Genomic DNA, 55,823 nt, shown 5'->3' with positions numbered 1-55,823 from the left:
TGAGGCACTTTTCCTGCCCTGTGCCGGCAACAAAATGCACAAGTTTGCGTCGTGGCGCACCCGTTTAGGGCGCTGCGACGCCCGGAAACGCCCGCGATGAGCACGGCGGGCGGTGTTCACCCAGTTGGGTCAGAACCTCGTCTGGATCCCGACCCGCCCCACAAATTGATAGTTGCTGCTGGACGGGCCAAACGTGCCGTCGATGGCCGCGGTCGCCCCGGCGTTGGCGATCTGATACGACGTCTCGGCATAGACCGTCGTGCGCTTCGACAAACTGTACTGAGCCACGGCATTGATTTGATGCGCGTGATTGTTGTCGACGCCCGCGTTGCCCCACATGTACATATAGTTCGCCCCCAGCCCGAATGCCGGCGTCACGCGATACGTGCCGCCCGCCTCGATCATGTTGACGGCCGCACCATTTTGCGTGTTGCGCGTATTGGTATAGAGCAGTGTCAACAGCGTGGCGCCAATCGAGTAGCGCATGCCGGCCCCCCAATTACGGATACTCGCGCCTTCGAGCACCGCGTACTTGACATTCGTATAGGCGGCACCCACGGCGAACGGCCCCCTCGCATAGCTCACGCCGTAGCTCGATGCGCTGTTCTGACTGAAATTCCCGGCGGTCCCGCCGAACGCGTACATGCCGCCGAACTTGAGTCCGCTATAGTTCGCCGAAGCGTATTTCACCGAATTCGACAACGCTTCGGCGCCGTTCATATGGTCGAAGTTGTAGGCCTCGTTTGGCGGCGAATCCGGCAGGTTCAGGCCGGAGAACGGACCGTCGCGGAAGTTGTAGAGGCCACCCACGTAGAGCGCCGAATCCGCACCGACGTCCGCGAGCAAGGTATCGACCATGAAGTCCTGCTGCCGGCCCATCGTCAGGCTGCCGTAACGATCGCTCGCAAGACCCATCCATGCTTCGCGGGCAAAGAGGCCGCCACTCGTCATCGAACTGTTGCTGGGCGACGCTATGATCGAGCCGTTGCCGAGCGAGAACTGGTTGACGAGCCGAAACTTCGCCTTGAGGCCGCCGCCCAGGTCCTCCGCCCCCTCCATCCCAAAGAGGTTGGGCACCGCAATGCCGTCCGCCATCTGCCAGTTCGATTTGCCGCCCTGATTGCTGATGTACGACACGCCAGCGTCCAGCAAGCCGAAAATCGTGACGCTGCTTTGCGCGTGGGCAATCGGTGCTGCAAGGCCAATCATCGCGGCGAGCGCGCATTTCCCGCATTTTCTTCCCATCGATAATCTCCATTTTCCATCATTGATTCGTCATGCTTACCAATAAGCCTGCATCTTCGTGCAGCGGGTTCGAATGGATATGCCCCAATCTCCCCGGATGGGAAGAATCAGCCCGCTGCCACTAGCGGGCTGGCGAGGGCGATATATTGCCCCTGCCAGTAGACGAGCGGACGCGGCACGGACTCGTCGCGATTCACAGCGCGCACGCGGCCGATGATAAGCAGGTGCCCGTGGCGCACGATCAGCTCATCGACCTCGCAATCCATCGCGACCACGCTATCCGCGAGCAGCGGCGCGCCATCCGGCATCGCGCGCAGCCACTCGTCGTTGCCGTAACGCGCCTCGCCCTGTTCGCCGCAAAAGCCGGTGAATCGCTCGGCGATCGCGCGCTGCTCGGCGCGCAGCAGGTTCACGCCGAAGCGTCGCGTGCGTTCGAGCAACCCCGCCGAAGAGCTGGTCGCCTTCATCGAAACCACCACCATGGGCGGCTGTGCCGAAAACGACGACACGGAAGTGGCGGTGAAGCCGCTGCGCTCGTCGCCGTCCGCGACCGTCACCACGCATACCGCTCCCGCGAAGCCGCGCATCGCTTGCACGAAGTGGCTGCTCAGCGCACCGGCGGCATCCAGAGCATCAGGCTGCACGGCGGTTCTCGCGAGGGCTGCGCAGCCCGTGGGCCTCGAGGATCGGCAGCACCGTGTCGCGGAAGTACGGGAACTCCTTCACGTAGTCCACGAACGACAGCGTCGTGCCCTTGAAGCCGGTTTCGGCAAGCGACATCAGCCCCGCCGCCACCTGCTCGGGAGTACCGACGAGCGGGAAGCCGCCATGCCCCGCGGCCATCCGGTCGCGGATCATCGAGAGCAGGTCGTGGGGGAACGATTGTGCATTGGCAAACTGCAATGCAACCAGGTTGTCGACCGCTCCCCAGTCCGCGTTGTCCTGCGCAAAATAGTGCAGATACTGACGCGCTTCCTGCTCGGTCGAGCGGCAGACCACGTGCGAGAATGTCAGCACGTTGACGTCCTTGCCCGCAGCGACGGCTTTCTGCTTGAGCTCGGCGACTTCCGTGCGCGAGCGATCGAGATCGATCGCCGGCGTAAACAGGAAGTTCGCGTTGCCGATCGCGAAATCGCGTCCCTCGCCCGACCCCGCCGCGTTCAGGATCGGCGGACGCTCGCCATTCCACGGGCGCGGCAGTCCATAGATGTTCTTGAGGTGAAAATTCTCGCCGTCCCAATTGAAGGGACCATCGTGCGTCCAGATTTTCTGCACGACGTCGAACCACTCCTGGGCATACGCATAGCGCTTGTCGTGGCCGGTCGAGAGCGGCAGGCCGAGCGCTTCATACTCGGGGCGGTTCCAGCCCGCGACGATGTTCAGGCCAGCGCGTCCGCCGCCAATCTGGTCGAGCGTCGCAATCTGCTTGGCAACCACGACCGGATGGTTCGCCGCTGTGTGGATCGTCGCGAACACGGTAAGATGGCGAGTCTTCGCGAGCAGGCCCGCGGCCCAGGTCATGGTCTCGAGCACCGAGCCGTGGAAGTCCGTCTCGCCGCCGTAGCCAATCCAGCGCGCGATAGGCAGCATGAAGTCGATACCGGCTTCGTCCAGCATAAGCGCGAGCTTTTCGTTGTTCTCCCACGAGTTTTCCCAGCGCTCGCCGATCTTTGTCACCGACATCCCGCCCGAGCAGTTCGTCGCAAACGTTCCCAGAATGAAATCCTTCGTGTTCAGAATTCGTCTCATGTCAGTCCTGGCGCAGTAAAATTTGTTTCCATGACGGGCTGCCTCGCGGCGCCCTGCTCTCCCAACCCAGTCGACGGCATGGGCCGCAACCGCGCGATTCCGCAATGACCGAACCTTCACGCAGAACCACGAAAAAAGCTGCCGCTGCCGAACATCGCTGGCACCTGGCGATGGACGACTTCGGCGTCGAGATCACCGACCTCGAGTACGCCGTGATGCGCCTGAACCAGTCGTTCTCGCGCTGGCAGTCCGAGTGCATGGCCGCCGTTACCGGCACCGCGCTGAGCGGCCAGGAGAACGCGCTGGTGCACGTCATCCATATGCACGAACGGCCCAAGACCATTCGCGATCTGCTGCATATGACCAACCGGCAGGACATCGCTAATATGCAGTACGAACTACGCAAGCTGATCAAAGCCGGGCTCGTCGAAAAATCCGGAACGGCGCGCACCGGCGTGTACTACGTGACCACCGCGGAAGGCGCGCGCGTGTGCGAAGCGTACGCACGATTGCGCGAAACGGTGCTCCTCAAGATGGCCGAAGCGGCTGCGGGCATCCAGTCCGCTGCCGCGCAGGCGACTGCCTGCCTCGAACAGATGGAACGTGTCTACGAATCCGCCACGCGTGAAGTCGCTACTTTCCACCGGCGGCGCTGATGGCGCAGCGCCCTGGCCGAAAACATGAGGCGCGCCGGACCCTCAGGTGTCCAAGGCGCTTCGAATAGAATTTCACATCGAATTTCTATTTGATGAATCGTAGTGCAGCCATTTTTTGGCTGCAACCGATTTCACCTCAGGGAAAACACCGGCCCTCGATCGGCACTTTTATGCAACTGCTGAGCGCGCGAGGTAATGAGCAAAGGTCGAGCGGCGCTCGACAAGACGATACCGGACGTATTCCGGTCGGCTTTGCAAGCGGGTGTCGGCTAGCCTCGGAACCCATGTACGACATGGAGAAGACGGCAGGCATTCTGGATAGGCTGAAAATGATGGCCTGGAGGCCCTGCGGACACTCACTGCATTCAGGCGTCGCGACGGAATCCTGCCCGCCCCCGCAGCAAAACTGCTGGACGAATTGCGGCATCTTACGAGCGGCATACCCGATCGTGCATAGCGTCGCGGCGATTCCAGGATTCCGCCGCTCACCTTAAATGATGCTCAAACAGTCTCCGTCTTGCCGGTGACATTGCTCGCCTGTCCGTTACGCGTAAGCAGCAGCAGTGTCGCGACGCTCACGAGCGTGAGAATGGCAAGCGGCATCAATGCGAGCGCATAGCTGCCCGTCCCCTCCTTCACCCATCCGTAGACATTGACCATCAGGCCGCCGCCAAGCAGGTTCGCGATTGCATTCACCGTCGCGAGGCCCGCTGCCACAGTGCTGTTGGACAGCATGTCGGTGGCGAGGGCCCAGAACGGCCCCTTGAACGAATACGCGCCGACCAGCACCGCGCAGAGCATGCCGATCGTCGGCAGCAGCGACCCGCTCAGCGATGTCGCGAACAGGCCCAGGCCAATCAGCAGCATTGGCACCATGGTGTGCCAGCGGCGTTCGCCGGTGCGGTCCGAGCGCCGGCCCCAGTAGACCATCAGGACCGAGGCGACAGCGTATGGAACGGAGTTCAGCAGCCCCGTCTGCATGACGGTCAGGCCAAACGACTTGAGCAGTTGCGGCTGCCACACGGAAAGCGTGCTGCCCGCCGCGGATGCGCACGTATCGACGAGCGCGAGACACAGCACATAGCGATTGCGGAACAGTTGCGCGAGCGGCAGCGACGGCACCTTCTTCGGCGCCTTGTGCCCGGCGGCGAGCGCATTGACGAGCCACGTACGCTCTTCGTCGTCGAGCCACTTCGCGTTTTCAGGCTTGTTCGTCAGCATGAACAGGCACGCGACACCAAGCAGCACGGTCGGAACGCCTTCGAGGATGAACAGCCAGTGCCATCCGCGCAAACCCCAGACACCGTCCATCTGCAAGAGGAGTGCCGAGATTGGCGAGCCGATAAAACTCGCAGCCGGAATCGCCACCATGAATGTCGCGACGATGCGCGCGCGATACGACGCCGGAATCCAGTACGACAGATACAGCAGCACGCCCGGAAAGAAGCCGGCTTCGGCCGCACCGAGCAGGAAACGGAGCACGTAGAACATCGTGGCGTTGTGCACCAGCGCCGTCGCCGCCGACACAATGCCCCACGTGATCATGATCCGCGCAATCCAGATCCGCGCGCCGTACTTCTGGAGCGCGAGGTTGCTCGGCACTTCGCAGAAGAAGTAAGAGATGAAGAAAAGGCTGCTGCCGAAGCCGAAGGCCTTCGCCGACATGCCGAGGTCGTGATTCATCTGCAACGACGCCATCCCCACATTGCCCCGGTCGATGAAGGCAAGCAGGTAGCAGATCATCAGGAACGGAATGAGTCGCCAGACGACCTTTCGTAGGGTCCTGCTCTCGATCGCGGACTTTTCCATGATTCCAGTTTGCATTGTGTCTCCGTTTATTGTGCGCCTGAGCGCGAATTCGTGAATCGTTGCCATGCAATAACGGCGATGACACCGCTGGCGAGCACCACCGCCATTGCCGCGAAGGTGTGCCGCACGCCGAGCGCTTCCGATGCGCTTCCGACAAGCAGGTAGCCGAAAGGCATCGTGCCGTTGTAGGCCATGCCATACATGCCGACGAGTCCGCCGCGCACGTGTTCAGGGCACTGCCGCTGAATGGTCGCGTTCGTCGAGGTGGCCGCGAAAGTGAGGCTGAAGCCGAGCGCGAAGAACGCCGGGATCGACCCCGCCACATCCGTCGTTGCCGCCAGCACTGCGAGCGCGGCGACCGCCGTCCACGGGGCCCACGCGATGAACCGGCGCGACGCCCGCGGCCCGAACGCCGACGACAGCAACACCGCAGCACTCAGCGAGCCCGCGCCGGCGCACGCGAAGAACACGCCCGTAAAGCGCGCCGCGTCGTGAAAGCCCTTGTCCGCGAGTAGCGGCACGAGCGTCTGATAGCTGCCGGCGAACAAACCGATGCACGCGAGAATGGGCAGATAGCGCGCTGAGAAAGCGTCGGACATCACATAGCCGACCGCGTCCCGCAGGCCGCTCTCCGCGCGCGAAGGCCGCGCCGCCGACGCCGCTCTGATCGAGCGAACGCACATGGCCATGAAGCACAGCGCCAATGCGTAAATCACAAATGATGTCCGGGGTCCGAGCGTCGGATAGACGAAGCCCGCAATCGTCGGGCCGACCATGCGGCCGACGTTATAGACCATCGTGTTCATCGCGACGGCGTTGGACGTATGCGTCGCATCCCGCAGACTCGTGAGCAGCAGGACCTGGCGTGCGGGTGTTTCGACCGCGCTCGACACGCCAATGGCAAGCGCATGTGCGAGGATCAGTTTCACACCGAGCACGCCGAACAGCGATAACGTGAAGAGACTGCCCGTCAGCAGCAGCGACGTCATCAGCACACAGAGCGTCGCGCGTCTTGCGTTGGCCGCGCTGATCCGCGACCCGGCCAGGGGCGCGACGATCAACTGCGGCCCGTACAACAGGAAGTTCAGCAGCGCGAGAATCGCCGCCGATCCGGACAGGTGATAAACAAGCAGATTCAGCGTGACGTTCTGCGTCCAGCTCCCGAGCACGGACGCGACCTGCCCGCTCAGATAGCGCCGCAGCGACGCCTCCGAAAGCGCGGGAAACAGTCTGCTGACCAAACCCGGCTGTGCGGCCACTGTCATGATGAGATTCGCCCTTAGAACTTCTGGCGCATGCCGATGACCACGCCCGTCTGGTTATAGCCGGGCGCGACAGTGCCATAACCGTTCACGCCGAGCGCCGAGCCGTCCTTGTTGTGCGCGAAGCCCGCCGTCGCATACACGTCGGTGCGTTTCGACAGCAGATAGTCCGCGCAGAGCACCGCGAGCCACGGATCGGCGCCGGTCGAATGCACGTCCTGGTAATAGGCCGTTGCCGTGAGCACGAACGCCGGCGTGACCGAGTACTGCGCTCCCGCCCAGTACAAGTTGGCCGCGCTCGCATCGGACCCGTTTGCAACGCGGATCGGATTCGCTGGCAGGAATGCGTTCGACGCACGCAGGTAGCGATAACCCGCGAAGCCCTTCACGGGCCCGAACACATACGATGCGGCGGCCGTCGCGCGACGCTCGGTGCCGGTGTTTGTCGCAACCGTGTTGCTGTTGCGCTGCTCGTACGAGACGCTCGCCGCAAGCGGGCCTTGCGCGAAGGTCAACGCACCGCTAAAGAATCGCCCGGTGATTTGCGCGCCCGGCACTTCTGCGCCGTACCCCGTGTCGTAGCGCGTGCTGTACATCGCCTGTGCCGTCAACGGACCGAACACGCCCGTGTACTTCGCCGAGTTGTCGATGCGCGCGGCCATCGCGTAATCGAGCGACAGTACCGAATATCGCGAGGATGCCCCCATCGGATCAAAAGCGACGGCCTCTTCGTAGAGCAGCGAGTTCTGCCGGCCGAAGCTCAACTGCTGACCCTTGTACGAAAGACCGACCCACGCTTGCCGGCCGAACAGTCGTGAGGTCGTGGCCGCGTTGGCACCGAGACCTTTGGTCGACTGCGCGGTCGTGCCGTCATTGATGTTGAATCCGCTTTCCAACTGGAAAACGGCCTTCATTCCGCCGCCGAGGTCTTCGACGCCCTTCAGCCCCCAGCGCGAACCCGACAGGTTGCCCGACACTTCGCGCGTCTGTGCGCCGCCAGCACTCGTATTGTTGATGTGCTCGATACCTACGTCCGCAATGCCATACAGCGTCACGCTGCTTTGCGCATGCGCGCCGCCACAGGAGAGGCTCACGCCTGCGGCTGCGATTGCTCCAAGCATGAAGCGGTATTGCGGGTTGGCATTCTGGCTGGCTTTGTTAAACAACATGGAGTCTCCAAACAGTGTTTATGGATTGGTTCGAGGCAGGAGAGATCACGCCTTGTGGGCGGACGGCGCTTCACCCGCGTCGGCGCCCGGATCGCCGAGCCACGCGATGGTCAGCGCGCCGAGCAGCAGCACGCCCGACACGGCGAGCAGCGGCGCGGTGAAGCCGCCGGAGAATTGCTTGAGCGCGCCGATCATCGACGGACCGACGAAGCCGCCGAGGTTGCCCACCGAGACGATCAACGCGAGACCGCCAGCCGCCGCGCGACCGGTGAGGAATCCGGACGGTATGGCCCAGTAGGTGGCCTGGAAAGCGAGGATGCCGCTCACCGTGAAGCACAACGCGATCAGCTTGAGCACCGGCGTATCGACGAACGTGCTCGCGCACAGCGCCAGCGCCGCGACGACCAGCGCACCGGCGACATACGGAATGCGGTTCTGCGAGCGATTGGCGACGCGCGCCCACCAGAGCATCACCAGGGCGCCGATCGCGTAAGGAATGGCAGTCAGCCATCCGACCACTGAATGTCCGACGCCGAATTGCTTGATGATCTGCGGCATCCAGAGACCGACGCCGAGCGAGCCGACGATCCCGCAGAAGTTGATGAACGCCAGGACGAAGACACGCCAGTTGGTCATCGCATCGCGCAGCTTGCTGCCGTGCTTCGCGCCGATATCGCGCTGTTCGAGCGCGAGGCGCCGCGCGAGCGACGACTTTTCTTCTTCGCTGAGCCACTTCGCTTTCTCGGGTCGGTCGGCAAGCAGGAACAGACAAGCGATGCCGAGAATCACGGCCGGCACGCCTTCGATGAGCAGAAGCCACTGCCAGCTGCGCAGGCCATGCAGGCCGCCGAGTTCGAGCAAGGCACCCGAGATCGGCGATCCGACCATGTTCGCGACGGGAATGCCGACGAGGAACGCGGCCGTCACCTTCGCCCGCCACTTGCCGGGGAACCAGTGCGTGAAATACAGATAGATGCCGGGCGTGAAGCCCGCCTCGGCGAGTCCAAGAAGAAAGCGCGCAGCGGCAAAGCTCTTCGGGCCGACGACGAACGCCGTCGCCATCGAAAAAAGACCCCACGTGATCATGATTCGCGCGATCCACACGCGCGCGCCTACCTTCTGCATGATCAGGTTGCTTGGGATCTCGAAGAGAAAATACCCGACGAAGAACAAGCCCGCGCCAAAACCGAACTGCTCGGACGTCAGACCGAGGTCCTTGTTCATCGTCAGTGCGGCGAAGCCGACGTTGGTCCGGTCGAGATAACTGATGACGTAGCAGATGAAGATAAACGGCAGAATCCGCCGGAATGCCTTCGCAAGCGTGCGCTCGCTGGCTGCGTAGTCTTCGTTTGCGATGTCCTGAACGGGCTGCGCGTCGGCGTGCCGTGCGCCGCCCCCGGCGCTCAAGGTCTGCGAAATGGCCATGCTTGCCTCCTCCATCGCGCTTCTATCGGCGCGATGCATTGATGTATGGCGGGCGCTGTGCCCGCCGCGGCTCAGACGATCGGCTTCGCCCGGCTGGGAAGCGGCCCGGCAATCGTCATCGCGGCTTTCAGGACTGCTCCCGACACGGATTCGGTCATGAACAGCGTCTTCATGTCGGGGCCGCCGAAGCAGAGATTCGTGAGCGACGCGCCTTCGGGGCTCGTCAGAATTTCGACCGGCTCGGCGCGATGGTTCAGCACCCATGCGCGACCGAGCCCAGGGTTCGCGACGAAGAGGCGACCTTCGGAATCGATGGTCAGACCGTCCGGGCCGCTTGGGCCATAGGACGTGAAGAACTGCCCGACCTTGCTGACCGAGCCGTCCGCCTGCAGCGGCACGCGCCACACACAGTTGCCGCGCGTCATGCCGACGAACAGCACTTTCTCGTCGATCGACAGCACGAGGCCGTTAGGGCTCGGGCAATTGCCGAGCAGCATGTCGAGCTTGCCGTCGGGTGACAGGCGATACACGCGGCCCGTCGGATCATGCAGCCCCGACTGCCCCTGATCCGTGAAGTACAGGTTGCCGCGCGAATCGAACGTCAGGTCGTTCACGCCCCTGAAGCGCTCGCTGTTGCGGCGCTCGAGAAACGGGCGCACTTCGCCTCGCACGATGTCGAGCAGCATCAGGCCGTTGCGATAGTCGGTGATGAGCAGGTGCGTGTTGTCGAAACGCTTCATTCCGTTCGGCTCGCCGTTGTACTGCACGACGAGTTCCCACTCGCCCGCGGCCGATATCCGGAACACGCGGCCATGCGGGATGTCGGTGACGAACAGATAACCGTCGGGGTCCCAGACAGGACCCTCGAGGAACGAATCGGTAGCGAGGCCGCCGCGATTGGCGCGCGCCCAATCCGTCTGGACGTCTGGCTTGCGGAATTTTTCCGGCATGCGCGTGAAGACTTCGGCTGTGCGCACTTCGGGCGAGGTGAGATAGAACATGGGGGACCTTCTCTTGCGAATTTGTGAACGTCAGGCTGCGTTGCGCGCGTGTTCCTCGATAACCGCGAGAACATTGGCGGCAGCGCCCTTGCCCATGTTCACGTACGCGGCATCGCTCACACCGCCGATATGCGGCGACAGGATCGCGTCGGGGATCTGCTGGAACGGATGCGGCGTCGTCATCGGCTCGACGTCGAAGCTGTCGAGACCCGCCGAACGCAACTGGCCGCTTGCGAGCGCCTCGGCGAGCGCGGCTTCGTCGATCAAACCGCCGCGCGCCGTGTTGACGAGAATCGCGCCGCGCTTGAATTGCGCGAGCGTGTCGCGGTTCAGCATCTTGCGGTTCTCAGCCGTTAAAGGACAGTGCAACGACACGACGTCGGATGCGGCATACAGTTCGTCGAGCGACACCCGCTTCACGCCCGCAGGCACTTCTTTCGCATAGGGATCGAACGCGAGCACCTGCATGCCGAAGGCAGCACCGATTGCGGCAACGCGTCTGCCGATTGCGCCCAGTCCGACCAGACCGAGCGTGCGCCCGTCTAGCTCGACGGACTTGTGCGTGGATTTGTCCCAGTGACCGTCGCGCATGCGCATGTCGAGCTGAGGCACGGATTTGGCGCAAGCGAGAATCAGCGCCCATGCGTGCTCCGCTACGGCGGCGGCGTTAGCGCCAATCGCGGCGCGTACCGCGATGCCGCGCGCTGCGGCGGCTTCCTGATCAATCACGTCGATGCCGCTGCCGTGCTTCGAGATCACTTGCAGATTCGCAGCCGCATCCATGATGCGGGCGTTGACCTTGCCGTATCGAACGATGATGGCAACGGGGTTGTGGGCCGCGCATAGCGCGACGATGTCGTCTTCCGTGGGCTGCTTGCCGGCGAACACGACGTCGAACTGCGTCAGCATGTCGAGCGCTTGCGGCGCGAGGTCGGCGGCCGTCACAAGGACGACGGGTTTGTGAGTGGCGGACTGCATCACAGCGCCTCGCCTTCGGCCAGCATGCCTGCTGCTCGCAGTTCCTTCTCGATCCAACCCGGACGCACATCGCCCTTGTGAATCGCGGCGATACGCGCGGTTTCCATATCGAGCTTCTTTTGCGCAAGATCGATGATGCGAGCGACGTCCTTACGCGGAATGACCACGACGCCGTCCGCATCGCCCACCACGAGGTCGCCGGGATTGACTGCCGTCCCGCCAATCGAGATCGGCGCATTCACGAGTCCCGCCACGCTTTTCGTCGGACCGCACGGATTGAGGCCGGCCGAGAAGATCGGGTAGTCGCCGTGAGCGAGTTCGTGTGCGTCGCGCACCGCCCCATCGATGATGATGCCGGCGATGCCGCTCGCCTTGGCCTGCGTCGCCATGATTTCGCCGAGCAAGGCGCAGGAGATATCGCCCTTGCCGTCGACGACGATGACATCGCCCGGCTTCGCGATCGCGAGCGCTGCATGGATGGCGAGGTTGTCGCCCGGGCGCACTTCGACCGTCACGGCCGGACCGGCGACTTTCATCTTCGGCGACAGCGGCTGTACGCGGCCATGCACCGTGCCGCGTCGGCCCGCCACATCGGCAAGGATCGCCGCCTGATAACGGGCGGCCGCCTCGACCAGTTCCTGCGGCACACGTTCGATGTTGCGATTGATGGGGGAAGTCGCTGCGGATGTCGTGCTCATGAATTTCACCTCAAGCTTTGATCGTTGTACTCTGTACAACAATGGTGTACGTGGTGAAATCACTATAGCCAGGCGGGGGGCGCGACAACACTAGCGGTTACCCTTTTACGGTGTACACCATCGTTTTACTGTGTACAATCACCAGCAACGGATGACGGGAGACGATCAATGGGAAACGACGGTGTGGTCGCTGTCGAGAAAGCGCTTTCGCTGTTGGACTGCTTCAAGCCAGGCGCTGAATCGCAGTCGCTCGCAATGCTCGCGCAAGCATCGGGCATGCACAAGACGACGGTCTATCGCCTCATGAATTCACTTGAGCGGATGGGGTATGTCGTGCGCTCGCAGGGTGGCGCGTATTCACTCGGGCATCGCGTGCTGTACCTGGGCAAGCTGTATGAACAGTCATTCCATCTGTCGTCGGTGGTCGAGCCTGCACTGCACGCACTGGCTGCGCTGACGAAGGAAAGCGCATCGTACTACGTTCACGACAACGGTCAGCGGCTTTGCCTTTTCCGTGCCGAACCGTCGGAAGGTCTTCGGGAGACGCGGCTCGCCGGAACGGCGTTTGCGCTCGACGACACGGCCATTAGCCAGGTGATCCGTTTCTGGGGACTTGGTGAACCGATCTACGATAAGTCGCCCGCGCTGCCGATCTTCACCGCTGGTGCGCGCGATGTTCATACCGCAGCGTTCGCGATACCGATCTTTGGCGCCGGCGACAAGTTCATGGCGGCCCTCACGCTTTCGGGTCCTGCGTCGCGCCTCAGTCCCGCACACGCATCGGGTGAGCTCGACCGTGTGCAACTGGATGCCGCTGCAGATCTGTCTCGAAGGCTTGGTGCAAGTGCGGCGTTCTGCGAGAAATTGTACGGCGCGTGAGCGGCGCCTCTCGACCCGCAACCATACGGATATCCGGTCGCGGATCTTCAGAACCCTTGTGCGGTTCCCGTGGAGTGTGCAACCAGCAGTACGACGCCAAGTATGCAGGCGCCAATGAAAGCCGCCAGCCCAACCGCCACGAACGGCAGCCAACTAAAGTTCACATTGGCGAAGTCGGCTTCATGAGCTGCGCTCTTGCGCACGCCGAAGAAACTCCACAGAACAATGCGTACCATGCGGATGAGTTCCATCATTTTCTCCATTTCGATCGATCGCATGAACGCTATGTTCAAACTTATCGAAGAGCGAAAAAAGCAGCAGTTGCGGACGCTTTGAGCGATGCAGTCCGAGCGTGTTTACCGCAGCCACGAGAAAAGCCCCGGCGCTCGCGCCGGGGCAAAGGGCTTGCCGCGCTACAGGCAATAAGAGCCGCAAGCTCTGCGGGTTTAGGTGATGATCCAGGCACTCGCGCAGTAATCCCGGCGCATCCCGGGAGAACAGACCCGGAGTTCGATGCGCGCTGGCGACAATGATCCTTCCCTGCGAAGCCCCCGTACAGAAGCAGACGACGATGAAATCAGCGCAGCAGTTCGTTGTCGCGATTGTCGCGATTGTCGCGATTGGCGAGATCGCTCGACCACGCTGCGCGCAGCGTGAGCGGCGGAGCCAGACCTTCACTCTGGCTGGCGCGCTCGTTGTCGTTCCGGTTATCCTCGCATACACGGCACTCGGTTATCGTGTGTTCCGGGGCAAAACCGACCACGCCGAATTGCCCTTCGAACAACGGCCATCATGAACCGCTACGAGGCATTAGCTAACACGCTCGCGGACGAGATCCGGTCCGGCCATATCCCGATCGGATCGCGTCTCCCTTCCCTGCGCCATATCATTGCCCAGCACGGTGTCAGTCAGTCGACCGTGCTGCGCGCTTACTATCTGTTAGAGGAATGGGGGTTGATCCGCGCTCAGGAGCGTTCGGGTTACTTTGTGACGCCCGGTGCAGGAGTGAAATCCGCGCCAAAGGCTCAGGCAGCTTCGCTTGCCGAGTCAACTCGCGTGGACATCACCGATCTCGTGTTCTCGGTGCTCGATGCCGCAAAGCACCCCGGCATTGTCCCGCTCGGGTCTGCCTTTCCCTCGCCGCTGCTATTCCCTTCTGCCCGGCTGTTGAAATCGCTTGTGCGAGGCACTCGCTCGCTGAGTCCCTGGAGTACCGTTGCCGACCTGCCACCTGGCAACGATCATCTCCGCCGGCAGATTGGCCTGCGCTATGTCGGCATGGGCCTGTCCGTACCCTTCGACGAGATCGTGGTGACCAACGGCGCGCTCGAGGCGCTGAATCTCTGCCTGATGGCCGTTACGAGGCCGGGCGATGCGATCGCCGTTGAATCCCCCGGCTTCTATGCGGCTTTGCAGGCCATTGAGCGGCTCGATCTGCGCGCGGTTGAGATCCCCTTCGATCCGGTCACGGGCCTGGATCTGGATGCACTCGGGCGCGCACTCGACAAATATCCGATCCGCGCATGCTGGTTCATGACGAACTACCAGAATCCCACGGGCGTTACGCTATCGGTAGAGAAGAAGAAGGCGCTCGTCGAACTGCTGGGCGCTCGAGACGTTCCCCTGATTGAAGACGACGTGTACCAGGAATTGCACTTCGGCCGCGACCGGCCGCTGCCTGCGAAGGCATTCGACACGAAGGGCCTTGTCATGCACTGCAGTTCGTTCTCGAAGACGCTTGCGCCTGGCTACCGTATAGGCTGGGTGTCCGCCGGCCGCTTCGCCGACAAGATCCAGCGTCTGAAACTCATGACGACGCTCTCTGCGAGCATTCCCGCTCAGGCCGGGATCGCTGATTATCTGCAGTATGGTGGATACGACAAACATCTGCGCAAGCTGCGTGCAGCGATGCGCTCGCAGCTAACACAGACGGAGGCAGCCCTTAAGCGCTGGCTGCCGCCGGAGGTACGCTGGGTTACGCCAAACGGGGGCTATTTTGTCTGGCTGCAACTGCCGGACGCCGTGGATGCGATGGCGTTGCACCGCTTGGCTATCAAGCACGGCATCAGCATCGCACCCGGTCCGATCTTCTCGGCCACCCATTCATTCCAGAACTGCGTCCGGCTGAACTACGGCCACGCGTGGGACGCGAAAATGGAGGACGCGATCCGGGCGCTTTCGGAAATCCTCAATGATCCCGCGGTACGCGTTAGCGGCGTTGGAACAGCGGCGTCGGAGGAAGTGTCGCGCGGAAATCTTTGACGCCCATCCTTGGCCTGGTGACGCGTTCGATGGCGCGGTGATGATGCGGCCCAACCACGTTGTTCACGCCCTGCTGCGCTTGTTTCTGCCGGATCTGCTCCTTGGGGCGCGGATGCGGACGCGATAACTTCACGATGTCCTTCTTCGCCGCGCGTCGGCATTTCCGAGGCCATCCATGTATCGCTACACCGAATTCGACAGGGCCTTCGTGGCAAGCCGGGCGGCGCAGTTCCGCAACCAGATCGAACGCTGGCAGAACGGCCAGCTCAGCGAAGACGAATTTCGTCCGCTGCGTCTGCAAAACGGCTGGTACGTCCAGCGTCACGCACCGATGCTTCGCGTGGCCGTACCCTATGGGGAGCTTTCGAGCGCGCAGCTACGCGTGCTCGCACGCGTAGCCCGCGAGTATGACGAACCCGAGGCCGAGGTCTATCGCCATGCGCTCGAAACGCAGAGGGCACTCGGTACGTTGCGCCTGCCCACGCATCATGCGCACTTCACGACGCGCACCAACGTCCAGTTCAACTGGATCCCGCTCGCGAAGGCAGCTGACGTCATGGACCTGCTCGCGACTGTGAACATGCACGGTATCCAGACGAGCGGTAACTGCATCCGCAACATTTCCTGCGACGAACGCGCGGGCGTCGCGCCCGACGAGATTGCGGACCCACGCCCGTTCGCCGAGATCATGCGCCAGTGGACGACGCTGCATCCCGAGTTCGCGTTCCTGCCACGCAAGTTCAAGATCGCGATCATGGGTGCCGCCGAAGACCGCGCGGCGACCGACTGGCACGATGTGGGCCTGTGTCTCGTGCGCAACCAGGACGGCGAGCTTGGCTTTCGCGTGAGCGTGGGCGGCGGCATGGGGCGCACGCCGTTGATCGCCACGGTGCTGCGCGAGTTCCTGCCATGGCGGCATATCATGAACTACATCGAGGCCGTGGTGCGCGTGTACAACCAGTACGGGCGGCGCGACAACAAGTTCAAGGCGCGCATCAAGATCCTCGTGAAGGCCGAGGGCCAAAGGTTCATCGACGCGGTCGAGGATGAGTTCCGGCAAATCGTCGATTACGACGGCGGTCCGCACACGATTCCTCAGGCCGAGTTCGAGCGCGTGAGCGCGTGCTTCGTCGAACCGGAAAAGCTCGACACGGTGCGCGTGGTGGATAAGGACGCGGCCGCGGCGCTTGAGGCGGCCGCCGCGCGTATGCCGCAACTTGCGCGATGGCTCGAACGCAACGTCGCGCCGCACAAGATCGCTGCGCTTCGCATTGTCACGCTTTCGTTCAAGCGCCCGCTGCAGGCACCCGGCGACGCCTCGGCCGGGCAGCTCGAACGCGTGGCCGATCTCGTGGATCGGTTCTCTGCCGGCGAGGCGCGCGTCACGCACACGCAGAACATCGTCCTGCCGTGGGTCCATGCCGACGATTTGCTCGAACTCTGGCAGGCCGCGTCCGCAGTCGGACTCGCGAGCGCCAACGTGCATCTGCTCACCGACATGATCGCGTGCCCCGGCGGCGACTTCTGCGCGCTCGCCAACGCCCGCTCCCTGCCGATCGCACAGAGCATCATGGAGCGCTACCAGGACCTCGACGAACTCAACGATATCGGCGAGATCGATCTGCATATCAGCGGCTGCATCAATTCGTGCGGCCATCACCATAGCGGACACATCGGCATACTCGGGGTCGACAAGGATGGCGAGGAGTGGTACCAGATAACGCTCGGCGGCTCGGACGGCTCCGCACGCAGCGGCGATGCGCGGCCCGGCAAGGTGATCGGCCCGTCGTTCTCGGCGGAGGAAGTGCCGGAGGCCATCGACGCGCTGCTGCGTGCCTATCACGTGCTGCGTGAACGCAGCGGCGAGCGCTGCGAGACCTTCATCGAAACGGTGCGGCGCGTGGGGCTGGAACCGTTCAAGGCCGCCGCGAATGCGGTACGCGCGACGGCGGAGAGCATGGCATGACGAACGCCTCGCGTATTCGGCTTCTAAGCGCCCAGGAACATGACGAAGACGATTCGGCAAAGGTACTGATTTTTTCGAACGATGCCGATGTGCTCGCCAGTGCTGCCGAAATCGCAGCCGCGGAGCGCGTGGAGCTTCAGTTCCCCGCGTTCACCGACGGGCGTGCCTATAGCCAGGCCTACCTTGTCAGGCGCCGGCTCGGATTTCGAGGCGATCTGCGCGCGACAGGCGAAGTGCTCGTCGATCAACTGCTGCAGATGGAGCGCATGGGTTTTTCAAGTGCCGTATTGAGCCGAGGGGTTTCCATGGAGGACGCGCTTCGGCAACTCGAACGCTTTCCGGCGTTCTATCAGGGTGATGTGCTGCGGGAAGCTCCGTGGCGCGGGCCTGTATCGCGCTAGCTATCGTCACGGCGGCGATGCGCAAACCGGCGGCTGCGCGCCGCCGGAGCCTTTCATTCCACCATCTCGAGCATTTCAGGCGCGGCCCGCAGCATCTCGGGTGCAGATTTGCACCCGAGCCTTCTTAAAATCGATGCCGCAAAGCTGCACGAACGACAATCTGGTGATTGTTGCTCGAGTCACCAAGGCTGCCGATATTCGCAACCGCAGCCGCCCCCGTCGACGAGGTTCCGGAAGCACGCTGCCATGCGCCTTCCAGATACACGTCCGTGCGTTTCGACAGGAAATAATCGCCCATGACGCTCACCTGGTTGTAGTGCTGGTCGCCAACCATTTGTCCATTGGTTTTCGTCACGCCCGCGCCGTTCAGGTAATCGTAGGCGGCCATCACTGCAAATGTCGGTGTCACCATGTACTTGGCGGTAAAGTCCACGTTATTGAATCGCGCTGTCGCGCCAGCGAACCCGGCGCCCAGATTTCCATACTGGACATTCGTGTACGACGTTGCGAGGGAAAGCGAGCCGATCGTGTAACCTGCGCCGGCACCGATGACTTGATAAGCCGTGGCGCTCGCATACCCCTTGTTCAGCGAGTAGGCAAGTTGCGAGCTCCCGTTTGCATTGTTCGTGAAGAAACCTGAGCCCGCGGTCGCCGAAGTCGGATTCTTGAAGTATTCGTAGATAGCACCGAAACTGAATGGGCCATTCGAATAGGCCGCGCCAACCGAGTAACCACTGTTCGCGGTTACGTTGCCCGCTACGCCACCCACGCTGTATTCGCCACCGAAAGTGAATCCGCCGTAGTTCTGGCTCATGAAGCGCACGGCGTTGTTCACCCGCACGGAGTTGCCCGTGTTGTCGAGATCGCCGGGGTGCTGGAATGCCGCTGAACCGGCCTGCGAACCTTGCGAGGTCAAGGGTTGCAGAAAATAGATAATAGAATCGTATTGCCGGCCAAATGTCAGGCTTCCAAACTTATTGCTGCTCAATCCCACAAAGGCCTGTCTCCCGAGGAAAGTTCCTCCTTGTGCTGACTGGCCGTTGTTGATATTGATTCCGCCCTCCAGCGTGAAGATGGCCTGAAGACCGCCACCCAGGTCCTCAGAGCCTTTGAAGCCCCAACGGCTACCGTTAATACCGCTCGTCGAATCAAGGAAAATCTTCTTCCCCCCTGTCGCCCCACCGGTGTTGTTCAGGAACATAACGCCTTCGTCGATGATGCCATACAGCGTCACGCTGCTTTGTGCGAACGCGGGTGCGCTAGCCACCGCAGCCAGCGAAGTCACAGCCGCGAAACCGAACAAGCGTCGTTGAGCATTCTTCTTCATTGCGAGTTTTCTCCAGGTCCTCGATTCGAGGTTGTAGTCGATTCATTATTCTTTGCAGTCCGGAATAATTCCCGGTAATTCAATGCGGCGTGCCCTTCCGGGCCGCCGCTTCACAGCCGTTCACTCCGCCGGAGTCCTTGTTTTTGAAGCCGTACGAGCATCGGCTTCGGCTTTGGCGGCAGGCTCCGGAATCGCTTCGATACGCCCCATCACGAACACGAACGACACGATGCCGATTGCGAGGATTACGCCCGCCACGAGGAACGCGTTGGTGAACGAATTCGTCGCGCCAACGATGAAGCCCGTCACGATCGGCGCGGCTACGCCCATCAGGTTGTTGGCGAAATTCATGATGCCGCCGATGGTGCCCACGCCGCCCTTCGGCGCAATCAGCGAAGGCAACGACCAGCCCACGGGCGCTGCCGCCGCGAGACCGCCCAGCGCAATCGAGATCCAGAAGATCGCCCAACCGGGATTGGTGGTCTGCGTCGCGCCGAATACCGCGAGGCCGAACAACATGCCCGTCACCAACACCGCCTTGCGTACGCGCGTCTCGTCCTTGCCGCGTGCGATCAGGTGATCGATCAGCCAGCCGCCGACGAGCAGATCGGTCGCCGTGGCAACGGCCCACGGAATCGCGGCAAAGCCCGCCGACTTGAGAATGCTCATGTGCATGGTCTGGACCAGATAGCCTGGCAGCCAGGTCAGGAACAGATAGAACGAGTAGCCGTAGGCGGCGAAACCGATCGTCAGCCCCCACACCTTGGTCTTCGTCAGCAGGTAGCCGAGCATGCCGAACACGCTGCCGCCCGGCGTGCCTTCGGGCGTCGCGCCGCCCTGCTGGATATAGTTCAGTTCCTCCGCCGAAAGCCGGCTGTCCTTGCCTGGATCGCGATAAATCGTCAGGAATGCGATGAAATACGCGAAACTCAGCAGCGCGGTTACGCCAAAGCCCCATCGCCATCCGGCGTTCACGACGACAACCGCGACCAGCGGCACGCCGATCACATTGGAAAACTTCGCCGCGGCGTCGAAGATGGCCGTCGCCAGCGCGCGTTCATTGCGCGGAAACCAGTAGCCCGTCGCCTTCGAACTGACCGGAAACCCGGGCGCTTCCGCAATCCCGAGCACCGCACGCGCAGCAAACACCCCGCCGAAGCCGCTCGCGAAAACGGTGATGGCGGACGCAAGGCCCCACAGGAAGGCACCCAGCCGGCCAATGCGCGTTACGCCGTAGCGATCGAGCAGAAGACCGGCCGGCACCTGCAGCAAGGCGTACGGCCAGAAGAATGCGCTGAATAACAGACCCATCTCGCCCGGCGAGAGGTTGAACGCCTCCTTCATCTGCGGTGCCGCCACCGAGAGGTTGATGCGGTCGAAGTAGTTGATGAGCACGCCTATGCCCAGCAACAGCCCTATGGCCCAACGACGGTTGGGGATGCGTTTTCCTGATGCAATTGCCATCATCGTCTCCTTGAATATCTAGTTCTGGTTCTCTGCTTTGCCGCCCCGGCGAGGCAAGCAAAAGACAGCGCTATCTCACTCGACCCGCATAAAATCCACCGGCCATGCTGGCCAGCGAGCGCAATCCGCCGACGGTCAGGGTCAGCGCTCCGGCGACCGGCGGCTCCAGCATGGCGAACTGGCTTTCGACCCGCGACGCAGGTACGAAATGATCCTCGCGCCGCGCAACAACGCCGCAGCGCCTCCGATTGCGGTAGACGGAGAAACACGAAACCGGGCGACGCCGCAGCGGTGCGCAACTGGTCCCGATAACGCTCCTTGAGCGCCGAGCAGGCCAGCACCGCGCACCCTCCAGGCCGGCGGCACGCTCGAACCGGCTCTCCATGAGCGTTGAGGTAGCGCTATCTCCCGCCTGCAAAAAAAACGCTTACCGAGTGCCATCCTTTACGGATATCCTATCCGGCCCTACCAATTGCATTGGGTGCGAGACAGCGCTATCCTAGATCGATCATGGCAACATCGACACTCAGGAAAACCCGCAGCACCGGCCGGCCCACGCTCGAAGAGGTGGCCCGGCGCGCTGGTGTGAGCACGATCACGGCATCCCGCGCCTTGCGCGGCGTGGGGACCGTGGGGCCCGACTACGTGGAGCGCGTCAAGGCCGCCGCAGCGGAGCTCAACTATGTCACGAACCCCGCGGCGCGCGCGCTCGCGTCCTCGCGCAGCGACGCCGTCGCCGTGGTGATTCCGTCGATCTCGAATGCGGTTTTCGTGGACGTGCTGGAGTCGATTCACACCGTGCTGCGCCCGCGCGGCTACGAAGTCCTGATCGGCAATTCGCACTACTCGCGCAACGCTGAGGAAGACCTGATCCGCCATTACCTGGCGTCGCCGCCCAGCGGGCTGATCGTCAGCGGCTTCGACCGCACGGAAAGCGCGCGGCGCCTGATCGACGCGAGTGGCGTGCCCTGCGTGCACATCATGGAGCTCGACGAAGCCGCGGGCGTGCCCTGCGTCGGCTTTTCGCAGGTGCGGGCCGGCGAAGCCGTAGCCCGGCATCTGCTTGAACGCGGCTGCCGCCGCAATGCGTTTGTCGGCGCGCAGCTCGATTCGCGGACGATGCAGCGCGCCGAGGGCTTTCGCGAGGCGCTCAGGCATCAGGGCCTTTACGACCCCGATCTCGAAGTGCTCACGCCGTCTCCGTCGTCGATCGGGCTGGGATGCGAGCTGTTCCGGCAACTGCTGCAACGCCGCCCTGACGTCGACGGCATCTTCTTCGGCAACGACGACCTCGCGCAGGGCGCCCTGTTCGAAGCCCGCCGCCAGAGCATCGAGGTGCCGTCCCGGGTGGCCATTGTCGGCTTCAACGATCTTGCGGGCGCCGCCGACTGCGTGCCGCGTCTGACCACGGTTCGAACGCCGAGAGCAGCGATTGGACGCGTGGCGGCCAATCTGCTGCTCTCCATGATCGACCGTGAGCCGATTGCAAAACCGGCGGTCGATCTGGGGTTCGAGCTGGTGGTGCGCGAAAGCACCTGACCGGGAAATGGCGGCGCTGCGTGGATCGCACGCCAGAGTACGCGCAGTGCGGCCAGCACGAACACGAACGCACGCGACGTGCCCGTGACCGGAATCGCCTATGCCGGCAGCGGCCGATGCCTGGTGCGCGGTTAGCGCTACATGCCCATGCTCGTCCCACCGCTCGTGCTTGTACCGGTGCCCGAACCCGTGTTCGTGCCTGTGATTGGCCTCGTATTCAGATCAATTCTTCCATAGACGCCATCGGCTTCGTTATTCGGGCCCGCCGCGAAGAACAGCGTGTTGGATGGCTGATTGCTGAGGTCGTTGCCGAACGTGATGCCCCACAAACCGTGTTCGACAATTGGACTGCCGTTTGTCCCTTTGAGCGGCCCCATCGACTGGCCACTCGATGCATTGAACGCGTTGATCGTGCCGTCGCCGAAATTGCCGATGAGTATCGCGCCGCTCATCGACCCGAAGTTGCCGGGCGCTTGCGCAATGCCCCAAGGAGCGTTCAGCGAGCCGCCCGTCGCGAAGTGCTGCTTCAATTTGCCTGCGGTGTCGTACACATCAACTATGCCGAGTCCCGCGCCCGCCACATCGTCGTGCCTGGCGGCATCCTGCATCGCGTAAGTGACGATCAGATTCGACCCGATCGCCCGAATGCCGAACGGCGCGAAGCCGACCGGAAGCGCCGGGTCCGCAAAGGCGCCAGGCATCGCGACCTTGGCAAAAGCGGCATTGAAGACGTCGATCTTGTTGTTATGGAAGTCGGTAGCGTAAAGGAAGTTATTGCCGTTCATCGCGGCGAGTGCGAGGCCTTTGTAGACGGCACCGCCCGTACCGTCGTCGTACATGACGAATGCGTTGGTCGGCCCGACGGTGGGCGCCCACGCGGTAATAGTGCCCCCCTCGCCTGCAAAGATGAATGCCGCGACGCCGGACTTGCCGTTTTCCGAGACGGTGAAGCTTTGTGTGCCGTTGAAGACGATGCCCGTAGGCGAGGCGGAACCGTTCTTGCCATCGGGTATCGTGACGACCAGCGGTTGCGGCACGCCGTTGCCATCATAGAGCGTCGCGACATTGGTGCCGTTGTCCGCGACCCACGCGAAACCTTGCGGATTGAAGGCGACGCCCCAAGGGTTTTTCAAATTCGCGTCAGTGTGCGCGGCGGGCACCACGCCATCGGACACAAGGGCCGTCACATCAAATGACGACTCGATAAGAGGGTTCGCATTGTTCGAACTGGAGCTGCCGCCGCATGACACGAGAGTCGCGATGACCGCCCCGCATACAACGGTGCCGAATACATCGACTGGATACTTCATGACCGTACTCCTTTCCGTCAAAACGCTCTGACTGACATTCAACGAGGAGTACGCGGAGTTTATTCCCGGGACGAAGGTTCTTTTGTGCGATTTCGTGCGAGCGCAATGGCTGAAATAGCTAGATAAAAACGAACAGTTTTCAGGGGATAGCATGCGCGAAGTGCAAATTCGCTTGTCCGTATGATGCGGCTGTTCAGCCAGACTGAAATCGATGTTGCCCGTGAGGAATAAGGCGCCGGCGCACAACGTTAATGACTATGTAGACGCCTGCGCTCGCGATGAGCCGCGCGACGCGTCCGCGATGCATCCGCGGTTCGGCGGCGTCGGCAATTGCGCGGCCAATGCCTCGCTGGATACCCCGGCGCGGGGCTTCCTGCGAGCTTACCCAGGAGGAAATCACCATGAAGCGGTTTCGGATGGTTCTTGCGTGTCTCGTTTGCCTCGGAATGGCCGCGGTTTCCGGATCCGTGGCCGCGAGCGGAGATATGAATCAAGGCGGAAACGGCGCATCAAGCAGTTCAACCAATTCCTCAGGCGGTGGTTACTGAACGCCGCACGCAGTGTTGCACAGTATGTCGCCTGAATTTCCCCTCGAAAGGAGACTGCAGATGAATGCATTCCAGCTACGGAGCGCCATTTTCGCACTTGCCGGTGTCGCATGCGCCGGAGCGCTGAGCGTAGCGCTTGCCTCGCCCATGTCTTTCTCTGTACCGCTCAATGGCTCGGAACAGGTGCCTCCAGTACAAACCAGGGGCGCGGGCGACGCCAGGCTCACTTACGATCCCGACACCCGCCAGGTCACCTGGAACGTAACGTGCAACGGGCTCTCGAGTCCGGTAACGATGGCGCATTTCCACCTCGGAGCAGTGGGAAAGAATGGCAAACCTGTCGTTTGGCTGACGAAAGTGGGTAGCACCAGCACTCCCATTGAGGGCCCCATCAAGGGCGAGACTACGCTGACGCCAGATCAGGCGAAGGAATTCGTCGCGGGAGATTTATACATCAATGTCCACACGAAGGACCACCCGGATGGCGAGATCCGTGGTCAGGTTACGCCGCCGAAATAATCGACGTTGTGCGAAGTAAGTCTTTTTTGATGTGCCCGGATCCTGCTGGGGCTTCGTCACAAGCGTGACGAGACGATCGCGGCCGTCGATCACGTCGTTGAAGAGTTGCCCGTCGCGCTGATATTCAATGCCATTTCGCACGCCGTCATGATGGCGACGCCTATCGACCTCGACGACTTCGCGCTGGGGTTCGCGCTGGGATGCGCGCCAAGCGAAGGGATTCTCGAACGCGCCAGCGGGTGTCGCGCGCGAAGACATCGAAGGACTCGCGCGCATCTACGCGAACGGCAAGCGCGTGATCGCAACCTGAGGCGTGGTGTCGGGATATTGCCTGCTCGGCGCCACCTGGCTCGTGAAGAAAACCACTGGCGCGATCGAAAGCATTTCGCGCCGCCATGCGATCGTCGCGGTGTTCACGACGGTGGTGGCCGCCCTGGTGGTGTCGCTCGCGACGCTGAGGTTGAGCCCTGTCGGCCTCACACGCTGGCAGGACCACGGCGTGTTCCATCTGCTGATCCCTGCTCGCGGCCCGCGCGCGGTTCCGCTGCCGCCGCGTGCGCGGATCTGACGCCCAGGTGGCGACGGGCTACATTCCCCATCTGAGCGATGGCGTATGTACCGGGCTATCCCAATGCCGCTTCATTTCGTCGTCCAGCACGCACAAGGTGATCGACGCGCCGGCCATTTCCAGCGACGTCGTAAGCGATCCGACCTGCACGCGCGCGACCACGAGACCGCGCTGGTGCAGCCACGAGCGTGTGGAATTGAACAACAGATACAGTTCCCCGAGCGGCGTTCCGCCCAGTCCATTGATCAAGACCAGCAACTCGGAGCCGTTCCCCGGTTTCAAATCGGCGATGATCGCCGTCAGCAGCTCTGCCGCGATCGCATCGGCTGTGGCAAAGCGCGCGCGACGCCGCCCTGGCTCGCCATGAATGCCGACGCCCACTTCGATTTCATCGTCGCCGATCTTGAACGTCAGCGTGCCCGCTGCGGGCACCGTGCAACTCGAAAACGCGACGCCCATCGACGCCGTACGCTTGTTGATCCGGTCGCCGAACGCCTTGCATTGTTCGAGATCGGCGCCGCTTTCGGCGAGACTGCCCACCAGCTTCTCGACGATGACGGCACCCGCGACGCCGCGACGCCCCGTTGTATAACTGGAGTTTTCGACCGCGACATCGTCGTTGATCAACACCATCGCATTCGGCAACTCCGACATCTCGGACGCCATTTCGAAGTTCATTAGATCTCCGGAATAGTTCTTCACGATGAAGAGCGTTCCCGCGCCCGTATCGACGGCCTTGGCGGCTGCCATCATCTGATCGGGCGTCGGCGAAGTGAATACCTGGCCGGGGCACGCAGCATCCAGCATCCCGTACCCGACGAAGCCGATATGCAAAGGCTCGTGTCCCGAGCCGCCACCCGAGACGAGCGCAACCTTGCCTGGCTTCAGCGTCTTGCGCCGCACGAACACCGGTTCGTTGTCGAGCACGACGAGATCGCCATGCGCGGCGGCGAATCCGGCAAGGCTCTCGCTTAGAAAGTCGTCGACATGGTTGATGAATTTTTTCATGGTCTGCGCTCCTTTCACTCTCTGTCCTGCGCGAGACGCGCACATATCGCACTGATCATCAACTGGCTCGACCGTGCGCCGGGATCGATGTGCCCGCGCGCACGCTCGCCGAGAAACGACGCGCGCCCCTTGGTCGCGAGCATGTCGCGCGTGGCGCGCATGCCCTCTTCGGCCGTCAGCGGCAGCGCATCGAGCACGGCTTCGGGCGCCGCACTCCCGTCGGCTAGTTCCACGAAGCGTGACGCAACGGGGATGAGCACGTCCATCATCGTCTTGCTGCCAACGCCGGCCTTGCCGCGCTGGGCTACGGTGTCGACACCCGCAGCGAAGATCCGCGCCGCGTCCTCCACACTCATTGTGTCCGCGTTCTTCGCGGCCTTTGCCATGCCGTGCAGCAACGAAAAAAACAGCGGCCCCGACGAACCGCCGACCGTCGACAGCAATTTGGAGGCGGCCTGTTCCAGCGCGGGCGCAAACGCCTCGGCCTCGATATTGGCGCGCATCGCAAGCAGCGCATCGACGCCCCGCAACAGGTTGAAGATATGATCGCCATCGCCAATCTGCTGATCGAGCGCGGCGATCTCGTCCGTGTGTTTCTTTAGCGTCTCATGCGCGGCCTCGATGCACGCCATGACCGTTTTCCCGTTCATGCCGGAATCCTCCTGCCATCGGAGCGGAAATAGAGAAGGCTGCGCGCAGGCAGCGACACGCCGACTGTTTGCCCAGGCGTGAAATTGCGTTCGGTCATCGTTGTCGCGACGATGGCGGTGCCGTCGCGCTCCATGATCAGCAAATGCCGCAGCGGGGAATATTCAAGCACGCGAAGATTGATCACGTCGCGCGTATCAGGCGCGTGCAGCACAATGTCTTCAGGCCGGATCGCGACCGTCGACGTGCCGGCCGGCATCGTGGAAGGATCGAACAACATGGGCGGCAGCAAGTTGATCGGAGGCGAGCCGAGACGTTGCGCAGCGCCTAGCGAAGCGGGATTGCCATACACTTCGCGCGGCGCCCCCATCTGCACGATGCGTCCATGTTCGAGTATGCCGATGCGATCCGCAAGCGTGGTCGCCTCAACTTGATCGTGCGTCACGTAGATGATCGTCGCGCCAATCGTGCGATGCAGACGCTTCAGTTCGATCCGCAACTCCTCGCGCAACTTCGCATCGAGCGAGGACAGCGGCTCATCCATCAGAAACACCTTGGGCTGACGCACTAGCGCGCGTCCGATGGCGACGCGCTGCATCTCGCCGCCCGACAGATGCGTCGCCAGATTGCCAAGTTTCGACTCGATATGCAGCATCTGCGCGACCATCTGCACGCGCGCGGTGACTTCCGCCTCGCTCACGCGCCGCCGCGGGGAGCGCAGCGGAAACGCCAGGTTGCCAAACACCGTCAGATGCGGGTACAGCGAATACTGCTGAAAGACGAAGGCGACGTCCCGGTCCGCCGGATGCATGTCCGTCGCCGCGGCACCGTCGATGAAAATCTCGCCTTCGTCGGGGCGTTCGAGACCAGCGATGAGCCGCAACGTCGTGGTCTTGCCTGCGCCGCTCGGCCCGAGCAACACGACGAACTCGCCCTCTTTCACGTCGATCGACACATCATCCACCGCGACGATATCGCCGAATCGCTTCGTCACGCCATGCAGGCGAATCTCAGACATAAGCGCCTCCGTTGCCGCGTCCGTTGACGGCCATCTGCCGCGCAGCGCCGGGCAGCAGCACGCCGCTGGATGCGTCGTACATGAGCGTGTGCTCCTTGTGAAACGACAACCCGACTTGCGCCCCCGCCGCGCGTCCTTCTTCCTTGCCGACCCGCACGCGCACCACGCCGAGCGCAGTTTCGACGACCAGAATCTGATGCGAGCCGAGATACTCGTCGGCGATCACGCGTCCACGCAACGCACTGCGCTCGTCGATCACGACGTGCTCGGGCCGCACGCCAAGCAGCGCCTTCGCGGCGGATGCAACAGTGCGCGGCACGGACACGGCCACACCGCCGAGCGAGACCGATTCCACGCCCGCTTCGACGCCGCCGTCCACGGCCAGAAAATTCATCGGCGGGCTGCCGATAAAGCTCCCAACGAACACGGTCGCCGGGAAGTGATAGACCTCATGCGGCGACGCGGATTGCAGCACCTCGCCGCCGCTCATCACAACGATGTCGTCGGCCATCGCCATCGCTTCGCGTTGGTCGTGCGTCACGTAGACCGTCGTTGCGTTGAGCGCATTGTGCAGCTTGCGCAACTCAAGGCACATCAGTTCACGGAAGTCCGCGTCGAGCGTGCCGAGCGGCTCGTCCATCAGAAAAGCCTTCGGGTGCCGGACAATCGCGCGGCCCAAGGCGACGCGCTGACGATCACCGCCCGACAGCCCGCCCGTCTTTCGGTCCAGCAGACTTTCGATGCGCAGCATATGCGCGGCCGCATCGACGCGCGCCACGATCTCGCGGCGCGAGATGCCTTCGTTCTTCAGTGGAAAGGCGATGTTGTTACGCACAGTCATATGCGGATACAGCGCGAACATCTGGAATACAAACGCAATGTCGCGTTGACGCGCCCGCAATCCCGTCACATCTTCGCCGTCGATCAGAATCTGGCCTGAGGTCGGCAGTTCGAGCCCGGCAATCATGCGCAACGTCGTAGTCTTGCCGCAGCCGGACGGCCCGAGCAGCACGACGAAGCGGCCGTTGCTCACGGTGAGATTCGTGTCGTGCACCGCAGTGAAGGCGCCGAAGCGTTTATGAAGGTTGGAGAGAACGATCGTCGACATGGCTCACTCCGGGAAGTGACTGGTCACGACGAAAGCCAGCGCACCCACCAGAATCACGGGAAACGACCAGGTGTAGAGACCGACCGTGAATGGCTGGACGAGCATCGCAATTCCGAGGCCGATAAGCACGGTCGATGCGCCCTCACAGTAACGCCGTCGGAACAGGCGCCGGCGCGGCATGGCGGGTTGGGCTTTCATTTGCGCACTGCTCCAAAGGTGATCCCGCGCAACAGATGCTTGCGCAGTACAACGGTAAAGATCAGGATGGGCAGAACGAACAGCGTCGTGGCGGCCGCGACGGCCGGCCAGTCCTGTCCGCCTTCGCCGATGATGAACGGAATGAACGGCGGCATCGTCTGTGCATCGCCGCTCGTCAGCAGCAATGCGAACGCGTACTCGTTCCATGCAAAGATCAGACAGAAAATGGCCGTCGCGGCAATGCCCGTGATCGCCTGAGGCAGCACGACCTTGACGAAGGCCTGCAACCGCGTATATCCGTCGACGAGGGCTGCTTCCTCATATTCGCGCGGGATTTCGTCCATGAATCCTTTGAGCAGCCACACCGCGAGCGACACGTTCACAGCCGTATAGAGCACGATCATGCCGACGTAGCTATCGGAGAGGCCGAGAGCGCGATACATCAGATAGATGGGAATCGCGACGGCGATGGGCGGCATCATCCGCGTGGACAGAATGAAGAACAGCAAGTCGTCGGCAAGCGGGATCTTGAAGCGCGAGAACGCATAGGCTGCGAGCGTGCCGAGAAATACTGCAAGGAAGGTCGAGCCGAAGCCAATCACGAGCGAATTGACGAAGCGCGGCAAGACTTTCGACGGCCCCGCAATCACCATATTGCGCTTGCGCACATCGCGGTCATACCAGGTTTGAGCGGGCGGCAAGCTCGCGATGAACTCGGGCGTCTGCCGCGAGCGAATCGTGAACAGATTCACATAGCCCTCCATCGACGGGTGGAAAACCACGACGGGCGGATAGGCAACCGCGTCTTCCTGCGTCTTGAAGCTCGTCAGGATGATCCATACGATCGGCAGGGCCGCAATCAGTGCGTAGGCGATCACGATGAAGGCGGCGAACGTCTTGCTGCGCGGCGATGCCGCCACCACCGACTGTTGAAGTGCAAGGTCTGTCATCGCTGTTTCACCCGGTTGAGTGCCTTCACATAGATATTCGCCGCGCCGAAGACCACCACGAACAGGATGATCGCCAGTGCGGACGAGTACCCCGTCTGCCACTTCTCGAATGCAGCGCGCTTGAGCGTGATCGACACAGTTTCCGTTACGGAGCCCGGGCCGCCCGATGTCAGCAGGTTTACCATGTCGAACATCTTGAAGTTCTCGATACCGCGAAAGAGGATCGCAAGCATCAGGAACGGCAGGGTCATCGGCAACGTTATCGACCAGAATTGCCGCCACGGAGAAGCACGGTCCACTTCGGCCGCTTCGTAGATGTAGTCCGGAATCGAACGCAATCCCGCGAGACAGATCAGCATCACGTACGGCGTCCACATCCACGTATCGACCATCACGATGGTCCACGGCGCGAGCGGCACGTCACCAATCATCTGAAAAGAGTTCGGCGCAATGCCCGTAAAAAAGCTGACGATGTCGTTGAAAAGTCCCGTTTGCGGTTGCAGCAGGAAGGTCCAGAAGTTGCCGACCACAGCGGGCGAAAGCATCATCGGCAGCAAAATCAGCGTGGTCCAGAAACTATGGCCGCGGAACTGCCGGTTGATCAGCAGCGCGAGCCCGAAGCCGAGCAGCACTTCGAGCCCGACCGACCAGAACACGAAGCGCGCCGTCACCTGCATGGCGTACCAGATGTCTTCGTCGGTGAGTATGTCCGTGTAATTCTCGATGCCGACATTGCGCGCAGGCACGCTCGGCATGTTCGACTTGAAGTTCGTGAACGACAGCCGCAATGCCCAGATCAACGGAAAGATGTTGATGGCGAGCAGCAGCACGATAGTCGGAAGAATGAACAGCCACGCGATCGTCCGGTCCGACAGCCCACGCAGGCGCGCGGCAGCACGCGTCTGCGCTTGCGTCTGCAATCCTTCCGGAGGAAAAGGCTTGTTTGCCAACATGCCTGACTCCTTGTTGTCGCGGACCGACAAAATTGATCGGCTTGCCGGTCCGCGCGTTCATGTGCGGTGACGCTAGTTCTTCCCTTCGGCCTTGAAGACCTTGTTCCAGTCCTTGACGAGCAGATCGAGCGCTTCTTTCGAGGTGCCTTTATCGGCAACCACATAGTCGTGCACGCGCTTTTGCATGTCGAGCAGCAACTCGGCATACGCAGGCTCGGCCCAGAAGTCTTTGACGATCGCCATCGACTTCAGGAATGCGGGCGCAAATGGAGCGCTCTTCGGAAAGTCCGGCGCATCTACCACCGACTTCGCCGCCGAGTAGCCGCCGAGTTGCCACCACTTCTTCTGCACGTCGGCCTGCGCAAACCACTTGATGTATTCGAGCGCATCGGCCTTGTGGTCCGAGTACGACACGACGGAAATGCCTTGCCCGCCGAGCTGCGTGAACTGTTTCGCTTCCTTTGGATTGACGAAGAAGCCGATCTTGTCGCCGCCGACATTCGGGTCCTTGTACAGTCCGGGGAAGAAAGCAAACCAGTTCATCTGCATCGCGACCTGGCCAGACTTGAACGCATCTAGCCCTTCCTGCATGTAGGCGTTCGTCATGCCGGGCGCCGTGCAACACTTGTAAAGCGCCTTATAGAATTCGAGCCCTTTGATGGCGCCTGGCGAATTCACGAAGCCGTCCAGGCGATACGGCTTCTTCGGATCCTCGTATTCAAAGCCGAAGTTATAGAGCATGTTGGTCACGCCCATCGTGATCCCTTCCGAACCGCGCTCTGTGAAGATATACACGCCATACACGGTTTTGCCGTCGATCTTTCGGCCCTGAAAGAACTCGGCTGTCTGCTTGAGTTCATCCATCGTAGTGGGCGGTTCGAGTTCGCGCTTGTACTTCTGTTTGAACTCCGCACGCAGTTCCGGCCTTGCAAACCAGTCCTTGCGATACGTCCAGCCGACGGCGTCCGCCATTGCGGGCAGCGCCCAATAATTCGGCGTGTTCTTTGGCCATTCCGCGTAGCCAACGACGGTCGCCGGCACGAAGTCGTTCATCGAAATCTTGTTCTTGTCGAAGAAGTCATTGAGCTTCACGTAATGCCCATTGACCGCGGCACCGCCAATCCACTGACTATCTCCGATGATGAGATCGCAAAGTTTTCCGTGCGAATTGAGTTCATTGATAAAGCGGTCCGCGTAGCTCGTCCACGGCACGAACTCGAATTTCATCGCAATGCCGGTTTTCGCCGTAAAGTCTTTCGACAATTCGACGAGTGCATTGGCGGGGTCCCATGCGGCCCAACATAACGTCAACTGCTTGCCCTGCGCGTATGCCGCCGATCCGAAGCTCAGCCCCAGCGACGTCAGCAGCGCCGCGATTACCCTTGCTGTCGTAAGACGTATCATGTCTCTTCTCCTTGTCTCCGTCGGGTCTCCACTCTGATGACAGACAGCGCCCATGCGCCGGACGCTGTATTTAGCGCTCTGGCAGACTCAGCGAGCCGTCCGCGTGTCGCGAGCTTCAGGCATGCGCATTCTCACGAAGATAAATACGGGTTTCCGGCGTGGGAATGGCGAGCACGCCGCGCACGTCGTTCAGTAAATTGATGGCGGCGAGCCCCGCGCAATGGACGATGCCGCGCACATCCTGATCGAGGATGACGTCGATCGCCCGCTCCGTCAGTTGCGCCCGCGTGTCGGCCGTGCACTCGTGGCCGATCAGCACGACCCGCGACTTGTCGCCCGATTCCTGCAACGCCGATGCGATGCCGGAAATGCCACCGCCCGTCACGTAGACGCCGACGAGATCGGGGTGCCCCGCCATCAGCCCTTGCACAGCGAGACCGGCGCTGTCGTCGTCCTCGGCGAAGTCTGGCTCGGTCAGCCAGCGCAGGTTGCGAAAGTCTTCCTCGAGAACCTGGGAGAAGCCCGTGCGACGCTCCAGCTGATCATGCAAACGCGAGGACGCCGACAGCACCGCGACCGTGCCGATGCGCGCGCCCACGAAGCGTCCCATCAGCAGACCCGCCGTTCTTCCAGCGATCCGGTTGTCGACGCCGACATACGCAGCCCGCGCACTCGACGGTAAATCCGAAAAGACCGTGACGACGGGCACATTCGCATCGGTCATGTCCTGGATCATTCGCTCGACCCACGGGTAGTCGAGCGGCACGAGCACGAGCGCGTCATAGTCGATCAGTTGCTGTGCGAGCGATGTTACGTCGCGCTGGCTGGACAGGTCGCAACGATAGAACGACGAGACGAGACGATGCTCGCGAAAGAAGCTGGCGGACAGCGCAATATCGCGCTCGACCTGATCGAGAAAGCGGGAATTGATTTGCGGTAAGACGAAAGCGACCCGGAATGACGTGGTTTTCGCCGGCCGGCCGCGGCTTGCGCGTTCGTCACGCAACGTGGCCAGCGCCAGATGGACGCGCTCGGCTGTCTCCGGACGAACCCCCTGGTCGTCGCGCAGCACACGATCGACCGTGGCCACGCTCACGCCGGCACGACGCGCAATCATCATACGTGTAGCCGGCATGAGTCTCCTCCGGTGCCAGGCGAAGAATCGTTTTGTTAACCAAAGATAGTTTTTCGAACACGAAATGCAAGCTTTTTTTACGCGTTAAATGCGTCAACCTCGCAAGCGTGATGCATTCAGGCCAGCACAATCTCGCCAATGTGGGGCGCGAGCAGTTCGCAGCGGCTCAAATCGAAGGCGGCGGGTATCGACTACGACCAACTCTCGCGCCTGGCGACTGAACTATCGCCCGCGACTGTCGCGATGGTCGTCAATCAGAGTTCGGTTTCAACACCGACGGTGATCTGTTCAGTCTCGTGGCGCTGCCGTCGCAGCACGCGGGGGCCATGCAAGCTTTACGCGTAACGACTACAACGCTTCGTGCCGGAACTGGAAGGTTCATGTGGCACCTCGCTTGCTGCGTGTCCAGGCCAATAACGCGATGCGCGATGCGCGATGCGCGCCGCGCGTGGCGGCCAAGCATGACTTCCGTACATCGACGAGCACAGGTGCGTTTGATATCTTTACTTTCGACAGTCGTATCGCGCTCGCATAATCGTCTGCCCTTGGACACACTAGCCATGTGTTCATTGACCTGTTCCCGTCATATCGCCCTGGTATAAGGGGCTCCTTTTTGACCGCGCTTTTTATAGGCATACCTGTCTTTAGCGAGCCGTCCTTTCCAGGAACATTCGGAACATGGCAACCGGTACCGTCAAGTGGTTTAGCGATTCGAAGGAGTTTGGATTCGTAACGTCGGACGGCGGCAGCGATGACTTGTTTGCTCACTTCTCCGAGGTTCAGGGAGCTGGCTTTAAATCCCTTCATGAAGGCCAGAAGATCAGCTTTGAAGTCAAGCAGGGCCCCAAGGGAAAACAAAGCGAGCGGGACCCGGTCGTGCCACCACCGGGGGGCACATCATGAAGAGAACATACGAGCGCCACGGTTTCACGCTTGAGGTAACAGTCGAGTCGGATTTCATCTTTCGGCCGACTGAGCGAACGATCGTGTGCGCGGACTACGTCGTGATGGTCCGCGTAATTCGCGACGGTCAGGTCGTTGCGATCCTTCCGCCAATCAGGCTGGGCACGGTGGACGGTCAGCCCTTCGCCTCGGAAGCCGATGCGTTGATGAGCGGATACGGTGCGGGCCGCAGGATAGTCGATAATCTACCCAGTAAGGAAATCACTCACCCACATGACTGATCGCGTCCGCCCATTGCGCGGCGATCGAACGCGTGCGCATAACTAACTGACCGACCGAATCGCAGCATCTATCGACGCACAATGAGTTCCGCGCCATTAGCAACGCGCGCGATGCCTCGCGAATCACATATCGCGTCTGCGAACCGCGAAGCGTAAGCGAATAGCGAAAGAGCCGAACGTGGTGAGGTCACGGCAGTGGCTTCGCCGAACGCCGCTGGCGTCGAAAAAAATTCCACAGCATCGCGGTCGCGTCGGGACCTTTGCCGGAATGAAACGCTTCGCGAGGGTCGCCGCCGCTCCAGGCATGGCCCAAGCCCCGAACGATGCAAACTCTAACTACGAGCCGCCCCGCCGCCCGATAGTCCGTGTAATCGACCGCATCCCGGCTATATGTCCTTCGCTCGCCAATGCGCAGGACGCCTTGCGCATCGATCAACCGGTTGAGGCGCGCGAATTCGATGGCAAGCTGCGCAGCATTTTGCTTCGAGACAACAGCATCGAGCTCCCCATGGACAATGATGGCCGGCATGCCCGGATGGCGGGCGATATCGACAGCCGCCTCTATGAGGCGCAGCGGGTCTTCGCGGCTGCCGCCACGCATCACGCGCATCGCAGTCATGGCGGAGCTCGCGGCGCCAAACACCGGGCCCGAATGCAGGCCAACGGCGGCGAAGCGCTCTGGATAGTGAACCGCGAGCACTGCGGCGAGACCCGCTCCTGCCGAGATCCCGGCGAGATAGACGCGCTCGCGGTCGAAGCCGTGCGCCTGGACGATCTCCTCAACGAGCGACGCAACAGCAGGCGCCTCGGAATGCGCCAGATTCTCGTGCCAGTGCCAGCAGCGGTGCGCGTGCGCGGTCTTTGCCTGCTCGGGAATGAGCACTGCAAATCCGGCGCGCTCCGCGACCCGACAGATGCGTGTGCCGGCGGCGAACGACTCCGCGGTTTGCTTGCAACCATGCAACATAACCACGAGCGGTATGTCCGCCCAGGATGTCACGGCGGCAGGCAGATACAAAGCATACGTCAGGTGGTTGACGAGCCGGCCGGGCAACGTGGGCGCGGAGTGAAACGAACGCACCCACCGCCCCGCAGGGCGAGTCAAAAGCGGGTGGCCAGGATGTGGTTCGCCGGTACGCTTCGGCGCGGGCGTACGAGTGGCCCTGACCGTCGTCGGCTTACGCGCGACCGCTTTCCTGTTCTGTCGCGCTCCCGCTGGGCGGAAGAGCAGCTCAAGGCATCTGAGCCAGACGCCGGTCTTTTTCCTTGGCATGGGCAAACGCATTAAGCCATATCAGATGCTGCTTTTCTCCGCTCTGCCGGGCGTCTGCGTTGACGCACGGATGCGCATGATGGTTTGAAGCGGGCCACGACCGCCAGCAGGTCGTCGGGCAGCATGGGCTTTTTCAGGTCGGCGTTAACGCCGGTATTCTCGGCCTGCTGGATTTCCGCCTCGTGACCAAAGCCGCTCGGCGCAATCCAGGCGCCAGCGCAATATGCATTTACTGTGCCGGCTCGCGGCGCGAGATGTCGAGCAGGCTGAATCCGAATCCTATAGACGCTGTGATCCTTGCGGGTGGCCCTGGTCTTTCTCCGCGATCGGGGTCGAGGCTTGCCGTCCGGCACCCCAATCACAAAGGTCGGCGCGACGGTCAGCGGCACATGACTTGCTGACCGAAAGTCGCCTCAACTCGACTTATGGAGCAAACGATGAACGAAGACAGGATCAAAGGCCAGTGGAAACAGCTGACCGGCAAATTGAAGGCCCGGTGGGGCAAGCTGACCGACGACGATCTTGCAGTAGCCGAAGGCGACAGCAAATATCTCGTCGGCAGGATCCAGGAGCGTTACGGGATCGCGCGTGACGACGCCGAGCGACAGTTGAAGGACTTCGACAGCAGGTTATGACCTCCACGCGCGCGCCGCCGGCAGCGGCGGCGCGCGCCCCAGAGATTCGCTCGATGTCCTGTCACCCCTGGAATGATGCGTGCGAATCCGTATTCCGCGCTTCGCACCAGAGCGTCATGATCGCGCCCCTCGTTTGACAGGATTCCCTCGCAAACCCGCAACCGGCAAATCGGCAACCGGCAGATGGCGCAGGCAAGAATGCCCGTCAACTTGCCATGCACTTGCGGTCTGCACGTCCAATCGATGCCGCTAGCTCGGCTCCCAGCAGGAACGTCACCGCCGAAAAATACAGCCACATCATCAGGACCGCAAGCGAGCCGGCCGCACCGAATGCGTCGGCCGTTCCGGCACGAGCGAGATACAGGCCGAAAAAATGGCGGCCGATAGAGAACAACACGGCAGCCACAGAACCACCCCATATCGCATGTCTGGTCGTCACCCTGGCGTCGGGCATGAATTTCATCAACGCCGCAAAGGCGGCGGCCAGAACGACCAGCGTGAGGACCGCCTGAGCCAGCTGTGCGATGACGACGAGGGGAGAATCGCCGAACAGATGATCCCCGACCCACTGAACGGCCGCATCAAGCACGAGCGAGACGACAAGCAGAAAGCCCACTCCCATGACCATGCCCAACGACATCAGCCGAGCCCGGATGAGCATCGTGACACTGCTGCGGTTCTTGAGCGCAAGCTCATCGAAAACGACATTGAGCGCCGAGTTCAGCGAGGTGAACGTCGCGGACGCACCGATAGCCAGCAGCGCCAGTGAAACGAGAGCCGCGAAGCCACCCTGCCCCGAGCGATGAGCGTGCGCGACGATTGCTTGAATGGCCGCCGCTGCGTCATTTCCCAAGATGTTGTGGATCTGGCCAAAAAGCCTGCCGCGGGCTGCATCCGCGCCGAGCACCCGGCCCGCGATGGCGAGCACAATGATCAGCGTGGGGGCGAGCGAGAAAGCCGAAAAGAATCCGATGCTGGCGGCGAGCATTGAACAACGGTCACTGCCAAAGCGCTCGACCGCATCCAGCGCAACGCTCCAACAAAACCTAAGGCTCGGGCGGCTGCGGGCGGAACGAAGTCGAGACCGTACTTTCATCGCGTGACTCCCAGCCCCGAAAGAATCTCAGTGAATACGAGAACTCTCGCAATCTGTATGCCCCGCGGCACGCCAGCCGGGACAGCCGGCCATGCCCGGTGCGCGGGCTCGCGGTATCGCGTGCACTAACGTTAGAAGCGCAGGGGTTCGAGGTGGTGAAATTAGCGACGCGAACCGCTCTCTGGTGCCTTCTCGTCTTTATATAGGCGCTGGCCCGGCCGAATCGATACCTGTCAAAGTAGCCAGGTATCGGGCCATAAATAAAGGACATGCCGTAAACCGTCGTGAAGGCGGCATTGGGGTGCAAGGGCGGCTGCTTGAAAGTCGACCAACAACCTGTCAAGCCAGAAGCGCGCGATCAGGTAAGTCAAGCGTCGAGGCTGATCGAAATCGCGCGGACAACGAAGACTCGCGGTGATTGACAGCCCTTCGTGGTCAGATGTGCCTAACGGGTTCTGCCTAACGGGTTCTGTCGCATAAACCAAGCGAAACAATCAAAGTCTATATGGAAAGGAATACTTACGAACCCAATGATATAACTTCCGGGCGGCAGACAGCGAGGTGTTGCCCGAACATTGCAGCTGGTCTTTCTGATCATATCCGCTAACCAAGGCAACGTGGCGCGTCTGGGTGCTAGGCAAGCACCATCCAGATTCGTTCTATGGATTCGCCCCACAACTGACGGACCATAAGAGCTCCGCACCTGCGGCAGCGATAGTGCTCGATGGCAACGCGACCTTCACACTGACCGATACCAACTAAAGTCATTTCATCATTCCCGGCGAGGCCCGATGAGCACCCTTCCAGTTCGACGCAACCTTCACAGAGTTCCATGGCGATTCTCCGGCGTCAGCGACCGGCCCATAATCCACCCGGGCAGTTGGTCCGTTGAAGACCACACCGATAGCCCAGCGCAGCGATGCGTGAGCAAGAACACTATCCGCCAAACGATGATGCGATGCAACAGGCAGCGCGGCAGCACCGTTTAAAGGGAACGGTCTGAATCACCGCGGTCTGAATGGAAGCCTTACTGCAGATTCCATAAAACAGTGAATCTGCTTCGTCGTCGACACTTCCAGACTTCACGCTGGTACACGTCATGCTTGCCGATCCCGATGCCGATTCACCCTTTGCACTCGGGAGACCCTGTCATGCAAACCGGACTCGCCACTGAGTTTTCGCACGTCAAGCCGCAGGACACCCCATTCAAAGGCGGTGGACTGCGCGACTTCTTCGTCTATCGCGACCTCGGGATTGCCGCAGCCACACGCGGCAAGGTGGTCGCGCAACTTGTCAGGGCGAATCGTGCGCCGGAGTTGGGCACAGGCTGGCACCGGCATGAGGCAAATTTTCATATCGTCGTGATGCTCAAGGGCTGGGCGCGCTTCATGTACGGCGAAAAGGAGACGCTCGTCGAAGCTGGCGACTGCGTGCATCAGGCGCCGGGCATCGCGCATTACCTTTTCGATTACTCGCCCGACATGGAGTATCTCGAGATCGTGAGCCCCGCTGACTTCAAGTCGATCGACGTGGAAGCACCGTGCGCCGTCCCCCCGCCAACGCCCTGGGAAACCGGCGCCACGCCGTGAAGCGCCTGCGCCGCCGATGAAGCAGCGTTACGTCGTGGGCGTGGCCGTGTTCCCTGCCATCTTGCAAGCGCGCTATCTGGGCTGCGTTTCCGCTGCTTTGGTAATGGCAGCGGCCGCATGCGCTTCGGCATCGAGCAGCGAGTGCAGCGTCACCTGATCGCTGCGCGCCGCTTGCCCCGACGCCGTGGTGCGCCGCGCGCGCGGCTCGTGGTCGTGGATGGTTGATCGCACCAACGGATAGATTTGCGTGTCCCAGCGGCGGCCGTTGAACACGCCGTAATGGCCCACGCCCGTCTGCACATGGTGCGTCTTCATGTAAGGGCGCAGTCCCGAGCAGAGTTCCTGTGCGGCGACCGTCTGGCCAACGGCACAGATATCGTCCTTTTCTCCTTCGATCGTGAGCAGCGCGGTGCGCCGGATCGCGTGCGGCTCCACGATGCGCTCGCCCACCTTGAGCTTGCCAAGCGGCAGTTCATATTGCTGAAACACCGAACTGACCGTTTCCAGATAAAACTCGGCGGCGAGATCGGATGTGGCGAAGTACTCGCGGTAGAAGCCGTTGATCGCATCGGCCTTCGCGGGATCGCCCCTTTCCCGCTCGTGCCGCATCTCGGCGAACGATGCGAGATGACGTTCCATATTCATCGACATGAACGCACTGAGCTGCACGAAGCCCGGATAGACACGGCGCTGCGCGCCGGGATAGCCACCCGGCACCGAACTGATGAGATTGCGCTCGAACCACTCGAGCGGCTTGCTGTTGGCGAGATCGTTGACTTTGGTGGGATTCACGCGGCAATCAATGGGGCCGGCCATCAGCGTCATGCTCGCGGGCTGCGCGGGATCGTTGTCGACCGCCATCAGCGACACCGCTGCGAGCGCCGCAACCGTCGGCTGGCAGATCGCCACCAGATGCGCGTCGGGGCCGATCCTGCGGATGAACGCCATCACGTGTTCGACATATTCATCGAAGCCGAAGCGGCCCGCCGCCAGGGGCACGTCGCGCGGATTGTGCCAGTCGGTGATATAGACGTCGTGGTCGGCGAGCATGGTACGCACCGTGCCGCGCAGCAATGTCGCAAAGTGCCCGGACATCGGTGCGACCAGCAGCACGCGCGGCTGCGACGTGGCGACGGCCTTGCGAAAATGCAGCAGCGAGGCAAACGGCGTGCGCTTGATGACCTCTTCCGTCACTGGCATGGAGACGCCGTCCACCTGCACTACGTCGATGTCGAACGGCGGTCGCGTGTGCGACAGACCCGCGAGCTCAACCGCCTCCCAGAAGGCATCGAGCGCGCGCACGTCGAGTCCGCACGCGAGCCTCGGCCACCCCGCGAGCGCCGCGCGCACGCACGACGCCGTGGTGCGCCATGGCCGTAGCATGTCCTCGAACAGCTGGTACGCGGGATAGGCAAACTGGTTCATGGGCTTCGCTCCCGATCCTGTTGAACGCGACGCGAAACAGGCAATACATATGCCAGAAGCGTTCACTGGCACAGTGCTTGCAATTTTCCGTCGATAGCGCTGCAACACCTGCGCGCGCTTGAGCCGTTGCCGTCGCGGCACACCGCTGGAGCATGGCCACGCGGTTCCCCTCTGCGTATTCGCCCGCTTCCTGCGTGCCGCAAAGTGGTGCCCCTCGCTAACATCTTCGGTGCATGGAAGGTGCGATGTACGTGTTCGGTGCACGCTGGAGCGGCCACCCTTCGCGCGCCGCTTTGCTTTATCACTGCGTCCTTTGCGCCCGGGAGTTCCGCATGAGCCAGACCAATACGACAATGACGATCAGCAGCCGCAACTATTCATCGTGGTCCATGCGCGGCTGGCTGCTGGCCAAACTTGCCGGACTCGAATTCGAAACGGTTACCGTGCCGATCGACAACGCTGCGGCACGCGCGGAACTGCTGCTGCTCTCGCCTTCCATTCTCGTGCCCTGCCTGCGCCACGACGGCATCGAGGTCTGGGACACGCTCGCGATATGCGAATACCTGAACGAAATCCGGCCGCAGGCGCAGCTCCTGCCCGCGGAGCGCACCGCGCGCGCGCATTGCCGTTCGGTCTGCGGAGAGATGCATTCGGGCTTCAGCGCACTGCGCTCGGCCCTGCCCATGAACCTGCGCGGCCACTTTCCGGGCTTCCGTGTCTGGTCGCGGGCGCAGGACGACATTGGGCGCATCGTGACGATCTGGCGCGAATGCCTGCAAAAATATGGCGGCCCCTGGCTCTTCGGCGAAATCGGCGCTGCCGACGCGATGTACGCCCCCGTCGTCACGCGCTTGCTCACCTACGACGTGCCGATCGATCCCGACATCGCCGAATACTGCATGCGTGTGCTCAAGCAGCCTCATGTTGCCGAATGGATTGCAGCAGCAAAGGCCGAAACCGAGGATATCGACGAACTCGACATGGAGTTCTGAGCGCCCCTCGGGGCTCCATGTTCTTCAGCAGATAGCCGTGCGCACCGGCGCGCAGCGCGGCCACGACGTCCCGTTCGTTGTCGGATACGGTCAGCACAATAATGCGCGCGTCAACGCCTTTCTCGCGCAGCAGCGCGATGAGCTGTACTGACCGATTCCACAGCCTTATCATTAGACATAACGATGCAAGCCGACGATCCACTGATGGCCTCCATCACAGATCACCGGATCGATCGCGCGCCCGTTACGCCGCTTTCCGATAGCCTATCGAGGGCCGTTCTTCGGCAGGCAGGAAGACGCGCCAGAAGCCGTCGTTGTGCCGGAAGAAGAAGAGCGCGCGAGGATAGGTCGGATGCGGGACCTCGACGCAGACGAACCGTGTGTTGCCCGCCGCCGTGCGGCCGAACCGTGTCACGTGGGCTGGCGCGGCCGGCGTCGGTGCCAGCCACTTCTCCACCAGCGCCTGCAGGCTTCGTTTCTGCGCGTTCATCGCTTGCATCCTTGCTTCCGTCTTGCTTCGTTCCGCCCCTCGAAGGTCCTGCCCGCACGGCATCGAGTTACTCATGCGGCCGCCCTGACGAGGTCGTCGGAAAGCCCAAACTGGCGCGCGATCGTCAGAAGCCGCTCACGCCACTCCCACCTGCCGAACACATCGTGGACGTTTTGCAGACAACTGAGCAGCTCGATTGCGACCGGGTCGTAGACGTTGATCCGCGAGCGAAGCAGCGCCTTGCGCAGCGCGGCGACACCCACGTCCATATACGCTGGTATTGCGTCCGATGACTGTTTGCCGATATAGCGGACCGGCACCCCTTCGATCGCGGTCGTGTAATCGGAGGGCTTGATAAGGCTGCCGACAGGGCATCCCCCGCAGTAGCCGCGATAAGCGCCGCCACCAAGTGGCAGCAGCGCCGCGCGGCCTTGGCAGAAAAGGTGCTTCACTGCCTGATCGAAGATCTGCTGATAGCTCAGAAAATCACGGCTTTTCATGATGCTGCTCCGCCAAATCAGTCAACGATTCGTGTCTCTAGTATGGCCGGTCGACAGCGCCTTGAAATCCACCAGAGGGAGCTCCCCCTTTGGGGGTATTGGGAGCAATCAACGCAGAAAGCCGTGACAGATTTGACGGCCGCCGGCAGATTTGCTCGCGCTGGCAGTTCGTCTGCACTTCGTTATCAAACAACTCCCCCAAAACGTATCGGGCTCCCCGTGCGACTCGTCGCGCTCGCATGAGGGCCTGACGCGATACGTCAATTCATCGCCGATCCCCAGCCCGTGGATCACCGAAAACGGCGCCCGCTAGTCGACGGACGATCCGCGCTGGCGACCGTTTGCGAGGCGACTAGCGGACAACTGGAAGCTGGTGCTCGAGAACAAAATGGGGCTGGCCGACGCGATCTGTGGGGCTTATGCCCGAACGGCTGTGCCGACCTGCATCGTGCACCTGATCCGTAATAGCCCAACTTCCCCTTTCATTGACTTCTCGAAATATTATTTCGCATAACAAATCATCTTATCGGCAAGCAAACAGATTTGAGCAGTGCAGCGAAAGCTGCACTGCCCGACTTAGCAGCGCTCATGCCATCACGGCGTGATATTGACGCTGAACCACTTCTGGGACAGTCTTTTCACTGTGCCGTCCGCGAGCGCTGCGGTGAGCGCGGCATCGAATTTCGCTTTCAATTCGCCGTCGTTTTGACGGAACGCGAGCGCTTCCCCTGGCCCCCAGATCGTCCCGCCGATCTTCGGCCCAACAAAGGCAAGGGACTTGTTCTCCGGCTGCTGGAGGACTGCCGCGAAATAGCTCACGTCATCGAATGCGACATCGATGCGCCCAGACGCGAGATCAAGATCGCGCTCCGGGGCCTTCTTGTACTCGCGAATAGTCGCGATGTCCTTGAAGTTCTTGTTGATGAAATCGGTGTACGCCGTGCCAATCTGAATACCGATCGTACGCCCCTTCAATGCCGCGCGCAGTCGGTCAACGGCGGGTTTGTCCCCCTTCGGTTCGCCGGTCAGCTTGAGCACCTCAGCGGGACCGCCAAGCGCCGACAGCATTTTCGGATCGGTGGAAACGAAAGCCCCTGGCGTCAATGCGTAGGGCCGCGAAAACGCGATCACTTTCTCTCGCTCCGGCGTAACCATGATGGCGTCCATCAATACATCGAATTTGCCTGCCCGCAGGCCAGGGATCATCGCATCCCAGTCCTGCGCGACCAGCTTGCATTCGATTTTGATGCGCGCACACAGATTCTGCATCAGTTCCGGTTCGAAGCCACCGAGCTTGCCGCCGGGAAACGTGATATTCCACGGTTCATAAGAGCCTTCGGTGGCGATGGTGACCGACGTCCAGTCTTTCGCCTGTGCCGACGCGGCCAATGTCATCGACACACCGCATACGGCTAATGCAACAAGCCGACCCAACATTCGACGCTTGATAAACATCATCAGTCTCCGCTCGTTATTTTCACGAATTAATTTCGTTATACATATTAATTTGATCAGAATATCAGGCCGCATTGTCTGGCATCGGTTACGCCGCCCGTCCGTAAAACCCGAGTTTCTCTTCGTCGCTAAAAACAACACCAGATTTTTCATAATAGGAGAAGACGGCAATCATCCTCTCGCGGTTTCCGCGGACGCTGGTGACACGGTGTGCCGTATTTTTGCCTCTGAACACGTTTAGGTTGCCGGCCTTGAGCCCGAGACTTTTGACATTCGCGTCGCGTCCCTCGAGCAGCCTCGCGACACCGTCGTAGTTCGGATCGTCGTCCGCCCGCAGATCGGATCGGTATTCGAATTCCCCGCCCGCTTCTGGCTCCTGCAACAACAACGTGGTCGTGAATTCTGCCCGGTCGAAATGCCAGTTCAGGGTCTCGCCCTCGCGGTACGACATGATGTTCACACGCGCCAGAGGATCCTGCATCACGTGAAGCGAACGCTTGCCCATTGTCGCAGCCAAGAAATGAACCAGAGGCTCATATTCGTAAATCGCCAACACGATACTCCCGGAAATCTGATCGGCGCACACGGTGTGGCTCACGGTTTCGACCTCGCGAAGTGCCGGGTGACCCGCATAGAGCTCCGGAATTTCAGGCTTGAAGTAGATGTTGTGCAGGCGCTTGTGGGTGTGGGACTGCGTATCCATCACAGGCCGAATCTCGGCAACCGCTTTTTCCGCCGCGCCGGGTAAAAGCAGTCCTTCCAGATTGAACATGCCGTTCTGTGCCAGATCGGCAATCGAACGATTGACCAGATCTTGCCATTCGGCGCTGCCAATTCGATCCAACGGGTATCGCTCGAGATTCAAAATGTGCTGCATCGTGGCCTCCTCAGGTAGTGAGACCATAAGATATTCTGAAAAAATCTTTCTTTCAACGGCACAAATTATTATCCTACCGATAGAAAAACTTATTCTGGAGACGTGAGATGTCGAGACTACCCCCGCTGAATGCGGTCAAGGCGTTCGAGGTGGCGGCGCGGATGGGGGCGTTCGCTTTGGCGGCAACTGAACTCGGCGTGTCGGCAGCGGCCGTGAGTCAACAGGTTCGAAATCTCGAGGACTATTTGGGTAAGCAACTCTTCGTCCGAACTGGCAATCGCATCACGCTAACCGATGCCGGTCTCGCGATTTACCCGCAGACGGCGCGCGCGTTGAATGATATCGCCGCCATGACCGTGCGTATTCTGGAGGGCGAGATGCGCATGCGACTCGTGGTCAGCGTACCAATGTCTCTCGCGGAAACTTGGCTTGCGCCCAGGCTGGCTGAGCTGCTCCATCTTTTTCCGCAGTTGGCGATCGATATTCGCGTGGAGGACGACCCAGTCGACGTGGTGCGCCAGGATATCGATCTCAGGATCAGTTACGGCGGCTATCATTACCCGACGCTTGCCGCTATCCCGCTGGTTCACGACGAGGTTCTGCCGGTTTGCGCTCCGGACTTCTGGTACAAGCATGGCAACAATGAATTCGACCTCGCGCAGATTCATGAGAGCCTGTTTATCCACACCAACTGGGGGCCGAATTATGCGTCTCATCCCACGTGGAGCGACTGGTTCGAGCAGTCCGGCACCAGCACCCATCCCGATCCTTCACGCGGGCGCCGTGTCGGGCTTTCCAGTCTGGCGATTACATCGGCGAGGTTGGGGCTGGGCGTGGCGCTCGGGCAGAGAGTCATGGCGCGAGCAGACCTCGAGGCGGGCCGGTTGATTGCCTTGTCGTCAATGTCGCTTAGACTGGGCCACCCCTACTGCGCTTTCGTTTCGGGCGCAAAGTCGGACCGTGCCGACATCAAGCGGCTGGTGGCGCTGCTCAGCGACAACGCAGAATCTCATTGAGGGTGCTTAGCCCCACCCCGTAAGGGATTGGCAATGTGGCGAGTGAAAGCTTTTGTCTACATGAACGGTGTTCGCCAGACCGGCTATCGTCAGCCGTGTGTCCCGCCGTACCGGCTTCGTAGCGAAACCGAAGGCGATTCGCCAAACGCCCGCTTGTACTCCATTGCGAACCGGCCCAGGTGGGCGAATCCCCACTTGAGCGCAACGTCCGTAACGGAAACCGGTTCAGCCGCCGCGCCGCGGAGTTCATCGCGCACACGCTCAAGACGCAATTGACGCACCCATGCCATTGGGCTCACGCCGTGGCAATTGCGGAAGCCGGAAAACAGCGTGCTGGCACTCACCCCGGAAAATTCGGCAAGCCGCTCGATCGTCAGGGGTTCATGCAGATGCGTGCGGATGTATTCCTCGACGCGCTTCACGTAGAACGGCGCAAGCGGTGCGCCCAAGGGTCGCGCGCCACTGCGCGCAGTGTTGACCTGCCCATAAACGAGCGCGTTGAGCACGGTGGATTCAAACTGTTCATAGGCCAATGGATGACGCAGTGGGTGCGCCGGATCACTCAACGCATTCGCCAGCACCGAGAGCAACGGCAACAGACACATGCCCGATGGCGAAGTCAGGGTGAATGCGGGCTCGAACTCCACCACCCTGTGCTCTTCGGTGCCGAAATGGCGCGCGCAGTGGTGCTCGATCGCTTCGCGCTCGATGCGCAGCACGACTTGCGGACAATGAATCCAGCGCATCCGCAAGGGCAGCGTCGGCGATACGAGCGAGGCAACACCTGGCGATGAATCGAAACGGTGGTTGCCACATTCGATTTCGGCACCGCCGCTCAAAGGGATCTGCAACAGGAAGAAGCTGCCGAGACGTTCGGGGTCGATTGTCACGTCACCGCCATAGTCGAGCATATTAAGCGACAGGCTCCCGTGCCGTGCATGATACATATGGCTCTGCAGATGTTCAGAAGTGCCAAGCAGAGCGAGCTTGTGAGGCTTGAACACCGAGCCGACGGACTCGCGCACCTCGTCAAGGTCGCCCGATTCAAGCAACAGGGTGCCGCTATTGAAGCAGTCCGCGCCGAGCAGCGCATTCGCAGCGGGAAGATGCTCCACAGAAACTCTCCAAGAACGTTCACCTGCACCTGATCCGTGCACGGCTTGCCCGACCTCCATGCATCGCTTTCAGAAAGCGGACAGCCGCGTAGGGAATCTAAATAGTTTCCTCGCTCCGGAGGCCTCCAGCAAGCCGGGCGACGCCAAAGGTGCAAAAAAGTGGCCATTTTGCGTAGCTGCGTACTGTAGGCCTGCCCCACCCTGGCAGCCAATCCTCAATTACCCTCGCCCGCCTGGCAGGGTTTTCCCTCGATCCGCAGGTTTCTGGATTCAGCGGATAGCCGTTGAATGAAACGGATAGAGCCAGATGTTTTGTCGCAGAACACTGTGGGCACTCGAGCCGCAACCTGTTGGAGACTATTGGAGAGCCTCACAATGAAAGGAAGATACATCGATATTCCAGCCCCGGACGGCGGCGCGTTCCGGGCCTACCTGGCAACCCCTGCAAGTGGCACGGGACCCGGTATCGTGCTGTGCCAGGAGATCTTCGGTGTCAACGCGACCATGCGCGACGTGGCCGACTACTACGCTGAGGAAGGCTACACGGTGCTGGTGCCCGACCTGTTCTGGCGCGTCGAACCGGGTATCGAACTCGCTTATACGGAAGCCGGTTTTGCGCGTGCGTTCGATCTCTATCAGCAATACGACGAGGATCTTGGCGTCGACGATCTCGGCGCGACGCTCGCCGTACTGCGGACATTGCCTGAATGCCAGGGCGAGGTCGGCGTGCTTGGTTTCTGCCTCGGCGGCAAGCTCGCCTGGCTCGCGGCCTGCCGTCTTCCCGTGGCTTGCGCGGTCAGCTACTACGGCGTGGGTATCGAGCGCGCCCTCGAAGAAGCGGCCAACATCAAGGGGCGCGTCGTCCTGAACATCGCCGCACTCGATCGATTCTGTCCGCCCGAGGCGCAGCAGCAGATCACGGCGGCGCTGGGGCACCACGAGAACGTGGAGGTGTACGTCTATCCAGGCGTCGACCACGCGTTCGCGCGCCAAGGAGGCGACCATTTCGACAAACCTTCGGCGATGATGGCGCACGAGCGCGCGGTGGCCGCGTTTCGCAAGGCAATGGGGCCGCATTACGATCTCTCGGCGCTGTGGGAAGAACATCTCGCCCACGAGTTCGCGACACGCGACGTGGACGCCACGATGGCGACGATGGTGGCCGAGCCCTACGTCAACCATATCCCGACACTCACCGGCGGCGTGGGCTACACCGAGTTGAAGCGCTTCTACAGCCACCACTTCGTGCACGCCAATCCGCCCGACACGACGATCATGCCGATCTCGCGCACCATCGGTGCCACGCAGATCGTCGACGAAACGCTGTTCTGCTTCACGCACACCACCGAGATCGACTGGATGCTGCCCGGCATCGCGCCAACCGGCAAGCGCGTCGAGATTCCGCTACTGGCGGTGGTGAAATTCCGCGGCAACAAGCTCTATCACGAGCACATCTATTGGGATCAGGCCAGCGTGCTCGTGCAGATCGGGCTGCTCGACCCGAGTGGGCTGCCCACCACAGGCGTCGATACCGCCCGCAAACTGCTCGACGAAACGCTCCCCTCGAACACGCTGATGAAGCGCTGGCAGGACAGCGTCCCTGCCAACGACGCCCACTGACCGAATCCTCCTCTCAAGAACATGGAGCAAGCCATCATGACCTCACTCGCAGGCAAGACCGCCATCGTGACGGGCGGTGCCACGCTGATCGGCGCGGCCGTCGCCCGGGATCTCGCTGCTGCCGGCGCCAGCGTTGCCGTGCTCGATATCGATGTCGAGAACGGCGCACGCGTGGCTGATGCGCTCGGCGCCAACGGCCTTTTCATCGAAACGGATATCACTAGCGACAGCGCGCTTGGGCAAGCAGTTGCGAGAACCGCGAAGCAGTTCGGCGGTATCGACATCCTCGTCAATCTGGCCTGCAGCTATGTTGACAATGGCATCCAGGCAGGCCGCAACGACTGGCTCGCCGCGATGAACGTGAACGTGATCTCGGCGGTCATGCTGGTCAAGGCCGTGCATCCGTATATGGTCAAGCGCGGCGGCGGCTCGATCGTCAACTTCAGTTCGATCTCCGCCGAGTGCGCGCAAACGGGACGGTGGCTATACCCGACCTCGAAAGCCGCACTCAAGGCACTCACGCGCAATATGGCGATGGACCTGTCCCAAGACGGGATTCGTGTGAATTCGGTTTCGCCCGGCTGGACCTGGTCGCGCGTGATGGACGAACTCACGCATGGCGACCGCGCAAAGACGGACCGCGTGGCCGCGCCCTTTCATCTGCTCGGACGCGTCGGCAACCCGGAGGAAATCGCGCATGTCGTCACCTTCCTGTGCACCGATGCAGCGAGCTTCGTGACCGGAGCCGATTACGCCGTCGATGGCGGCTATTCGGCGATGGGCCCCGAGCAGGCCGTACCGGCCATTCCGAAGCTCGCTGAGTAAGACCGGGCACCCGCGGACACCTTTCCTTAAATTATCGACTTCGAGGTATTCATCATGAGAAAAATCGCCATTGTCGGCGCCGGCCAATCTGGCCTTCAACTGGCACTCGCTCTGCTCGCCCGTGGTTATCAAGTCACGCTTGCCACCAATCGCGATGCCCAGCAAATCCGCACCGGCAAAGTCATGTCGAGCCAGTGCATGTTCAACGCGTCGCTGCAGATCGAGCGCGATCTCGGTCTGAACTGGTGGGATGCAGCTTGCCCGCCCGTAGAAGGCATTGGCCTCGCGGTGCCGCATCCCGACGTGCCAGGCCGCAAGGCGATTGACTGGTCCGCTCGCCTGACTCACCCTGCGCAATCCGTGGATCAGCGCGTGAAGATGTCGGCCTGGCTCGAAGCTGTCGTCGAGCGTGGCGCCGAAGTACGAATCTGCGACGTGGGCATACCTGAAATGGAAGAGCTCGCGAAAAGTCATGACCTCGTGCTGCTCGCCGCCGGCAAGGGCGAGATTGTCAACCAGCTGGGCCGCAACGCTGAGCGCAGCCCGTTCGACAAGCCGCAGCGCGCGCTGGCGCTGACGTACGTGAAGGGCATGACGCCGTCGACACCTTACTCGCGTGTGCGCTTCAACCTGATCCCGGGCGTGGGTGAGTATTTTGTGTTCCCCGCGCTGACCACCACGGGGCCGTGCGAAATCATGGTGTTCGAAGGCATTCCGGGCGGCCCGCTCGATTGCTGGGCAAACGTCAAGACACCTGAGCAACATCTCGAGACCAGCCTCGCCTTTCTCCGCCAATACCTGCCGTGGGAGGCCGAGCGCTGCGCCAACGTCGAACTGACCGACCCCAACGGTGTGCTGAGCGGCCGTTTCGCGCCAACTGTGCGCAACCCGTACTTCCGGCTGCCTTCCGGCAAGACCGTGTTCGGCATGGCCGACGCGATCGTCGTGAACGATCCGATTACAGGCCAAGGTTCGAACAATGCCGCCAAGTGCACGAAGGTCTATCTCGACGCCATTCTCGAACGCAATAGTGCTTCCTTCAGCGAGGATTGGATGCAGCAGACTTTCGAGCGTTACTGGTCGTATGCGCAAGCGGTCGTCAAGTGGACGAACTCGATGCTCACGCCGCCGCCGCCGCACATTCTCGAATTGCTCGGCGCGGCCGGTCAATTTCCTTCCCTGGCTTCGACGATTGCCAATGGTTTCGACGACCCGCGCACCTTCTCGCCGTGGTGGTTCGATCCGGCCGCCTGCATGGCGGTGATCAACGAACACGCTGCTCGCGCCGCGTAATGAATACGAAAAGGAGAAAACTCATGTGCAGCACGCTCGAACCTGCCGCCGCGAAACCTGATGACCTGCTCAATGCGATGCGGCAATTGCGCAACGCGTTCGGGCAGTATCCGACGGGCGTCACCGTCATCACGGCCGCCGCCCGGGACGGACGCAAGATTGGTCTGACTGCGAACTCGTTTGCATCGTTGTCGCTCGATCCACCTCTTGTGCTCTGGAGTATTGGCAAGACGTCGCCCAGTTGCGCGGATTTCGTCAATGCCGGGCACTTCGCGATCAACGTGTTGGCCGAAGACCAGATCGAACTGTCGCGCCGTTTTTCGAGGGCGTCGCCGGACAAGTACGCCGGCGTGGCCTGCCGCGAAAGCCTCGGGGGCGCCATGGTGCTGGATGGATGCAGCGCGCACTTCGTGTGCCGCAACCTGGCGCAACACGATGGCGGCGATCACGTGATCTTTATCGGGCAGATCGAGCATTTCGAAGCAGATGGGCACGCGCCGCTGGTCTTCCATTCCGGGCAGTACGGTGCGGTAGTCAATAATCCGGCTCGCATTTGATCTGATTATTTAGTGATCCATATGTATAAAGGTAATCGCATGAAGCGCTCCGCGTCCCGCATGCTGTGTCTGTGCTTCGCTGTGTGTGGTCTGATGGATACCACATCGGCAACAGCCGGCGACCTGCCCAACATTAACCTGGGCTTTACAAGCTTCCTGGACGGTGCGCCGCCGGCCGGACCAGGCTGGTATGGAACGCAGTACCTCGAGTACTACACGGCCGACCGCATTAACGACAATGCGGGTAACAAGGTTGCTTTGCCGAAGCAGAACATCGATATCTTCGCGGGCCTGACGCAACTCGTTTACCAGTCGCCGTTCAAGATTGCCGGCGCGCATCCAGGCATCGACGTAATCCTGCCGTGGGTGGCCTCTGCCCACACCGACGACGGCATGGGCAACGTGGCGCTGAACGCACGCACGGGCTTCGGCGATGTGCTTATCGGGCCGTTCATCCAGTTCGATCCAGTCATGGGCCCGGACGGACCGCGCTTCGCGCACCGCTTCGAACTCCAGATCATTGCGCCAACAGGCGCCTACGACCCAGGCAAAGCGATTAACCCCGGCAGCGGGTTCTGGTCTATCGACCCGTACTGGGCGGCGACAGTCTGGATCAATCCCAAGTGGACGGTTTCATGGCGGCTGCACTACCTCTGGAACGCCAGGAATAATCGACCGTATCAGGGATTGGGGGACGGGGTGACGTCATCACAGGCCGGACAGGCGCTGCACGCCAATATCGCCACGGAATATGAGGTGATGCCGGGTTTGCGAATCGGCCTCAACGGCTACTGGCTGCGCCAGATCACCGACATGAAGGTGAATGGCCAGAATGTGTCCGGGCAGCGTGAAGCGGTATGGGCGATCGGCCCGGGGGCGATGTATAGCTTCTCCCAGCACGACCACCTGCTGTTCAATGCCTATTTCGAGGCGGATGCGCGCAACCGGCCCGAGGGAACCCGCCTGGTTCTGCGTTACGTGCATCACTTCCAGTGACTTTCCGACCACGAAATTTCGCCATATCCGCAAACTGGAGTTGAGTCTGCGGATATGGCGAAAGCGAATGTTTATAGAGACATTCGTTAATGGCCCCCTCCGGTGAACCTGCCCCCCTTGCTCAGGCCCAGGATGTGTTGACAGTTCGCAGAACGCTGTTCGCACGTCCTGAACCTGCCTTCACGCTGTACCAAGGCGCATAACTTGCCTCATTAAACGGCGCAACGTCCTTGTGTCCGGCCATGCGCATGTCCTCCATGCTGACATCGCGTAACACAAAGCCAAGTGAACTAACGTCTTGCCGCACGCTTGAGCGTCTGCGATGGCGTCTCGCCGAAGAGTTGCCTGTAGTCGTTGGAAAATCGGCCGAGATGCGAAAATCCCCAGTTCATCGCAATGGACGAAACGTTGCGCTCAGAGCAGTCGGAGAGCATGTCGCGCCGCACCGCTTCTAGCCGGTGCCGTTTCAGATACGCCATGGGCGCAAGCCCAAAGTGCTGCCGGAAGCCTTCGAACAGTTTGTAGCGGGACACCCCCGCTGCACGCTCGATGTCTTCGAGCGTGATGTCTTCTCGGGCGTTTTCGTGAATGAACTGTTTCGCGCGCAACAAATAGTGCGGGCACGAAGGACGCATCGCCTCGGCAAGCGCCTGCGAATAATTGTGGGGCTGGGAGAGCAGCAGGCCTTTGATCAACGCCTGCTCGAAATCCCCTGCCATTTGCTGGTGATTGAGCAGCGGCCCCGCCTGTCCCATCTCGGCCAGCAGAAACTTGACCATGCGCCACCAGGCGGCCTGATCGCCTTCGGTGGCGTTCATCTGCGGCTCAAACGTCAATGCCGCTTCGAGCGGGCGCTGCAGAAGTCCCTCGAGAACCTGACGAAGAGCCGGACTCGGTATTGAAACGATGATCTTCCGGCAATTGCCCATGATCGCAAGCTCCTGCGTCTCATGCGGCGAAAGAACGAGGCCCCTGTCCTGGTCCGACAGCCATAAGCGGCCCTGCGCGGCGAGCTCCTGCTGGCCGGTGAGTGGCAGGCTCACGCTGTAGCTGTTGAGCGGCGCGTCATTGTGCACCGAGACGGTAACGTCGGTGCCGTACTCAACGTATCCCAACGTGCTGGCCATGGAACGCATCACCGTTCCAGAATGATGGAATTGCAGTTCTTTCGGGCTGCGCACCTGCAGCCCATGGGGGCCGCAAATCGACGCCATCCAGTCCCGCGCGCCTTCAAGATCGTGACTCAGCGCGTCGATTCCTCGACGGTCGTTGAAGGTGGGGGGATGCATGGCGTGTCATAGGGGGATTGACGATGGGTTAATAGTAAACCACGCCGCGCGAAGAAAAAATACTAAAACACCCCAAGACACGCCGACAGCCACAGCATCAGGTGGACAGCTGCGCGATGTTGCTGTCCCCGAATTTTTCGTAGTAGAGACGGTGGCCCTCCAGTCGTTCGCTTGCAAGCCACGTCTTGATTGCTTCAACCATCGGAGGCGGTCCGCAAACATACATGTCGAACGGGTTCGCCTGGAGCATCCCGCGATCAAAATGCTCGGGAATGAGCCCCGTCTTACCCTGCCATGCTTCAGAGGGATTCATCACAACGATGTCGTACGCGAAGTTTTCGATGTGCTGCTCGTAGGACTTCAAACGATCGAGCTCGCATAGATCGCGTGCGTTCGTCACACCGTAGTAGAGATGGACCCTCTGGCCACAGCCGCCCTTGTGAGCGAGATCGTCGAGCATGCCCAGGAATGCGGACAGGCCGGTACCGCCTGCGACCATCACCAGCGACCGCTCCACCTCGCGTAGGTAGAACGTGCCCAGCGGAGCCTCGAACTCGACCGTCTGGCCCGGCTCGCAGCGCTCGCGCATATAGTTGCTCATCGCACCGTCGGGCAGCAGACGGATCAGGAACTGCAGCTGGTTGTCCTCGCTGGGCCGGTTGGCGAATGAGTATGAACGCCATACATCATCGCCTGGCACCTTCAGACGAGCATATTGGCCGGGCAGGAAATCAAGCCGTCCAGGATATGCACTCGCGTCGAGATGCAGGATCGCCGTTGTTTCGGATACCTGCTTGACAGCCGTGACCTGGCCGGTGAGCAAAGTGGTACCGCTCGCGCTGCAAAGGCTCGAATCGAAATCGAAGTAAAACGACGCATTGGATTGCACGCGCGTCTGGCAAGACAGGATCTTGCGCGCGGCAAGGTCTTCGGCCGACAGCGTTTCTTCATCGACGTAGTCCTGCGTATAGCTGCCCGATTCGCAGCGCCCCTGGCAAGTCCCGCACACACCCTCGCGGCAATCGAGCGGGATATTTACCCCATTGCGCAGCGCGGCGTCGAGCAGGAGCTCGCCGGCACGGACATCAAAGAACATCGTCTTGCCATCGGCAAAACTGAAGGCAACCTTGTGGCTCATCTCGTGGCACTCCCGCTTACAGATGATAGAAGTCGAGCACTGCGTTGATCGTGTCGTTCAGCAGGAGCACGTGCTTGCGCGTGATTTTCCAGCTGTCGCCGGATGGGCGCAGCTGGTAAGTGACTCGTCCGAAGAAGTGCTCGGCCACGCCGTTGCGCGCGTAAAACGTGGCCCAGTTGGCTTTGACTTCCAGTTCGCCGCCTTCGCGTTGTGAGACACGGACATTGGTGATCTGGTGCAGCGTGCGCGGCAGCGGCGTTGACGCAGCCGACTTGCCCGTGCGCAGCCGGAACACGCGATCCTCGAGACCTGTGCGGCTCGCATAATAGATAAGCGACATGCTGCGCTTCGGGTCGGTCGTGTACACGTGCTCGGAGTCCCACTGGGGCACGTGGAATTCGCTGTTTTCGTCGAAGAGATCGAGGTACTCGTCCCAGCTCTGCGCGTCGCAGAGCTCGGCCTTGCGATAGAGAAACTGCTCGACCGATTGTTGCAGTGTTGCGGACATGATTCAGGCCTCCTTCGTAATGTTCGACTTCTGTGCGAGCCCCTTCAGGAGGCATGCCTGCCAGGTGCCGTGCTGGTTGACGTACAGCCCCTCGTGCGTCAGCTCGGTGCCGCACAGCACCGGGTCGATGCCGAGCAGGCGCGTATTCGCGGTTTCGCCCGCGACCCACTTGTGATGTCCGCGAGAGATGTCGCTCCAGCGCTCGAGGCGCGCCTGGAAGCCGCGCTGCTGCTCGCGGAACTCCACGAGATCGTCAGGGGTGCCCATTCCCGAAACATTGAAGAAGTCTTCGAACTGCCGAATGCGGCTCTCGCGTTCCTCATCCGATTCGCCTTTGACGCCGATGCACTGGCTGATGACTTCGGTCTTGTTCCAGGCGACTGGACGCACGATGCGAAGCTGGGAACTGATCTGGTCCATGAAGAACAGGCTGGGATAGATGTTCAGGTTGCGCAGGCGGTGCATCATCCATTCAGCCTTCTGCTGCCCCTGCGCCTCGACGAGGCGCGGCATGACGCTGCCGTAGCCGGGACGCACACTGGGGTTGGGCATGTCGCTGAACAACACGCTATGGCCGTTCCTGAATGCGAACCAGCCGTCGTCGGTCTCCGAATCGCCCGCGCCAAGCTTGCTGTAGTCGAGCGTTCCGCTCGTTGAGCCGCCGCTTTGTGCATTGGCCTCCTGGCGCCGCTGCACCGTGGCGACGTAGTTGTAGTGCACCGTGCTCACGTGGTACCCGTCGAGGCCGTTTTC

Annotated in this window: 56 protein-coding genes and 1 pseudogene (1 of these 57 cut by a window edge); 21 read left to right on the top strand and 36 right to left on the bottom strand. The window is 61.4% G+C overall.

Features of this window, described 5'->3' with window-relative positions; all coding sequences use genetic code 11:
* Positions 1 to 129: 129 nt before the first annotated feature.
* From NH14_RS03350 to NH14_RS03340, 3 genes are all read right to left on the bottom strand, one after another.
* Positions 130 to 1,245, bottom strand: a complete 1,116-nt coding sequence (locus tag NH14_RS03350) for a porin (RefSeq protein ID WP_035521526.1) — start codon at positions 1,243 to 1,245, stop codon at positions 130 to 132.
* Positions 1,246 to 1,352: 107 nt separating this feature from the next.
* The gene (locus tag NH14_RS03345; RefSeq protein WP_084225024.1) at positions 1,353 to 1,889 is read right to left on the bottom strand and encodes a flavin reductase family protein; all 537 of its coding nucleotides are present in this window, start codon (positions 1,887 to 1,889) and stop codon (positions 1,353 to 1,355) included.
* Positions 1,879 to 2,994, bottom strand: a complete 1,116-nt coding sequence (locus NH14_RS03340; RefSeq protein ID WP_035521528.1) for an LLM class flavin-dependent oxidoreductase — start codon at positions 2,992 to 2,994, stop codon at positions 1,879 to 1,881. The genes NH14_RS03345 and NH14_RS03340 overlap by 11 nt, the downstream gene beginning before the upstream one ends.
* A 104-nt stretch (positions 2,995 to 3,098) precedes the next feature.
* Between NH14_RS03340 and NH14_RS03335 the strand changes: the two genes are divergently transcribed.
* Positions 3,099 to 3,650 (top strand): winged helix DNA-binding protein, encoded by a 552-nt coding sequence (locus NH14_RS03335; protein WP_035521530.1) that lies wholly within the window; start codon positions 3,099 to 3,101, stop codon positions 3,648 to 3,650.
* 501 nt (positions 3,651 to 4,151) lie between these two features.
* Here NH14_RS03335 and NH14_RS03330 read toward each other — a convergent pair.
* The 7 genes from NH14_RS03330 to NH14_RS03300 all read right to left on the bottom strand — a co-directional run bounded on the left by NH14_RS03330 (position 4,152) and on the right by NH14_RS03300 (position 11,992).
* Complete coding sequence (locus tag NH14_RS03330; protein WP_035521532.1) at positions 4,152 to 5,474, bottom strand: MFS transporter; 1,323 nt, start codon at positions 5,472 to 5,474, stop codon at positions 4,152 to 4,154.
* An 11-nt stretch (positions 5,475 to 5,485) separates the two neighbouring features.
* Positions 5,486 to 6,724 (bottom strand): MFS transporter, encoded by a 1,239-nt coding sequence (locus tag NH14_RS03325; protein WP_035521534.1) that lies wholly within the window; start codon positions 6,722 to 6,724, stop codon positions 5,486 to 5,488.
* Between the two features lie 14 nt (positions 6,725 to 6,738).
* The gene (locus NH14_RS03320) at positions 6,739 to 7,890 is read right to left on the bottom strand and encodes a porin (RefSeq protein WP_035521536.1); all 1,152 of its coding nucleotides are present in this window, start codon (positions 7,888 to 7,890) and stop codon (positions 6,739 to 6,741) included.
* A gap of 45 nt (positions 7,891 to 7,935) precedes the next feature.
* Complete coding sequence (locus NH14_RS03315; protein WP_035521538.1) at positions 7,936 to 9,315, bottom strand: MFS transporter; 1,380 nt, start codon at positions 9,313 to 9,315, stop codon at positions 7,936 to 7,938.
* 71 nt (positions 9,316 to 9,386) lie between these two features.
* Positions 9,387 to 10,316 (bottom strand): SMP-30/gluconolactonase/LRE family protein, encoded by a 930-nt coding sequence (locus NH14_RS03310; protein WP_035521540.1) that lies wholly within the window; start codon positions 10,314 to 10,316, stop codon positions 9,387 to 9,389.
* Positions 10,317 to 10,346: 30 nt separating this feature from the next.
* A complete protein-coding gene (locus tag NH14_RS03305) occupies positions 10,347 to 11,294 on the bottom strand; it encodes an NAD(P)-dependent oxidoreductase (protein ID WP_035521542.1) in 948 nt (315 codons plus the stop codon).
* On the bottom strand, positions 11,294 to 11,992 hold the full coding sequence (locus NH14_RS03300) for an RraA family protein (protein WP_035521544.1): 699 nt from the start codon (positions 11,990 to 11,992) through the stop codon (positions 11,294 to 11,296). The genes NH14_RS03305 and NH14_RS03300 overlap by 1 nt, the downstream gene beginning before the upstream one ends.
* Before the next feature lie 168 nt (positions 11,993 to 12,160).
* On the opposite strand from NH14_RS03300, the gene NH14_RS03295 reads away from it, so the two are divergent.
* Positions 12,161 to 12,871: an IclR family transcriptional regulator gene (locus tag NH14_RS03295; protein ID WP_035521546.1), complete on the top strand. Its 711-nt coding sequence runs from the start codon at positions 12,161 to 12,163 to the stop codon at positions 12,869 to 12,871.
* Positions 12,872 to 12,918: 47 nt separating this feature from the next.
* Here the strand turns inward: NH14_RS03295 and NH14_RS03290 are convergent, their stop codons facing one another.
* Positions 12,919 to 13,122 (bottom strand): DUF2970 domain-containing protein, encoded by a 204-nt coding sequence (locus NH14_RS03290; RefSeq protein ID WP_035521891.1) that lies wholly within the window; start codon positions 13,120 to 13,122, stop codon positions 12,919 to 12,921.
* Positions 13,123 to 13,442: 320 nt separating this feature from the next.
* Here NH14_RS03290 and NH14_RS03285 point away from each other — a divergent pair, with 320 nt between their 5' ends.
* The 4 genes from NH14_RS03285 to NH14_RS03270 all read left to right on the top strand — a co-directional run bounded on the left by NH14_RS03285 (position 13,443) and on the right by NH14_RS03270 (position 17,500).
* Positions 13,443 to 13,667 carry a hypothetical protein gene (locus NH14_RS03285; protein WP_152617050.1) on the top strand — a complete coding sequence of 75 codons (225 nt, stop codon included), beginning with the start codon at positions 13,443 to 13,445 and terminating at the stop codon, positions 13,665 to 13,667.
* Entirely contained in the window at positions 13,664 to 15,133 is a 1,470-nt protein-coding gene (locus NH14_RS03280; RefSeq protein WP_052147763.1) for an aminotransferase-like domain-containing protein, read from the top strand. The genes NH14_RS03285 and NH14_RS03280 overlap by 4 nt, the downstream gene beginning before the upstream one ends.
* Before the next feature lie 175 nt (positions 15,134 to 15,308).
* Positions 15,309 to 17,099: a nitrite/sulfite reductase gene (locus NH14_RS03275; RefSeq protein WP_035521550.1), complete on the top strand. Its 1,791-nt coding sequence runs from the start codon at positions 15,309 to 15,311 to the stop codon at positions 17,097 to 17,099.
* Complete coding sequence (locus NH14_RS03270; RefSeq protein WP_035521551.1) at positions 17,096 to 17,500, top strand: DUF934 domain-containing protein; 405 nt, start codon at positions 17,096 to 17,098, stop codon at positions 17,498 to 17,500. Before NH14_RS03275 ends, NH14_RS03270 begins: the two co-directional genes overlap by 4 nt.
* A gap of 124 nt (positions 17,501 to 17,624) precedes the next feature.
* On the opposite strand, the gene NH14_RS03265 is transcribed toward NH14_RS03270, so the two are convergent.
* Positions 17,625 to 18,827: a porin gene (locus NH14_RS03265; RefSeq protein WP_052147765.1), complete on the bottom strand. Its 1,203-nt coding sequence runs from the start codon at positions 18,825 to 18,827 to the stop codon at positions 17,625 to 17,627.
* A 120-nt stretch (positions 18,828 to 18,947) separates the two neighbouring features.
* Positions 18,948 to 20,291, bottom strand: a complete 1,344-nt coding sequence (locus NH14_RS03260) for an MFS transporter (protein WP_084225026.1) — start codon at positions 20,289 to 20,291, stop codon at positions 18,948 to 18,950.
* A gap of 510 nt (positions 20,292 to 20,801) precedes the next feature.
* Between NH14_RS03260 and gntR the strand changes: the two genes are divergently transcribed.
* Entirely contained in the window at positions 20,802 to 21,830 is a 1,029-nt protein-coding gene (gntR, locus tag NH14_RS03255; protein ID WP_035521554.1) for an HTH-type transcriptional regulator GntR, read from the top strand.
* A 137-nt stretch (positions 21,831 to 21,967) separates the two neighbouring features.
* Here gntR and NH14_RS03250 read toward each other — a convergent pair whose 3' ends face one another.
* Positions 21,968 to 23,140: a TIGR03118 family protein gene (locus tag NH14_RS03250; RefSeq protein ID WP_035521557.1), complete on the bottom strand. Its 1,173-nt coding sequence runs from the start codon at positions 23,138 to 23,140 to the stop codon at positions 21,968 to 21,970.
* 572 nt (positions 23,141 to 23,712) lie between these two features.
* Here NH14_RS03250 and NH14_RS03245 point away from each other — a divergent pair.
* The 3 genes and pseudogenes from NH14_RS03245 to NH14_RS03235 all read left to right on the top strand — a co-directional run bounded on the left by NH14_RS03245 (position 23,713) and on the right by NH14_RS03235 (position 24,775).
* Entirely contained in the window at positions 23,713 to 24,207 is a 495-nt protein-coding gene (locus tag NH14_RS03245; protein ID WP_331253406.1) for a CHRD domain-containing protein, read from the top strand.
* A gap of 39 nt (positions 24,208 to 24,246) precedes the next feature.
* Positions 24,247 to 24,453 (top strand): annotated as a pseudogene (locus NH14_RS03240) (formate dehydrogenase accessory sulfurtransferase FdhD); the annotation flags it as partial.
* 106 nt (positions 24,454 to 24,559) lie between these two features.
* Entirely contained in the window at positions 24,560 to 24,775 is a 216-nt protein-coding gene (locus NH14_RS03235; protein ID WP_237179503.1) for a hypothetical protein, read from the top strand.
* An 18-nt stretch (positions 24,776 to 24,793) separates the two neighbouring features.
* Here NH14_RS03235 and dhaK read toward each other — a convergent pair whose 3' ends face one another.
* The 9 genes from dhaK to NH14_RS03190 all read right to left on the bottom strand — a co-directional run bounded on the left by dhaK (position 24,794) and on the right by NH14_RS03190 (position 33,197).
* Complete coding sequence (gene dhaK, locus NH14_RS03230; protein WP_035521562.1) at positions 24,794 to 25,783, bottom strand: dihydroxyacetone kinase subunit DhaK; 990 nt, start codon at positions 25,781 to 25,783, stop codon at positions 24,794 to 24,796.
* Between the two features lie 14 nt (positions 25,784 to 25,797).
* Positions 25,798 to 26,433: a dihydroxyacetone kinase subunit DhaL gene (gene dhaL, locus NH14_RS03225; RefSeq protein ID WP_035521565.1), complete on the bottom strand. Its 636-nt coding sequence runs from the start codon at positions 26,431 to 26,433 to the stop codon at positions 25,798 to 25,800.
* Entirely contained in the window at positions 26,430 to 27,449 is a 1,020-nt protein-coding gene (locus NH14_RS03220) for an ABC transporter ATP-binding protein (protein WP_035521567.1), read from the bottom strand. Before NH14_RS03220 ends, dhaL begins: the two co-directional genes overlap by 4 nt.
* Positions 27,442 to 28,557, bottom strand: a complete 1,116-nt coding sequence (locus NH14_RS03215) for an ABC transporter ATP-binding protein (protein ID WP_035521570.1) — start codon at positions 28,555 to 28,557, stop codon at positions 27,442 to 27,444. The genes NH14_RS03220 and NH14_RS03215 overlap by 8 nt, the downstream gene beginning before the upstream one ends.
* A gap of 3 nt (positions 28,558 to 28,560) precedes the next feature.
* Positions 28,561 to 28,755, bottom strand: coding sequence for a hypothetical protein (locus NH14_RS03210; RefSeq protein ID WP_028213833.1), 195 nt, complete (start codon positions 28,753 to 28,755; stop codon positions 28,561 to 28,563).
* The gene (locus NH14_RS03205) at positions 28,752 to 29,705 is read right to left on the bottom strand and encodes a carbohydrate ABC transporter permease (RefSeq protein WP_035521571.1); all 954 of its coding nucleotides are present in this window, start codon (positions 29,703 to 29,705) and stop codon (positions 28,752 to 28,754) included. The genes NH14_RS03210 and NH14_RS03205 overlap by 4 nt, the downstream gene beginning before the upstream one ends.
* A complete protein-coding gene (locus NH14_RS03200) occupies positions 29,702 to 30,658 on the bottom strand; it encodes a carbohydrate ABC transporter permease (RefSeq protein ID WP_035521573.1) in 957 nt (318 codons plus the stop codon). The genes NH14_RS03205 and NH14_RS03200 overlap by 4 nt, the downstream gene beginning before the upstream one ends.
* Before the next feature lie 72 nt (positions 30,659 to 30,730).
* Complete coding sequence (locus NH14_RS03195) at positions 30,731 to 32,062, bottom strand: ABC transporter substrate-binding protein (protein ID WP_035521575.1); 1,332 nt, start codon at positions 32,060 to 32,062, stop codon at positions 30,731 to 30,733.
* A gap of 115 nt (positions 32,063 to 32,177) precedes the next feature.
* The gene (locus NH14_RS03190; RefSeq protein WP_176329251.1) at positions 32,178 to 33,197 is read right to left on the bottom strand and encodes a LacI family DNA-binding transcriptional regulator; all 1,020 of its coding nucleotides are present in this window, start codon (positions 33,195 to 33,197) and stop codon (positions 32,178 to 32,180) included.
* Positions 33,198 to 33,875: 678 nt separating this feature from the next.
* Here NH14_RS03190 and NH14_RS03185 point away from each other — a divergent pair.
* A complete protein-coding gene (locus NH14_RS03185; protein WP_052147767.1) occupies positions 33,876 to 34,100 on the top strand; it encodes a cold-shock protein in 225 nt (74 codons plus the stop codon).
* Positions 34,097 to 34,381, top strand: coding sequence for a hypothetical protein (locus NH14_RS03180; protein WP_035521581.1), 285 nt, complete (start codon positions 34,097 to 34,099; stop codon positions 34,379 to 34,381). The genes NH14_RS03185 and NH14_RS03180 overlap by 4 nt, the downstream gene beginning before the upstream one ends.
* Positions 34,382 to 34,568: 187 nt before the next feature.
* On the opposite strand, the gene NH14_RS03175 is transcribed toward NH14_RS03180, so the two are convergent.
* Positions 34,569 to 35,654, bottom strand: coding sequence for an extracellular catalytic domain type 1 short-chain-length polyhydroxyalkanoate depolymerase (locus NH14_RS03175; RefSeq protein WP_035521584.1), 1,086 nt, complete (start codon positions 35,652 to 35,654; stop codon positions 34,569 to 34,571).
* An 11-nt stretch (positions 35,655 to 35,665) separates the two neighbouring features.
* Positions 35,666 to 36,043, bottom strand: coding sequence for a hypothetical protein (locus NH14_RS03170; protein ID WP_152617051.1), 378 nt, complete (start codon positions 36,041 to 36,043; stop codon positions 35,666 to 35,668).
* Positions 36,044 to 36,091: 48 nt separating this feature from the next.
* Here NH14_RS03170 and NH14_RS03165 point away from each other — a divergent pair, with 48 nt between their 5' ends.
* Positions 36,092 to 36,289 (top strand): CsbD family protein, encoded by a 198-nt coding sequence (locus NH14_RS03165; RefSeq protein WP_035521900.1) that lies wholly within the window; start codon positions 36,092 to 36,094, stop codon positions 36,287 to 36,289.
* 205 nt (positions 36,290 to 36,494) lie between these two features.
* On the opposite strand, the gene NH14_RS03160 is transcribed toward NH14_RS03165, so the two are convergent.
* Positions 36,495 to 37,385: a YihY/virulence factor BrkB family protein gene (locus tag NH14_RS03160; protein ID WP_035521586.1), complete on the bottom strand. Its 891-nt coding sequence runs from the start codon at positions 37,383 to 37,385 to the stop codon at positions 36,495 to 36,497.
* Positions 37,386 to 38,536: 1,151 nt separating this feature from the next.
* Between NH14_RS03160 and NH14_RS03155 the strand changes: the two genes are divergently transcribed.
* The gene (locus NH14_RS03155) at positions 38,537 to 38,974 is read left to right on the top strand and encodes a cupin domain-containing protein (RefSeq protein ID WP_035521588.1); all 438 of its coding nucleotides are present in this window, start codon (positions 38,537 to 38,539) and stop codon (positions 38,972 to 38,974) included.
* A 72-nt stretch (positions 38,975 to 39,046) separates the two neighbouring features.
* Here NH14_RS03155 and NH14_RS03150 read toward each other — a convergent pair whose 3' ends face one another.
* Positions 39,047 to 40,399, bottom strand: a complete 1,353-nt coding sequence (locus NH14_RS03150; protein ID WP_035521590.1) for a polyhydroxyalkanoate depolymerase — start codon at positions 40,397 to 40,399, stop codon at positions 39,047 to 39,049.
* Between the two features lie 332 nt (positions 40,400 to 40,731).
* Between NH14_RS03150 and NH14_RS03145 the strand changes: the two genes are divergently transcribed.
* On the top strand, positions 40,732 to 41,391 hold the full coding sequence (locus NH14_RS03145; RefSeq protein WP_035521902.1) for a glutathione S-transferase family protein: 660 nt from the start codon (positions 40,732 to 40,734) through the stop codon (positions 41,389 to 41,391).
* A gap of 244 nt (positions 41,392 to 41,635) precedes the next feature.
* On the opposite strand, the gene NH14_RS03135 is transcribed toward NH14_RS03145, so the two are convergent.
* The 4 genes from NH14_RS03135 to NH14_RS03120 form a co-directional block, all read right to left on the bottom strand.
* Positions 41,636 to 41,881, bottom strand: coding sequence for a hypothetical protein (locus NH14_RS03135; protein WP_035521904.1), 246 nt, complete (start codon positions 41,879 to 41,881; stop codon positions 41,636 to 41,638).
* A gap of 71 nt (positions 41,882 to 41,952) precedes the next feature.
* Entirely contained in the window at positions 41,953 to 42,381 is a 429-nt protein-coding gene (locus tag NH14_RS03130; RefSeq protein WP_035521592.1) for a hypothetical protein, read from the bottom strand.
* Positions 42,382 to 42,975: 594 nt separating this feature from the next.
* Positions 42,976 to 43,836, bottom strand: a complete 861-nt coding sequence (locus NH14_RS03125; protein WP_035521906.1) for a transporter substrate-binding domain-containing protein — start codon at positions 43,834 to 43,836, stop codon at positions 42,976 to 42,978.
* An 88-nt stretch (positions 43,837 to 43,924) separates the two neighbouring features.
* Positions 43,925 to 44,713 carry a HalD/BesD family halogenase gene (locus tag NH14_RS03120; protein ID WP_035521594.1) on the bottom strand — a complete coding sequence of 263 codons (789 nt, stop codon included), beginning with the start codon at positions 44,711 to 44,713 and terminating at the stop codon, positions 43,925 to 43,927.
* Positions 44,714 to 44,820: 107 nt separating this feature from the next.
* Here NH14_RS03120 and NH14_RS03115 point away from each other — a divergent pair, with 107 nt between their 5' ends.
* The gene (locus NH14_RS03115; RefSeq protein WP_035521596.1) at positions 44,821 to 45,729 is read left to right on the top strand and encodes a LysR substrate-binding domain-containing protein; all 909 of its coding nucleotides are present in this window, start codon (positions 44,821 to 44,823) and stop codon (positions 45,727 to 45,729) included.
* 89 nt (positions 45,730 to 45,818) lie between these two features.
* On the opposite strand, the gene NH14_RS03110 is transcribed toward NH14_RS03115, so the two are convergent.
* Entirely contained in the window at positions 45,819 to 46,844 is a 1,026-nt protein-coding gene (locus NH14_RS03110; RefSeq protein WP_035521598.1) for an AraC family transcriptional regulator, read from the bottom strand.
* Between the two features lie 375 nt (positions 46,845 to 47,219).
* Here NH14_RS03110 and NH14_RS03105 point away from each other — a divergent pair, with 375 nt between their 5' ends.
* Genes NH14_RS03105 through NH14_RS03085 form a run of 5 tightly spaced genes read left to right on the top strand, consistent with a single transcriptional unit; the run spans position 47,220 to position 52,135 of the window.
* The gene (locus NH14_RS03105; protein ID WP_035521600.1) at positions 47,220 to 48,464 is read left to right on the top strand and encodes a dienelactone hydrolase family protein; all 1,245 of its coding nucleotides are present in this window, start codon (positions 47,220 to 47,222) and stop codon (positions 48,462 to 48,464) included.
* A 36-nt stretch (positions 48,465 to 48,500) separates the two neighbouring features.
* Positions 48,501 to 49,289, top strand: coding sequence for an SDR family oxidoreductase (locus tag NH14_RS03100; protein ID WP_035521907.1), 789 nt, complete (start codon positions 48,501 to 48,503; stop codon positions 49,287 to 49,289).
* A gap of 54 nt (positions 49,290 to 49,343) precedes the next feature.
* On the top strand, positions 49,344 to 50,582 hold the full coding sequence (locus NH14_RS03095; protein WP_035521601.1) for a styrene monooxygenase/indole monooxygenase family protein: 1,239 nt from the start codon (positions 49,344 to 49,346) through the stop codon (positions 50,580 to 50,582).
* Between the two features lie 23 nt (positions 50,583 to 50,605).
* Positions 50,606 to 51,139 (top strand): flavin reductase family protein, encoded by a 534-nt coding sequence (locus NH14_RS03090; RefSeq protein WP_052147768.1) that lies wholly within the window; start codon positions 50,606 to 50,608, stop codon positions 51,137 to 51,139.
* 39 nt (positions 51,140 to 51,178) lie between these two features.
* On the top strand, positions 51,179 to 52,135 hold the full coding sequence (locus tag NH14_RS03085; protein WP_035521910.1) for a SphA family protein: 957 nt from the start codon (positions 51,179 to 51,181) through the stop codon (positions 52,133 to 52,135).
* Between the two features lie 290 nt (positions 52,136 to 52,425).
* On the opposite strand, the gene NH14_RS03080 is transcribed toward NH14_RS03085, so the two are convergent.
* The 4 genes from NH14_RS03080 to antA all read right to left on the bottom strand — a co-directional run.
* Complete coding sequence (locus NH14_RS03080; protein ID WP_035521605.1) at positions 52,426 to 53,424, bottom strand: AraC family transcriptional regulator; 999 nt, start codon at positions 53,422 to 53,424, stop codon at positions 52,426 to 52,428.
* 97 nt (positions 53,425 to 53,521) lie between these two features.
* Positions 53,522 to 54,562, bottom strand: a complete 1,041-nt coding sequence (gene antC, locus NH14_RS03075) for an anthranilate 1,2-dioxygenase electron transfer component AntC (RefSeq protein WP_035521607.1) — start codon at positions 54,560 to 54,562, stop codon at positions 53,522 to 53,524.
* A 16-nt stretch (positions 54,563 to 54,578) separates the two neighbouring features.
* Complete coding sequence (gene antB, locus NH14_RS03070) at positions 54,579 to 55,070, bottom strand: anthranilate 1,2-dioxygenase small subunit (RefSeq protein WP_035521609.1); 492 nt, start codon at positions 55,068 to 55,070, stop codon at positions 54,579 to 54,581.
* A gap of 3 nt (positions 55,071 to 55,073) precedes the next feature.
* On the bottom strand, positions 55,074 to 55,823 hold the 3' portion of the coding sequence (antA, locus tag NH14_RS03065) for an anthranilate 1,2-dioxygenase large subunit (protein ID WP_035521611.1). Its footprint extends 639 nt past the window's final position; 750 of the gene's 1,389 nt are visible here — the last part of the coding sequence; its start codon lies beyond the right edge, outside the window; the stop codon is at positions 55,074 to 55,076.

This window comes from Paraburkholderia sacchari (assembly GCF_000785435.2).
Taxonomy (GTDB): domain Bacteria; phylum Pseudomonadota; class Gammaproteobacteria; order Burkholderiales; family Burkholderiaceae; genus Paraburkholderia; species Paraburkholderia sacchari.
This window is presented reverse-complemented; position numbering and strand designations above follow the sequence as displayed.

Excerpts from the sequence above, each read along its gene's own strand:
- NH14_RS03350 (WP_035521526.1), bottom strand. The coding sequence starts at position 1,245 with ATGGGAAGAAAATGCGGGAAATGCGCGCTCGCCGCGATGATTGGCCTT.
- NH14_RS03340 (WP_035521528.1), bottom strand. The coding sequence starts at position 2,994 with ATGAGACGAATTCTGAACACGAAGGATTTCATTCTGGGAACGTTTGCG.
- NH14_RS03335 (WP_035521530.1), top strand. The coding sequence starts at position 3,099 with ATGACCGAACCTTCACGCAGAACCACGAAAAAAGCTGCCGCTGCCGAA.
- NH14_RS03330 (WP_035521532.1), bottom strand. The coding sequence starts at position 5,474 with ATGCAAACTGGAATCATGGAAAAGTCCGCGATCGAGAGCAGGACCCTA.
- NH14_RS03325 (WP_035521534.1), bottom strand. The coding sequence starts at position 6,724 with ATGACAGTGGCCGCACAGCCGGGTTTGGTCAGCAGACTGTTTCCCGCG.
- NH14_RS03320 (WP_035521536.1), bottom strand. The coding sequence starts at position 7,890 with ATGTTGTTTAACAAAGCCAGCCAGAATGCCAACCCGCAATACCGCTTC.
- NH14_RS03315 (WP_035521538.1), bottom strand. The coding sequence starts at position 9,315 with ATGGCCATTTCGCAGACCTTGAGCGCCGGGGGCGGCGCACGGCACGCC.
- NH14_RS03310 (WP_035521540.1), bottom strand. The coding sequence starts at position 10,316 with ATGTTCTATCTCACCTCGCCCGAAGTGCGCACAGCCGAAGTCTTCACG.
- NH14_RS03305 (WP_035521542.1), bottom strand. The coding sequence starts at position 11,294 with ATGCAGTCCGCCACTCACAAACCCGTCGTCCTTGTGACGGCCGCCGAC.
- NH14_RS03300 (WP_035521544.1), bottom strand. The coding sequence starts at position 11,992 with ATGAGCACGACATCCGCAGCGACTTCCCCCATCAATCGCAACATCGAA.
- NH14_RS03295 (WP_035521546.1), top strand. The coding sequence starts at position 12,161 with ATGGGAAACGACGGTGTGGTCGCTGTCGAGAAAGCGCTTTCGCTGTTG.
- NH14_RS03290 (WP_035521891.1), bottom strand. The coding sequence starts at position 13,122 with ATGGAACTCATCCGCATGGTACGCATTGTTCTGTGGAGTTTCTTCGGC.
- NH14_RS03285 (WP_152617050.1), top strand. The coding sequence starts at position 13,443 with ATGAAATCAGCGCAGCAGTTCGTTGTCGCGATTGTCGCGATTGTCGCG.
- NH14_RS03280 (WP_052147763.1), top strand. The coding sequence starts at position 13,664 with ATGAACCGCTACGAGGCATTAGCTAACACGCTCGCGGACGAGATCCGG.
- NH14_RS03275 (WP_035521550.1), top strand. The coding sequence starts at position 15,309 with ATGTATCGCTACACCGAATTCGACAGGGCCTTCGTGGCAAGCCGGGCG.
- NH14_RS03270 (WP_035521551.1), top strand. The coding sequence starts at position 17,096 with ATGACGAACGCCTCGCGTATTCGGCTTCTAAGCGCCCAGGAACATGAC.
- NH14_RS03265 (WP_052147765.1), bottom strand. The coding sequence starts at position 18,827 with ATGAAGAAGAATGCTCAACGACGCTTGTTCGGTTTCGCGGCTGTGACT.
- NH14_RS03260 (WP_084225026.1), bottom strand. The coding sequence starts at position 20,291 with ATGGCAATTGCATCAGGAAAACGCATCCCCAACCGTCGTTGGGCCATA.
- gntR (WP_035521554.1), top strand. The coding sequence starts at position 20,802 with ATGGCAACATCGACACTCAGGAAAACCCGCAGCACCGGCCGGCCCACG.
- NH14_RS03250 (WP_035521557.1), bottom strand. The coding sequence starts at position 23,140 with ATGAAGTATCCAGTCGATGTATTCGGCACCGTTGTATGCGGGGCGGTC.
- NH14_RS03245 (WP_331253406.1), top strand. The coding sequence starts at position 23,713 with ATGTCGCCTGAATTTCCCCTCGAAAGGAGACTGCAGATGAATGCATTC.
- dhaK (WP_035521562.1), bottom strand. The coding sequence starts at position 25,783 with ATGAAAAAATTCATCAACCATGTCGACGACTTTCTAAGCGAGAGCCTT.
- dhaL (WP_035521565.1), bottom strand. The coding sequence starts at position 26,433 with ATGAACGGGAAAACGGTCATGGCGTGCATCGAGGCCGCGCATGAGACG.
- NH14_RS03220 (WP_035521567.1), bottom strand. The coding sequence starts at position 27,449 with ATGTCTGAGATTCGCCTGCATGGCGTGACGAAGCGATTCGGCGATATC.
- NH14_RS03215 (WP_035521570.1), bottom strand. The coding sequence starts at position 28,557 with ATGTCGACGATCGTTCTCTCCAACCTTCATAAACGCTTCGGCGCCTTC.
- NH14_RS03210 (WP_028213833.1), bottom strand. The coding sequence starts at position 28,755 with ATGAAAGCCCAACCCGCCATGCCGCGCCGGCGCCTGTTCCGACGGCGT.
- NH14_RS03205 (WP_035521571.1), bottom strand. The coding sequence starts at position 29,705 with ATGACAGACCTTGCACTTCAACAGTCGGTGGTGGCGGCATCGCCGCGC.
- NH14_RS03200 (WP_035521573.1), bottom strand. The coding sequence starts at position 30,658 with ATGTTGGCAAACAAGCCTTTTCCTCCGGAAGGATTGCAGACGCAAGCG.
- NH14_RS03195 (WP_035521575.1), bottom strand. The coding sequence starts at position 32,062 with ATGATACGTCTTACGACAGCAAGGGTAATCGCGGCGCTGCTGACGTCG.
- NH14_RS03190 (WP_176329251.1), bottom strand. The coding sequence starts at position 33,197 with ATGCCGGCTACACGTATGATGATTGCGCGTCGTGCCGGCGTGAGCGTG.
- NH14_RS03185 (WP_052147767.1), top strand. The coding sequence starts at position 33,876 with ATGGCAACCGGTACCGTCAAGTGGTTTAGCGATTCGAAGGAGTTTGGA.
- NH14_RS03180 (WP_035521581.1), top strand. The coding sequence starts at position 34,097 with ATGAAGAGAACATACGAGCGCCACGGTTTCACGCTTGAGGTAACAGTC.
- NH14_RS03175 (WP_035521584.1), bottom strand. The coding sequence starts at position 35,654 with ATGCCAAGGAAAAAGACCGGCGTCTGGCTCAGATGCCTTGAGCTGCTC.
- NH14_RS03165 (WP_035521900.1), top strand. The coding sequence starts at position 36,092 with ATGAACGAAGACAGGATCAAAGGCCAGTGGAAACAGCTGACCGGCAAA.
- NH14_RS03160 (WP_035521586.1), bottom strand. The coding sequence starts at position 37,385 with ATGAAAGTACGGTCTCGACTTCGTTCCGCCCGCAGCCGCCCGAGCCTT.
- NH14_RS03155 (WP_035521588.1), top strand. The coding sequence starts at position 38,537 with ATGCAAACCGGACTCGCCACTGAGTTTTCGCACGTCAAGCCGCAGGAC.
- NH14_RS03150 (WP_035521590.1), bottom strand. The coding sequence starts at position 40,399 with ATGAACCAGTTTGCCTATCCCGCGTACCAGCTGTTCGAGGACATGCTA.
- NH14_RS03145 (WP_035521902.1), top strand. The coding sequence starts at position 40,732 with ATGAGCCAGACCAATACGACAATGACGATCAGCAGCCGCAACTATTCA.
- NH14_RS03135 (WP_035521904.1), bottom strand. The coding sequence starts at position 41,881 with ATGAACGCGCAGAAACGAAGCCTGCAGGCGCTGGTGGAGAAGTGGCTG.
- NH14_RS03130 (WP_035521592.1), bottom strand. The coding sequence starts at position 42,381 with ATGAAAAGCCGTGATTTTCTGAGCTATCAGCAGATCTTCGATCAGGCA.
- NH14_RS03125 (WP_035521906.1), bottom strand. The coding sequence starts at position 43,836 with ATGTTTATCAAGCGTCGAATGTTGGGTCGGCTTGTTGCATTAGCCGTA.
- NH14_RS03120 (WP_035521594.1), bottom strand. The coding sequence starts at position 44,713 with ATGCAGCACATTTTGAATCTCGAGCGATACCCGTTGGATCGAATTGGC.
- NH14_RS03115 (WP_035521596.1), top strand. The coding sequence starts at position 44,821 with ATGTCGAGACTACCCCCGCTGAATGCGGTCAAGGCGTTCGAGGTGGCG.
- NH14_RS03105 (WP_035521600.1), top strand. The coding sequence starts at position 47,220 with ATGAAAGGAAGATACATCGATATTCCAGCCCCGGACGGCGGCGCGTTC.
- NH14_RS03100 (WP_035521907.1), top strand. The coding sequence starts at position 48,501 with ATGACCTCACTCGCAGGCAAGACCGCCATCGTGACGGGCGGTGCCACG.
- NH14_RS03095 (WP_035521601.1), top strand. The coding sequence starts at position 49,344 with ATGAGAAAAATCGCCATTGTCGGCGCCGGCCAATCTGGCCTTCAACTG.
- NH14_RS03090 (WP_052147768.1), top strand. The coding sequence starts at position 50,606 with ATGTGCAGCACGCTCGAACCTGCCGCCGCGAAACCTGATGACCTGCTC.
- NH14_RS03085 (WP_035521910.1), top strand. The coding sequence starts at position 51,179 with ATGAAGCGCTCCGCGTCCCGCATGCTGTGTCTGTGCTTCGCTGTGTGT.
- NH14_RS03080 (WP_035521605.1), bottom strand. The coding sequence starts at position 53,424 with ATGCATCCCCCCACCTTCAACGACCGTCGAGGAATCGACGCGCTGAGT.
- antC (WP_035521607.1), bottom strand. The coding sequence starts at position 54,562 with ATGAGCCACAAGGTTGCCTTCAGTTTTGCCGATGGCAAGACGATGTTC.
- antB (WP_035521609.1), bottom strand. The coding sequence starts at position 55,070 with ATGTCCGCAACACTGCAACAATCGGTCGAGCAGTTTCTCTATCGCAAG.